Origin of the sequence: Peribacillus sp. NPDC006672, from assembly GCF_050274955.1 — a bacterium.
Classification (GTDB): domain Bacteria; phylum Bacillota; class Bacilli; order Bacillales; family DSM-1321; genus Peribacillus.
In genome coordinates, this window is the sequence record NZ_JBNNOR010000028.1 from 1 (window position 1) to 42,941 (window position 42,941).

Here is a 42,941-nt window from a genome sequence, read left to right on the forward strand (position 1 = left end):
AGTACCTTGCGCTTCCTTAGTGGTTGGTCGATGTGTACCCCCACAGTGGACTTTCACCACCTAGATAGTTGCCATGCCTGGCACACAAGAAAAAGAGCTGCCATAGCAACTCTCTCTTATTTAAGTAAAGCACCTGTTAATTAAAGAGATAAACAGCATTCAGATTTTTGTAGTGGAAGTTAAGATGAAAAAAAGTGTGCCCAGTATGACACCGTAATAACAATGATAGTAGAAATAACAAACACTTTTTTCTGAATTTGCTTCCTCTTCTTTACTTTGATTTATTTTCTCTCTATATTTCATTTGTATCTTTTTCTTTCGCTGTTCCCGCATAGATTGTTGCTTTCTTGACAATCCTTACAGATTAATCACCAAATTATGGTATTGTTATATTCAATTATACATATTTAGGAGGGATACGAATGATTTTTGAAATGACTACACAGGTTCGGGTTTCCAACATTAAAGAGGGGCAAAAGTGGTATGAAACTCTGCTTAATAAAAAGCCTGATTTTAGTCCACACGAGGGATTTGCAGAATGGGAACTCATTCCTGGTTGTTGGTTACAAGTCGCCGAAGGAACTCTTACCGAGGGTAACGGACCATTACGTTTAGGAGTTACTAACATTGAAGCTGAAAGAAATAGACTTGTAGAAGAGCTAAAGATTGATAGTTTTGAAATACACTCAAGACCAGAAGTTCCAGTGAAATGGGGAACTTTCACAGACCCTTGGGGAAATCGACTCGGATTTTTTGAATACTTGGATAAGAGTGAAGAGCAAGAACGTATTAAAACAATCCCTTGGAACAACAATAGAAGTTTAAAAATCACTTTTTAGAAAGGGAACTTCAAGCAATTTGAAGTTCCCTTATCTTATGTGACAAAAACAACAATCTTTATGAAAACAGCGTTTTATTTTTATCATCTAACTTCATATTAGTAAGTAGACTCCTTAAATATTGAACCAAAATGCTTGAAGAACCTTCTTCATTGATTTATCTTCTTTTTGTCTTTGCTTTTTACAATAATTTCATAGGATTCCTTACCTAATATTGTCTATATTTTCTTGGATTTCAGAAATTCAACAATCATTGATTCGATTTCAGTTCCAAGAGCTTGGGCTTTTGGATCAGAACTTAAGATAGAGGTACTTATTATAAAGCTCAATGGTTCACCTTTATAACCTACCCCTGTAACTTTAAACTCTTTTTTTGACATAAGCCCTTCAACAATCGTAGATGTAACCCGATGGGTTTTCTTATATTCACTGTTACGCTAGTTACATTAATTTTATAACCTGTATATTTATTTCCATATTTTTGATTTTTTTTATTTTCACATTGATGATATGATCCTTTGTATAATTTCTGAATTAATCTTTGGAACAAGGTATATGAATTCCTTATTTTCATCTACAATTAAATTTTGATTTTCACCTTTCTTTTTTCGGAAACAAGGTATAACTAAAACTGATGATAAAATCAATAACCAAGATCAATGTCCATAATCTTAAAGTATTAAACAATGCCTGAGTCTGAGAAGGATTATTAATCGAAAAGATCATCACTGCTAAAAGAGGTCCTCCTATTAACCAAGAAACAAAATGCCGGAACCACCCTAAGCGCTCCTGTCTAGCATGTTCCCTTCCGAATTTTTTCTTTTTTATTGGTTTTTCACCATTTGCATATTTATAAGCGAAATGCGTATCCGCCCATTTGATTATCTGATGCCCAAACCCTACACTAACCCCTATATAAATGGCAGAAAGTCCATGTACGTTGGTGGCAATAGCCCCATTTTTTAAATCTAAAACAGTAGCAATGAGTAAAATGAGATCGACGATTGGCGTACAAATAAGCAACAATGTACCAAGTTTCTTTTTCTTTAAAATATATCTAACTAATAATCCTGCTAAAACAAACACCCAAAATCCAATCTCACAGAAAATAATTAACCAACCAATCAATTCAACACCCCTTTATTTAATACTACTGTACTAGATATTCACTCATTATACTAAACTGCCTCTTTAGTTCCATAAGACTTATTCTAGAGGTGACATATACTGTGACAATAAAAAAGACGGTTTTACCGTCTAATAGATTGCACTAGTTTTCTTAGTAAAAACAAAACTAATATTCCGAAAGAGAAGATGGAATTAATCCTGGAATACCTAAATTATTCAACAAATTCACGCCGCCCAATTAATATATCATCAACTAAATATTAGGTGTTTTAGTAAAAATAGTCAATAGACGCAATTCGAATAAGCTACGCTTCTAGAACTATCTCGCCCCTTTAGTCCCAAAAGAAAATCGACAACATCCGTTAACAGAGCTTTAAATTACATAAAGATAGAGCAGTAATATTCCCGCTCTTTATCCTTCTAGTGTCTCTGCGCTCCCTACTAATTCGTTACACTGTTCTTTCGTTTGGATCCATCAGCACCCTTGTCACCTTGATGGCCTTGTGGACCCGGAATACCTTCTCCCCCCGCTTTTGCCGCAATTATGGATTATCCGATGTTACCCGTGCAATTTCTTCAAGTGCTTAAACGATTTTTCCATCTTTACCAGTACTATCAGAAACACCTGCTTGAATGACCCCTTTCATTAAATGAAGGGCTGTTTCAATTATAAAAAAGGAAGGTATATTTTTTCCGCTATTTTCAACAAGAGTTTGCAAATGGTATGGATAATCTCAAGACGCTTCATCTACTTATATTGATGAAGATAATTGCATCGAATATGAAAGTGAACAAGAACTATTAAATAAAATTGAAGATGGAGTAAAATGATTAGCATATGGATCAAAAAAACCACGATTTTTACAAAAACCGTGGTTTTTTCGATATTTAAATTTCCTTGCGTTTGCAATTATTTTTCTTTTTTATAAAAGCGTTCACCCGTATCAGGATTATAATACACCCTTGTTTTTTCTCCAGTCACAGGGTCTATATTTATTTCATCTGTCGATTGAAATCCATCAGGAACTTTTACACCGTGATTACGTTTAAACCGTTTATCATAGATAAAGTATCCAAGTAAAATGCATAAGATAACTATAACAATTTGTAATATATAGTACCCTATGATGAATTTCATTATATTGCCTCCACAATAACGGCAGTTCCATATGCAACAATTTCACTCATATTTTTACCGATTTCTCCAGAATCATATCTCATCATTACAATTGCGTTTGCTCCCATTTGATTGGCATTTTTAATCATACGGTCCATAGCTTCTTTTCTTGAATCTTCAAGCATAGCTGTATATTGCTTGATTTCTCCGCCTACTAAGGACTTTAACCCTGCCATGATATCGCCGCCGATCCCTCTGCTTCTTACAATTAGACCAAAGGCGGGTCCTTTTACTTCTACAATTTTGTAACCTTCAATTTTTTCGGTGGTAACTACCAACACATTAATCGCCTCCAGCTTATTTACTTTAGTATTTTAAAACTTCACTTGATATTTTAAACAGAATAAATCCATTCGGAAACATCTTTAATAACTTGCTTATCTATTCGTTGTGCTACCTTATACTCTTTTTTTGCTTTTAGTATTTCTCCATAAACAGAGGGCATAAACAAATGATTTAAGTTTGGATAAAGTTTAAATGTTACATTTCGTGTATCACCCAATAATTTTTTGTAACCATCAAAATCTTTTTCTACTGATACTTGGAAATCTTTATCTCCTTGCAAAATTAATACTGGTTTATCCAATTCTTCGAGATAATTGGTAGATGGATGTTCACCCATTTCTTTTAAGTAGTAAGCCCTAACATATTTCCCCAAAACTTTAGTTGATTTTGCTTCTTCGTCACTTAGATTATAGATGTTGTTGAATTTGGATGATAATGCTGCTATTTGTTTTTTAGCAATCATTTTCAAAAATATATTCAATGAATTTAAAACATCGTTATTTTGGTTCATTATAATTTCTTCTAATTTGCGTGGCGAACCAGCCATAATTATGATTCCCGCGAAGTTTCCACCTTCTGCATCAATTCTTGGAGCCAACATACCTCCCATACTATGGCCTATAATAAAAATTTTGTTTCCATCAATACGTGAATCCTTTCGTAATAAGTTAGCTGCTAGGATAGCATCTTCAATTGTTTCTTCTTTAACTGATAATCCAGTATCGTTTCTCATTTCTTTGCCGTATACGAATGTTCTCTTGTCATAACGTAGCACTGCAATTCCTCTTTCCGCCAAGGCTTCAGCTAGGTCTTTAAAAAGATAATTATTTCCGATTTTTTCATCCATATTACTTGGACCTGAGCCGTGAACCAAAACAACCGCAGGAAGCAACCCATTAGTTTCATCAGGAATGGTCAACATTCCATTAAGTGGGTACTTTGTTCCAACACCTATGACGATTTTTTCATCTGTCATTCTGTTACCTCCATCATATACTAAATAATAATAATAATTATTATTATTTTTGCTACATATAATCCCTTTATTTTAAGGTAAATAAAAATAAACCATTTTAAAAAAATGATTGATCAAAATGGTTATTTACTTGTTAATTCGTAAAGCAATTTTATTTTTGTTATGGATATTATTTCCCAACACCCATATTCCTCCAAGCGTTTTTTGCAGTCTTCAACAGTTTAGGGGAATGTTCAATCTGTTTTTTATTAAACTTCTTTGGTCGACCTTCTCTAAAATTATCACGTAGCTTTGCTATAGCCTTCCCTTCTTGGGTTCTTTCTACAATCATATCCCTTACAAACTCTGCAAATGCATTCATTATACTAAAAACTATTCTTCCCGTTGGTGTATCTTCAGAATATACCTTTACTTCTTTTTCAAAAAACTCCCTTACTTCTTGAAATGCATTCACACAACTAAAGTGTCACCCAATTTTAACATAGAGAACAATTTTTGAATTCAGGACGATTAGCTTTTGTTCCTGTAAATTTTTCTGAATATACTATTTCGCAACCTTCTTTATTTAAAGCATATAATTGAGATTCCAAATCTTGTTTTATGGTACTAACACTACCCAAAATCCGATATCCAAGGTAGGGTATTCCATTAAAAGGCCAGTTTGTGGAGTATTTTAACAGGATTATAAAAAAAAGGAATTTTGAAGTCTTTTGGTAAAAATTAAATATTAAATCGATAAAAGATGGAGGTTGTTGTGATGTTGAAACTGTTTCTATATAACTGGCAAGTTCGTGATGATTGGTTTACATTGTGCGAAGACATACCGGATGAAGAACTATTAAAGAAACGGGTCGGTGGGTTCGGCAGTATCCTACACACCCTATTTCACATTGTAGATGTGGAATATATGTGGATCTTAGGTTTGCGAGGTGAACCAGTACCTGAGGAGCCATTGTTAGAGGATTATGCTAGCTTACAAAAAGTGAAAAATCTTTCAGCTCAATACCATGAGAAAGTGAAGCCATTTGTGACATCTTGGACAAATGAAATGGAATCTCGGAAACTTTCAGAAACTGATTTCAATGAAGAACCGATTAGCTCTAGAGACGCACCAATCAGGCGCCGAGTCATTGAATGTACACACGGAGAGATCATACGTCATGTCATTGTCCACGAAATTCACCATATTGGCCAGTTATCTATATGGGCACGTGAAATAGGAAAGGAGCCTGTTTCCGCAAATCTGAGGGGAAGAGGGCTATTCGATAATTAGACTGCCTTTGCCAATTTCACACACGGGCGCGATTGTGGAACAACCCATCAATTTAAACGGCTTTATTGTAACATCTATGGAGTGTTATTCAGCAATTGCACCAAAATTAAATAACTTTCATTTTTACACGTCCACATTTTCGGACGGTGTAATGTGTATTTTCAGCCTCAAAAATAAACAACTTTATTATCATTACACACTTCTAATTGAAGATCCGATAGTAAATTTAGTGATTATAGCATAAAAGAGGGATTTCGAGACTTTCTCGACAGCCTTTCAGCGATTATCATGGTTTCATTGGTTGGTTGCTTGTTTGTTCTTTCATTACTCCCACCAATGCTTCTTTTCACTAATTCCAACGTCCCACAGCTTAGCGTTCCCAGAGACGATAATTGTAATTTCATTTATCATGTCAAAGGGCCTTAAAAGAGGTTCTACTCCAAAATAATGTTCTTCACTAATTTGAATTACCGGTTGTCCATCTGCCTTTATAACGACCTCCCCCTTGAATTCTTCATTGTCTGGAATACCAAAATTGGCATAGAAAATTACATCTTTTTTGTTTCCCAAGATATAGGTGTACTCTTTGCCTTTGTCACCTTCACTAGTATACACGTTCATTTTAGGCTCTATTTTCTTGCCCATATTGAAACTTGGAAGGTCCTCAGTCATAGGCATACTTCCTGTAATTTCTTTCATCTCATCCAGAGCTAGAATAGGACCTTCTCTTTTTTCTAAAGCAAAATTGATGGTTTCAGAGATCAACATTACTCCAATTAGAAGTACACAAATAGATAGAGCTGAAACAATGAGCTTTTTATAAGACATTTTTGAAGAAAATCCAACCCTATATGCGAAAAATCCTATCGTAGCTCCTAATGTATTGGAAATCACATCATCTACATCAAAACTACCCAGATAGGTTAAAGGCTGTATAGTTTCCAGAATGAGGATTGACAAGACAAACAAAGAGATGAATTTCCTAAAACTCACACGATACAACAGAGGAATAAGTATTCCAAAAGGGATAAACGCAGCAATATTTCCTAAATCGTATAACCATGAAAAAGCTAGTCTAGGGAATGAAAGTGGGACTAGTTCTGGAACAAACATAAATGTGTATCCATATTCACTATAATCTAATCTATTATCTAATCTATTAAAAGCAAAGAATAGAAAATATAAAATTAAAATTGTATAAAAAATAGTTCCTACTAAGATGAGTTTCCTTAATTTTATTTCCATAATGTCTCCTTTGATTAATCATATATTTATCCATTATTATTCTTTTACTAACAACGATGAACAAATCCTAAGTATTGACGGTTGTAAAGATAGTTAAGTTTCAAGGAAATCAATATTTTATATGAAGGTTTCGTGAAGTAGAGACTTTGTGTAGAAACGGATCAAAAGATTCGAATAAGCCTTATCTGATACGGATGTTCTTTTCTAATAGATTTAAGTTTCAATTCTATAAAAAAGTTTGATTATTTTCTGCCTTTAATCTTCCATAATCGGAATAACGCTATATTATTTTCATCATAAAAAGACTATTTAGACAAGGCGAAACAAAGCGGAAAAGCTTCGCAACTTTTTTATACACGTGCTATTTTATTTTAAACATCGCCTCTTTTTTACAAACATCGTGACTTTGTTTTAAATCTACAACTGACACAAACTGTGTGAAAGATTATAGGTTCTCTATAACGTAACAAATGAAGATTTTAATAAGACAATATGTAATACTGTTGATTTTCATTGTCCCTGTAACGCCTCCTAAGATACTGCCTTCTTCATCATTCAAGATAAAGCAAACATTCTTGACTGGATGTTTTGCAGCGACAGGGAAAGTAAATTTAGCTAATTTCCCGTATGTATTACCAATAACACCTGTCAAATGGTCACTAAATTTCGATTTAGTACTTAGGCTTTTCCAATCCTTCTTCATTTATAATCGCTTCTAACGAAAGCCCTCGGGGTATTGTAGGATCTACGTTTTCACTAAACGTTTCACCGCAATGTGTATTTGTGACAGTAAAATAGAAGCTGTAGTACTCGTAGTCATCCATTTGTATGCCATCCGTGCCTCCAATATTTATGCAAGTATCGTCAATCTTTTCTTTATGTCCTTCTGAATCAATATAAAAATATTGATTATTGATAATTCCTTCTCTCTCAGGAAGGGGGCTGAGTGTGTACCCTTTTTCATTAATTCGATAAACATCATAGTCTTCACTTTTTTCAGGACTTGGAGCATCCTTGACATTGTACACCACTCTAACTTCACCCTCATACCCTTTTGGAATGAGATAAGATTCATTTGTATGCTTTTCAAACAATGGACCCGAGACTAACATTGACCCAAATAAAGCTAAAGAGAATAAGATAACGGTAGATAGTGTATTAGTTACTATCATCTTTTTAGCTGGCTTTAGCCCCCTGTTATGTTTTCTCATTCTCTGCCATTCTTCTGAAAGGAAGAAGAGCAAAGAGCAGATAACTGCAAAGATTCCGAGTTCTCCTAAAAGTATGAAGGATAGAAATCCAAACACCGAATAGATCAACGAGGCGAAAATGAAACGATTCTTTCCGATCTTTTTTGTGGCAAAATCCGATAAAAACGAAACGGGTATCCCGTAAACAACATTTCCTATGAAAGCATATATCATTACGATTATAGAAAAGCTCGCCGAACCTGTTCGGAGTTCCAACAGGAGAAAGAACCCTCCAAGAATAATGCTGACAAGTAAGACAGATTTAAGCTTTGTACTGAACATATCATTCATTTTTATTCCCCTTTGTTTTTCATCACTACCATTCGTACACAAAGCCTTAATCAAAGCCCCTTTTAACAATTTATAACGGGATTAATTCATATTCCCATTTGTGAAAACACTCAGTTAGCATATAGTACCCTCTCTCCTCATTTCGGTTGATTGACCCACATTGTTCTCTACTTTCCATTACCGAAATGGGATTTTTCTGTGACTGTTTACAACGGGTCAATATAGGTATTACCTCTATCTATCATTTTTTAGCTTTCTCATCGTATTTAGATGTTAAGTCATAGATAATAACACCTCTAGGTTTATCACTTGGATCGGGCAAGGTACTTTCAACATTAACAGAAACCTCCACCTTACCTTCCTTTCCCTCATTAAACTCTTAGATAATTGTTCTAACTTTTTCTTTTGTGAATAGTTGCTTTCCGGTGGATCATTAGTGCATCCCATCAGAACCATAACGACGAAAACGATGAAGGATATTATTATACGCATCTAAAACATCCACTTTTTCTATACTTACTTTTCTACAGATGATAGTCGTTTTAGGCATTATCTTTATTAGTCATAAGAAAAAGAGCTGCCACAGCAACCCCTGATTTGATGCAAAGCACCCGTTAGCTTATTAATATATTTTTTTATTGCTTGTCATCAGGTTCTTCCGTATTACCCATTATTTTTTGATTCTTACTAATATGATTAGCTATATATAAAAGTAAACCAAAACCCCCGCCAACAAGTACCTTAAAACCTGAACCAACAGCTACCCACTCCAAGGCGTAAAAAACTATCACGCCGAGAAGAACATATGAAAAAGCTGAATCATCTTAATCAAATCCAACCTTATCCTCTATTTAACAATTCTATTTCAATTATCCAAATCATTATCAAGAAAAGACTTTTTATCTTCTCCCGCTCCATACTTCTTTTCAAGAACTTGACCAATTATTGAACTGTTAATACCTTTCCTTACTGCCGTTTCGATAACTAAATATAGAAAAAACAACCCCAAAATAGAATAAAAAATAAATATAATAGCCTCCACCAAACTCCCCCAAACAAGCAATCCATTATTTTCTTCATTTTACCATAAAATCCACGATTATTTGTTGAAGTAACTTGCCCGGTAGTTCATAAGAAACTCCACCCCCCCTTTATATAGCCAAACAATAAAAAAAAGAAGATCACATTCTGAATTGTGCCCCATTTTACGGACAGTATAAAAAAGTGCCTATGAGGCTAATAGGTGGTCCCGGTATTGTACCGGGGCCATTTTCTTTAGGTCTCCATTGATAACGACACTGATTTTATTCTTCAATAATTCGATCAACTTCTTCCTTAACATCCGTTAAATTAGTACATGTTTTATATTCTGCTAGATCTTTAAAGTGGCCAAATAACTTTCCATCGGCGCATTACCCCAACAGTTTCCCTTACGGGAAATGGATTGGGTTAGCCCAAGTTCTTTCACTTTGTTTTGAAATAGCGGATGGGTGTAATGGAATCCTTGGTCAGAATGCAGGATTGCACTCGGATGGAACTCGTGATTCACAGCCTGCCTTAGCCATCTTTCGATACGGATTGGCCCTTCTGATTTTTGCGAAGAGATGATATTTTGCCAACAACCGTCTGATTTTCTTATGATTCATGACGGCCGAATAATCATTTTCCATAACCATCTTGATCTGGAGGGCGCCTACTTTTTCCTTTTTACTGAGGAATATATTTTTAATTAATTCTATGTCCAAATCATCCTGTTCCTCAAGAAGCTGTCGAGAACCATTTTTGCACCTTGTTAATTAAGTCGTAACCATAAAATGCAACTACAAAACAGATAGCCCCGATAACGAACATCCGTTTTTTTACACCACTCAATGCTAATTCTATCACTTATTCTATAAAATCGTTCGTAAATGTATTTGCAAAACAAAGAACGTCCGTAAATGTTTTTAAACTTTTAGGGACGTTAAATAACATCATTTTCAAATAAAAATACCCCGTTCGTAAAAGTGTACTTTTACGAACAGATAAAATAACAATCTGCTTATTCCGCTAGGAATATATGCATTTTATTCTCTTTTATTTTATCTTTGCACCAGAACCATTCATAAGAAATCGTTAAGAACTTATTTTTATTGTAACCCCGTTATTTGCTCCCCTGCTTATTTAACTCCTACATTAATTAACTTTTCTTCTATAGTATTTTTTATTTTTTGTTCCCTTTTCATTTCATTGTAAAAGTAATAGCCCACATACATGAAGCAAATCATAGGTACTAGAAATGCATGTTGTATAGATCCTAACACATCAGATACTATACCTTGTACCGCGGGTACTACGGCACCTCCTACAATAGCCATAACCAAGATAGCACCAGCCATTTCGGTATATTTTTTTTCTTCTACTACTTCTAGTGTTTCTCCATAAATAGTTGCCCAACATGGACCAAAAATCATACTAACGGCTATAGTTGCATATACTGCCATCATATTCGATGCAACTACAATATAAGCAAGCAAACATGTACCAATAATAGAATATATAAATAATACTTTTTTTGGAGAAAAGCGCGTCATTAAAAAATTAGCAATAAGCTTCCCAATAAAAAAAGCAATAAAGCTATAAATCATAAAATTTGAAGCACTACGTTCATTAATATCATCGTTAAGAACTAGTGCTAGCCTAATAGTAAATGACCAAACTGAAACTTGCATTCCTACATATAAAAACTGAGCAATGATTCCCTTACGAAATCGTGCATTCCCCACTAAATATCTTAAAGTTTCCAGTATACCCGGAGTTGAAGCTTTATTTGATGACTGTGCATCTTTTTGAGCCTTACATGAAGGATATTTGGTTATAAGGAAAATAACTAGAACACCAATAAGTATAAAAATTATATATTTGTATGGTTGTAGAGTATGCTGCAACATCTCCAAACTAAAAGCATGCGCCTGTTCTGGACTCATTTTTGCAAGCTGTTTATCAAGGCTTTCTCCCTCTTGAAATATTAAATATTTACCTAATAAAATACCTACTACAGAACCTATTGGGGTAAATGTTTGGCTAATATTTAGACGAAGAGTAGCATATTCTCGAGGGCCCATCATCGAACTATATGTATTAGCTGATGTTTCAAGAAACCCCAATCCAATAGCGATTGCAAAGATTGCACATAAGAACATCATGTAAGTAGCCATATGAGAAGCTGGGAAAAATAAAGAGCAGCCAATAATATAAAATATTAATCCCGTTATAACAGCAATTTTATAACTAGTTTTTTTAATAACTAATGAAGCTGGAATAGCTATCAAAAAATATCCACCATAAAATGCACTTTGTACTAAAGCAGTGGCAAAGTCGCTTAGTGCAAACACGCTTTTAAACTGAGCAATTAAAATATCATTTAAACTAGCTGCTGCACCCCAGAGTGGAAAGAGTATAGATAATAGTATAAATTGGAAAATAGGAGTTTTCTTAAGATATCCATCAGGCATTTGAGTTAAATTTTTGTTTTTCATCTCAATACCCTCCTTATTATAAATTTATATTTTTTTTGTGAGATTCTTATATAGCCTGCCTTTTATAGATCTCTGTTGTTTAACTTCAAAATTAAAAAGGGTGATAATATAGTCAGAAAAATATATTCCTATTTATTCCAAATTATTTTCATATGATAGTTAATTATATTTTTTAGCTAAAATTGTCCACACTATTATTTAAACTTTTGAATATATTGAAAATTGTTATATGAATACTCTGTCAATTTTAAATTATGTCTTATCTTAATTAAGTAATCTTGCTGCTTTCTTATCTAAAATAACAGTCAAATTAGCATGTAATTGTAAGAGAGAAGATGGACAGTGAGTTGTGATATTTTCATTAAAAGTTTTTCTAACGGCATCTGCTTTCTCATCTCCACTAGCAATAAAGATAATGTGTTTTGCTCTTAAAATACTCCCAACTCCCATTGCTACTGCTTGTTTAGGCACTTCATTTATATTTAAAAAGAAACGAGAATTATCTTTTATGGTCTCGTCAGTTAAATTAGCAATATGGGTATTTGAATGTAAGAATTGATTTGGTTCATTAAAGCCAATATGTCCATTTCCACCAACGCCTAGTATTTGAACATCTATACCATTTACTTCAAGTATCTTTTTATCATATTCTTTTAAAACTTGCTTTTCATCTTTAAAAATGCCAGGTGGAATATGAACATTTTGCTTTTGAATATTCACCTTGGATAAAAAGTTATCCCACGTATAACGCGTATAACCTTGAGGATGTTTTGGTTCTAAACCGATATATTCATCCAAATTGAAGGTTGTTATTTTGCTGAAATCCAGGTTTTCGTTTTCATGCAATTTTATTAGTTCCTGATATGTTCCTAATGGTGTTCCACCAGTTGATAATCCTAAAACTAATGCTGGGTTTTCTTTAATAAATTTTGCTGTTTCTTGAGCAGCTAAATAACTCATTTCTTCATAATTTTCTGTAACAATCAATCGCATTGTAAAGACACTTCCTTTTTTAACTTACATTTTGTTTAAATTCGGCGTTTCTGCTGTACTGCTTGAAAGAGAACTGCGAATACAATGATAGCGCCTTTAATAACTTGCTGAGGGTATGCTGGAACGTTCATAAGATTCATAATGTTTCCAATCAGTCCCAGAATAAATACACCCATTAATGTATTTAATGCTGTTCCTCTTCCACCGTTTAATGCCGCACCGCCGATGACAACTGCTGCAATCGCATCAAGTTCCAGTCCAGCACCAACTAACGGAGAGCCGACACCCGTTCTAGCTGTCGTCAACACTCCACCTACGACAGCTAATGCACCTGAAATACTATATACAGTGAACTTATAATAGTGTGTTTTAACACCAGATAAAACAACTGCAGATTCATTGCTGCCTATAGCTTTTAAAAGACGTCCATAGACCGTTCTCCTTAAAATGAATACCGTAATAAAAAAGAATACGAACATGACAATTACCGGTGACGGAATACCAAGAAAATAGCTTCTATCAAACATTGTTACTGCTAGATTATCAATCATAATAGGCGAGCCTTTTGAAACTATAAAGGCAAGTCCGCTAGCGACAGTCATCATAGCAAGAGTTGCTACAAAGGAAGCCATATTTCTATACGCAACCAGATAACCGGAAATACTACCAAGTACTATTCCGATTGCTAATGTAAGAAGTAAAGCAACAGGCAGGGAATAACTTTGTAGAAAGAAAGCCATTAATACACTTCCTAGCGCTAAAAATGAACCGACCGACAAATCAATTCCACCTGTCATAATAACAAGAAGCATCCCCATACTAATGATCCCTATTGCTGCTGATTGGCGAAGCAAGTTTAGGATGTTTTTATCTGTGAAAAAAACATCAGAGAGAGAACTTGCCATGATGATTAATAATCCGAAGATAATAATCGTATTATATTTTAAGAAAAAGTTAAAAAGATTACCGGGCAATACGAGCTGCCTTCCCTGGGTTGTAATTACCTGCTTTTTTCCTTGTGATGAATGTAAATCTTTCATTTTAGCTACCTCCTACAGCAAGACTCATAATTTTTGCTTCAGTAATCGATTCCTCTTTAGTGAGTGAACCTTTTATTCTGCCGTCATCCATTACATAAATCCTGTCACATAAACCAATAACCTCAAGGAGTTCTGAAGAAATGACGATGATACCAAGGCCTTTTTCTGCGAGTTCATTAATTAATTGGTATATTTCCACCTTGGCTCCCACATCTACCCCCCGCGTTGGTTCATCTAAAATAAGAACTTTAGTGTTGGTATGATACCACTTCGCCAATACTACTTTTTGTTGGTTTCCACCACTCAAGTTTTCTACAGGTGTTTCACAACTATTAGTTTTAATCCGAAGCTTCTGTATTAAATCATTGGCCATCTCTTTTTCTTTCTTACTTTGAATGACGTTGATAAATTTCGTAATAGACTTTATTTGAGTCATCGTTATGTTCTTTCGAATCGACATAGGCAGGACCAGTCCATCCTCTTTGCGACTTTCTGGTACAAGGCCAATTCCTTTTGCCACCGCGTCAGAAGGCGATTTAGTTTGAATCGATTTACCGTCTAAAATAAATTCACCTGATTCGAGTTTATCAACGCCGAACAAGGCTCTAGCAATTTCTGTCCTGCCGCTTCCCACTAAACCAGCAAGACCAACTACTTCTCCAGCATGCACCGTCAAAGACACATTTTTGAGTTTTTCCTTCGTAGATAAATTGACAATCTTTAACATTTCTTTTCCAATTTGAGCATTTCTTTCCGGAAATAAGGCTTCTAGGTTTCTACCAATCATCATGCTGATCAACTGGTCTTTTGATACCTCTTTAGGTAAAACGCTACCTGTTACCCCTCCATCCTTTAACACTGTAATAGCATCTGCGATCTCAAAAATTTCTTCTAAACGATGGGAAATATATATAATACTTACTCCTTGGGATTTTAAGGTTTTCAAAATATCAAATAGTTTTTCTACATCTTGCGGAGCCAATACCGCTGTTGGCTCATCTAATATAAGAACCTTTACGTTCTGTGACAATGCTTTACAAATTTCAACTACCTGTTGATGTGCTACACTTAAGTAACCGGTAATCGTTTTCGGGTTCACCTGAAACCCAATACTTTTAATCAATTCAAATGCTTTACTATTCATGTCGTTCCACTGAACGATCCCATTTTTATTTTGAAAACTTCCAAGAAATATATTTTCAGCTACAGTTAAGTCCGGTGCTAGTGCAAGTTCCTGATAGATGATACCAATACCGAGCTCTTTTGCAATATTAGGATTTTTTATATCTACTAAGTTTCCATCAATCTTAATTTCTCCATCATCTTTCTTATAAATCCCTGATAAAACTTTCATTAACGTTGATTTCCCTGCCCCGTTTTCTCCTAAAAAGGCGTGGATCTCCCCTGGTTTTACTTTTAATGATACGTTTTTAAGCACATTCACTTTTCCGAATGACTTTTTGATGTTATTCATTTCAATTCGATATGTTTGATCCATATAACATCTCTCCTGTCACATTTACGGGTGCAGCTAACTGAATAGATTTATTGACAGCTGCAGCAATTTTCACTGCTTCCAGTCCATCTCTGACTCCTACAAGTGGAGTTTGTCCACTAAAGATGCAGTCGATAAAGTGCTGCCCCTCTTTTATATAAGCTTCAGCAAACCGATCAGTAAATGAAGGTGCTGTAGGTAGTGAAATTTTGTGTTCACTTGTGCCAGTGACTACATCAATATAATTCATTTGACCAATTGAAATAACTCCTTCATCACCTATTATTTCTGTTCTTGCGTCATATCCGTACTTAATATTTAATAGTCCTTCAACAGTACCAAGAGCACCTCTAGAGAATTTTAATGTAAGAGCGATCGTATCATTCATCATTGTCCCGCCACAAATGTCCTTTTCTTTTATAGAAGAAAGAACAGCTGCTTGACCAAAAACGCTTTCCACCTCATCATCCAAAAGCCATCTAATAGAATCATAGTCATGTGAACAAAGCTCAAAAGAAATATCACCTGACTTCTCAGGGAAACAGCCCCAACCTGGAACAGGAGGTAATCCCGGATCCCTGCTTGTTGATCGAATAAAGACAGGGGTTCCAATTGCTCCTTCAGAAATTTTTTGTTTTGCGGTTTCATAACCTTTATCAAAACGTCTCATATAACCGACCTGAAATACTTTTTTAGTTTCCTTTGCTTTCTGATACATTTCATTCGCATCTTCAATATTTAAGCAAAGTGGCTTTTCACAAAAAACATGCTTTCCTGCTTCCAGTGCCTGCAATACAAATGTCTTATGTGTCTGAACGGGTGTAGTAATAACAACGGCATCAATAGATTCATCAAGAAGTAGAACTGAAACATCGGAATACACCTCAGCTTCCACTTCTGTTGCATGCTTTTGTGCCAATGCTTTCTCTTGGTCACATACTGCTTTTACATTTGCGCCATAGACAAAATATTCAAAATTTTTCGTGTGTAATTGTCCCATCCGCCCCGCGCCAATGATTGCAATATTTATCTTTTTCATTGTTTGCCTCCTGTTATGTGAGAATAGCCATGCTAGCTAGTAGCAGGCTACTCATTAATTTTTTATCAAAATTCTGAGTCTGGATTATAATATTTATCAACGTTTTCTTTTGTAATAGCTACCGCTGGTGTATAGGTAGTTTTCGGATAAGACTTTCCTTCTTCGAGAATAGCAAGGGAGGCTTCAATACCCGTTCGCACAATTAAAGCAGGATCATTTAAACCGGTTACTGCATACTCACCATTTTTAATAAGTTCCAATGCTTCTTTTTGTCCATCAGCTGCAGCTGCTATCATTATTTGATCTTCTTTACCAGCTTGAGCAATTGCTGTTTTTGCACCAAGTGCCATACTATCATTTTCAGTAATCAATAAATTTATATCTGGATGGGCTACTAGGGTATCTTCCATTGCTTTCTGTCCACCTTCTTGAGCCCAATTGCCCCATCCCTGTGCCACAAATTCTAAATTAGTAGTCCCGTTATTTCTAAGCTGGGCTTCAATCAAACCTTGAATGACACCCTGGCGTCTTTCTAGACCCGCAGGATTTCCTTTTTCTCCACTAAGAATAGCTGCCTTCACTTCTTTTTTACCAAACTGGGAAGCAACCCATTCACCAACCAATTTTCCATTTTCAGTATTGTTTGATTGAACGGTAGTCACGTAATCAGCTTTTGAAGAAATAGTACTATCTACAATTACAACAGGAACCCCAGCTTGAGTTGCTGATTTGGTCGCTGGTACTAAACCTTCTGGATCTGCTGGATCGAGTAATAGTAAATCAATACCCTGTGTGAGCATGTCATTCACATCACTAATCTGTTTCGTCATATCACCTTGTGCGTCAGCTGTAATGATCTGAAATCCTCCTTTTTTTGCTACATTTTCAGCCTCTTTTACCATCGCTACAAAATAAGGTGCATTTTGATTTTTAATTGAAAATCCAATTTTAATTTCGCTTCTTTCCTTGTCGATAGGCTTTACAGCTTGACCACTATTGCTTTCTGATGAATCTGTGCTAGCTGGCTGATCATATGAACAAGCCGCAGTAAATACAACTATTAGTAATACCAAGAATAATAACTTGAATTTCCTAAAAACATTTATCACTCTATTTCCCCCTCTTACCATTTTTGTGTAATTCTAATTTCTATCAAACTCTTAGCAAGACTTTGAATGTAGTATCTTTATATTGTTCAATAAATTCGAAAGCACTTTGAATATCTTTCAAATCAAATGTTTTGGTCAGCAAATCTTTTAGATTCACTTTCCCTTCTGCAACTAAATTCTTTGCTTTATCAAAATCTTTTTTCGTGTACATTAAATCACCTAAAAGCTCCAACTCCCTATCCTGAATTAAATTAACAGGAAGCATTACATCTTCATTAACAACCCCTACAATTACAACACGACTTCCCTTTCGGGCAATTTCAATCGATTGGAGAATGGTTGATGGATGGCCAACACATTCAAAAATAGTATCTATTCCATTTTTCGAAATCCTATTGATTGAAGTTAATATATCTTCTTTGCTTGAGTTAATTACATTTTTAATCCCTAGATCAATAGCTTTTGAGAGTCTTTCTTCTGAAATATCAACTATTGTAACGATAGCACCCCTTACTTCTGCAGCTTGTGCAAGAAGAAGACCAATTACACCGCTTCCAATTACTAAAACATGATCTCCTCTATTCACCTTTCCAATCTCAACAGCATGAATACCCACTGCCAAAGGTTCAAGCATTGCAGCATCTTCGAAAGACATGAAGTCATCTAAAGGCACAACTTTTTGCCATGGGACTGAAATAAATTCTTTAAATGCTCCATCAGTTTGACATCCTAATACAATTAAATGGTCACATATGTTATAACGACCAATCTGGCAGTTATAACATTTTCCACATACTAACGATGGCTCTACTGTCGCTTTTTGATCTATTGAAAACATCTCTTGAGGTACTTCTTGTCCTATTTCAACAATCACTCCTGAAAATTCATGTCCAGGTACAATAGGTGTTGAAATAAAAGGGTGCTTTCCATGAAAAGAATGAATATCTGTTCCACAAATCCCTGCATTTTTTACACGGATCAGTACTTCATTAGCCCTTACCTGAGGTTTTGCTACTTCTTCTAATTCAAAACGTCCACTCTGAACCAATTTTACTTGGATCAATAATTTCTCCCCCTCTTATAACAGCGCTTTCATTTAAATACAAAGTAAGTCAAAAATGACTTACTTTTCTGCAGCTTTTTGTTTATTAAACTCACTTGATATCCGTTCAATTTCTGTAAACTGTTCACTATTCAACTGAATATGGAATACCTCTGATATAACTTGCGTCCAGCCATGGATGAAATATATCCAACCATCTTCAACATGGAAAGATTTTTCATCTTTTTGAGACAGTGCTTGATGCATAAATAATAAATCCCCTCGATAGTTCAGCTCCCATACAAGGCTATTTTCAGGAAATATAGCGTCATTACTTAGAGGAGAACCTGGTCTATCTTTACCTAATCCAGTTGCGTTAATAATGAAAGAATAAGGCTTCAATTTAGAAATTATATTGTCATTTTTAGTAAGATCATCTGCTTTAATGAATTCAATATTGACATCATTTGATACTTGAGAAATAACATCTCTCATAGAATCTAATCTTGATTGGGTTCGGTTTGAAACATAAATTTTAGAAGGACGATTGTTGCCATTTATAGCTTCAATTAAATTAGAGGTAATCGCAATCGCACTTCCTCCCGCCCCCATAACAAATACTTCACCATTATGGTTTTTCCAAAAATCTTTTGGAATAAAATTTTGCATAGCTAATCCACTAGAGATATGATCCTTTGCATGACCAATTAACTTCCCATCTTTTTTTGAAATACTAGACAACTCTCCGAAAAGTTGTGCATAAGGATCTAGTTCATCAAAAATATCGTTTGCTGCATTATATAAATCAATTTTGTGTGTCGTAACAAGAGCACCAAGTGATAAAGGATCATTTTTGATGAATGTAACGACTTTACGATATTTTTCTGGTTCAGCGTGAATTTCAATATCAATACCTTTAATATCAGCATCCAAACCCAAATACTTTGCCCATAGTGGAAATAACTTCATAATAGAAGACTGTGCTGTTGTAACACCAATAAAATAAAAAGTTGGTTTCGTTGCTTTTTCTAAATTCAAGATAATATCCTCCTCTGATTGGTTTTATATAATTATTGAGGTTATTAGCTCCCTTAATTTAAAATATATTTTTCTAGAAATCTAAATTTTAAATAACAAACCTCTTTTTTGTCTAATGAGTTAACTCTTCCACTTAGGGTTATCAACAATTTCGACTTTTCCATCTTTTTCAATAATTAATTTTCTATACCCTTTTGTTTCAATCGTTCCATAATCATGACCTGCATCTGCTCTAAATACAAAGAAAGTAACTAGTGGTTCATCTCCTACATTAACACTTCTATGAGCATATCTACCTGGTACATATACAACTTTACCTGGAGTTAGTTCCTCAGCAGCCCAATCTCCTTCCGGATTTTCCATCAGCATATACCCTTTTCCACTTAAGCAATAATATACTTCAGCAGTATCTAAGATTGTGTGGAAGTGTCCTTTTGTCATGAAATATTCGTTTCCAACTTTTCCTGGATAAACGATACTTGTGCCAAATAATAGGTTACTATCTTTTTCAGGCAAGCTTAATTCATAAAACTCATAAGCAAGAATATCTTCTTTAATCATTTCTTTTAATGCTTCGTTATCAGCAAACATTCCATTCATATTGGAAAGATATCTTTTGGTTGTGATTTTTTCATCAGTCATACCATTTTTTAAGTCAAAATACATTGTAAAAGGGGTTACAGCGAAATCTTTAATCATCATAAACACTCCTTATTTTTTATTAAACTGTTTATTGTTGTTTCATGAAGGTGAAAGTCAAAGACAGATTTCTCTACTTGGTTTTTATACTTAAAGCTTTCAAGGGATTATGTTGTGTAATGGTATTAATGACATCTTCCTTAATTCCATTTGCTTTCAATTGTGGTATAAACGTTTGAGTTAAATAATCTATTCCAATCGTGCCACCATATGTTCCAAGGCGGGCTCTGGTAGTATCAAGACTTAACAAGAGTGAACCTTGGAAACCACTTTCTAGCATGTGTTGAATTAATTTCAATTCCTTTTTATCATCGTGATATTTAAACCGGCCAATCGTATCATACTCAAGATAAACACCAGACGAGGCAACTTCTTCATGCATTTTATAGTCATGATGAGTTCGGTCTAGATGACATAGAATAATTTTTTCTGGATTCACCTTTCGATTCGTTAGAAAATGAATGATTTCAAAAGGATCTGATCCTACTTCAACATGAACCATAATCGAAACATTCGTTTTCAGTGAAGCTTCTGCAGCTGACTCGAACTTTGTACGATAATAGGGAGTCAGTCCATCTTTATCAACAGCTGTTTTAATTAAACCTGCTTTTGCATCAATTGATTGACTGGGTTTTTCTGTCCTATTACCAAGGTACATTCCTTTTTGTATTTCTGAAATAAAAACGTCAACTAAAAATTCAGCAGTGCTATTATGAATCCAATGATCTGGCCAATAAAAAATAGATTTATGAAATCCAGTAGATGCAACAAGGTGGATGCCCGTTTCTTGTGAGACCTTTACCAGCTCATTTGCCATACGTCCTGCGCCAATTGGTTGTGCATCTACAAGAGCAGAGCCAGTTGCCAGTTTTTTTAATTCATTAATTGTTAAAGATATATCATCAATACATAAATCAGCATTCAGTTGTGCAGCATATCCGCTTTCTAACATGACGTGCTCATGAGGTTGAAAATATGATATTTCATCAGGATTTACTGAACCTAGAACAGTTTGAATATAAGCCGATTCTTTAAGTGTCACTGAACCACACCACTCATTGGCATCTTAGTCTGCTGAACTTTTTTTACAAGCATTGATGCGTAATCACTTATTTTATTTGGGTCCAGATTAGAACCGCCTGCTTTTGTTAAATTAGATCCAACTCCGACTGCGACAGCTCCTGCTTTAATCCACTCTTCAATATTTGACTCATTTACACCGCCAGTAGGCATAATATTCACTTGAGGAAGCGGTCCTTTAACATTTTTGATATGATTAGGTCCTGCTAAATCTGCAGGAAATAGCTTTAAAATTTCACATCCCGCTCTTAATGCATTTACCATTTCTGTTATTGTAAAGGCTCCTGGCATAACAAGGGTTTGATATTGATGACTCACATTGATAATATCTAAGTCAAAATGAGGAGTAACAATAAAGTCTGCCCCTGCTTGTATTGCGTTGACTGTTGAATTGACATCAAGTACTGTGCCCATTCCTATATAAACAGACTGTGATTCAAATTCACTTTTCAGTTCACACAGTACGTCAAACGCATTTGGTACTGTCATGGTTAATTCAATCGTTTTTATACCTCCTTTAATAGCAGCTCTTGCTGTAGTCATAACTTCTATTTCATTCCCTCTGAGGACAGCTACGACACCGCTTTCATATATGGCATTAATTACTTCATATTTGTGTAACACTTTTATTTCCTCCCTCAGTCTTTTTAACTTGTTGTTCAAAAAATTCAAGTATGTTTCCAGTTGATTGTAATGTCATTCGTTCTATGGCTTCTTCACTCGCTGCTGCATTGTGCGGTGTTAAAACAGCATTATCCAACTCAAGTAACGGGGAGGATGTCGGTGGTTCTACGCTAAATACATCTATCCCAGCTCCTCTAATAATCCCTTCTTGCAATACTCGGAATAGGTCTTGTTCGTTAACAATTCCACCTCTCGCTGTGTTGATAAGAATTGCTTCTTTCTTCATTTTTTTCATAGTTTCATAATTTAACAAATTAGTAGTTTCCGGTAACAGTGGCATATGAATTGATAAAAAATCACAGTTCTTTAGGACTGTTTCTAAGTCCGCATACGTAATGCCATATTCTGTAGCAGTCTTTTCATCTTGAAAAACATCATAAACTATGACGTCCATTTGAAATCCTTTTGCCCGACGGGCAACAGCTTTTCCAATTGCACCAAACCCTAAAACACCTAGTGTTTTACCGTAAAGTTCAATCCCTACCGTTTTTGTCCATTGTCCTTCTTTTAATTTCTGTGCAGATGAAGAAATCTTTCTAGCAGTTGATAGCATTAAACCGAAAGCATAGTCTGCAACCGTCTCATTATTTACTGCAGGTGTATTCGTCACATAGATACCTTTTTTTTCTGCATATTCTTTTGGAATATTATCAATTCCCGTACCATACTTAGCGATAATTTTAAGGTGTTTCGCGTTATCTAGAATCGTTTCGTTCAAATTATCTGTTCCTATAAGTAACGCGTCCACATCTTTGATAAGCTCTATAAATTTGGACTCAGGAAGTGGCCCCGCTTCTCTGATCACTTTAAACCCTGCTTTTTCCCACATTTGATTAATATCTTTGTTAAACATTCCATACGATCGAGGAGTTATTAACACTTTCGGCATTCTTCTCTCTCCTTTACTAGTATTTCTTCTGCTAAATGAATGATCTCTGTTAAACTATTAATATGATAGTCTGCATTTAGAAGCTCTTTTTCCGAACCAAATCCATACAGGCATCCTACAGTTGTTAAATTGTTTTGCTTTCCAGCTTCAATATCTGAATAACGGTCTCCCACCATGACGGTTTTATCCAGATTATTTTCTTGTAACAACAATTTCACGAGATCTACTTTATTAGCTGTTTTATGCAGACCAGCACAATATAAATTAGTAAAAAGATGTGTAAAATGGTGAGTCTCTGCGGCAATTGGAACATATTTTGCTCCGCCATTCGATGCCACGTACAGTTCATAGCCATTTTCTTTGAGCTTTTGCAATGTTTCGATAACACCTGAATAAAGAGTGGTAGTTCGTTCAAAAAACTCATCTTCCACTTCTTCTAAAATCCGCATTGTTAACTGGATTTGATCCTCACTAGCTTCAGGAAGCAAGTAGGTAAATAAATCCTCTGTTGTCATACCAATAACATGATTAATTTGATCTTCAGTCCATTCAATATCCCCTACAACTATTTGCTCTTTCAATCGTCTTAAGACTTCTGGATATGTTTGTTGAGCAAGCGACTTGCTATCGAGCAGTGTGCCATCCATGTCAAAAATAAATGCTCGTTTCATTTATTTCCCCACTTCGTATACGATGTATTTTTAATATAAATACGAGATCTTTTCCCTTACTAACAATTTAATTTCTGATATAAATGCCTTTTATTAGTGGTTTAGTTAAAATTTTTTAATCTCTCGTACACAGGTATTAATTGGCTATATGTTTCATTAAACAAAGGAAAAAACTCCCGATATTTATTTTGGACGTCAGGTTGTGGATGATGAATATTGACTCTTTTCACCCATCGTTTTGCTTCTTGGAAATCTTTAATTAGGCCACTTCCCACAGCGCCTGCCATAGCAGCTCCCATTGATGTTGCTTCATCTAAATAAGATGGTACATATACATCAAGGCCATAAATATCAGCTAGAATTTGCCGCCACAAAGCACTCTTAGCTCCTCCACCTAGAACCCACATATAGTTGATCGGAGCACCCTCTTTTTGAAATGTATCCAACACAATTTTCAAGTTGTAAGCAACACCTTCCATGACCGAACGTGCCATGTCTCCACGTGTATGCGTAATAGACAAACCTACAAAAGCACCACGTGCATCAGGATTCCACCTTGGCGAGCGTTCACCCATTAAGTAAGGTAAGTAAACCAACCCTCTTGAGGTAGGAGGAGACTTTTCAGCTTCTAGATTCATTAATTCATACATAGATATATCTTGTTTAGAATCCTGGTAAAGAAGCTCTGTCACCCATTGCATAGAACCACCACCACATTGCATTGTACCGTTTGGTGAATACTTATTGGCATCTAGGTGAACCCATGTATAGGTTTTCATTTCAGGGTCGAAAATGGGTTTGTTTGATGCAGTTGCTACCCATGAAGATGAACCAATATAATTGAATGCTTCTCCCTCATCCATTACTCCTACCCCAGCAGCGGCGCAAACTCCATCTCCACCTCCGATAACCACGGGTGTACCTTGAAGTAAGCCAGTTTCTTTGGCAGCCCAGTCTGTCACACCACCTATTACATCCGTAGAAGCATATAATTCTGGAAAAATGTCTTTTTCAATTCCCCATGCTTTTAAAATATCGTCAGACCATACCTTGTTTACAAGATCAAAACAGTTTGTGCCACATGCATCCGAATAGTCTGTCGCAAATGTTCCAGTTAGTTTGTATACAAGGTAATCCTTTGCTTGTAAAATTTTATAAGCTCTTTTGAACACATCTGGTTGATGTTCCTTTACCCATTTGATTTTTGCCCCAGAATATGATGAACTGATGCGATGCCCTGTGATCTGATAGACTGTCTCCATACCCATTTCTTCTTCTAAACGCTTAGCTTGGTCAGAAGCTCGCATATCTGCCCAGATAATTGCATTCCCTAATGAATCTCCTTGGCGGTCTACTAACAAACACCCGAGCATTTGACCACTGAAGCTCACAGCTGCAATTTGTTCACGTGTTACACTCGTCATCTCTAATAAAGTTTTTGTTGTATCGCAGACTGCTTGCCACCAATCTAATGGATTTTGTTCAACCCACCCAGCTTGTGGATAAAAAGTTTGATATTTATAAAGTGTGCTACTTATTAGCTCTCCATCAGATGAATATAGAGTTGCCTTATTTCCAGTAGTACCAATATCATGAGCAATAATATAATGTTTTCCCATACAATTATCCTCCCCTCAAATCTAAAAAGCACCAATTCATAATCACATAATGATGTAATTACCAGTTCACTTATAAATTGAACAAGTTAAAAAACTTGCTCAATTTATTGCTTTCTTTCATATTTTACTTCAACAGTAAATTTACTCAAATCCCCTCTGTAACGCGCTATCGAATACTCGAAGGCCTGAGAATCAATTTGAAAAGCGGTAGTTTTAGTCATTTGAACAGCCGCCATAGGAGAAACTTTTAAAATTTTCGCATCTTCTTCAGCAACATTAATAGCTTCCATAACACGTTTTGCATAGCTTATATTATAGCCATACTTTGATTCAAGCGTTCTATACAAAGAATTCCTTTCTAAGTCCTCCTCGAGTAAGCCTGGTGCCATAGCTGCTGGAATATATGTTGTAACCAGAACATAAGGATCTTTTTCGATATACCTTAAGCGATCTATTCGATAGAAAGATTTGTGGGTTTCACCAAATATTTCTTGAAGAGTAGAGTTTATTTCTATAATTTGCTTATTTAAAAGTTCAGTTTCGAATGATAAGCCTTTCTTTTCCATTTCATCTCCAAAACTGCTTAAACTTTTTAAGAACATTTGATCAATTTTCTGATGGGCTACAAATGTACCCCTACCATGTTCTCTTCTTAACAGACCCTCTGCTACCAATTCGTTTAAGGCTTGGCGGACAGGCGTTCTGCTTATTCCATACATATCAATTAATTCTCTTTCTGAAGGAATAGGATCATCTGATTTGTATATTCCTTTTTCAATTTTCTCTTTTAACACTTCTTTTAACTGAAAATATAAGGGCAAAGGATTGCTCTTCTCAACTACTATCTTTCTTACGTTTTCCACCACGGTGCACCTCTTCTAGAATTTATTTTTCCACTTTATTTATTTTAAGATAAAATAAGCAAAGTGGAAAAATAAATTTCGTGATAGACCATTTTTGATAATGATGTAATTACCAGTTCGATTAATACTAATAAACCATATAATAATAACAGTGTCAATTCATTTTTTATATTTGTCTAAACATTATGAACCATACTTATAGGTCTCTTCTCTTAACTTGTTTGAGCATTAACATTTTTATACCATTTAAGTTTAAAAGTATGAGTTCCAACAGCCCAATCATTCCCAAAGTATAATGTTCCATTCATTGCTTTGGCACTAATATAGCTCTTTTTTTAGCACTTTGTGAATTTGTTTTGATTAAAGATCCATCACCATTATAGGTTTTAGCTCGTGCGTAAATATAATCCTCTATCATGTCAGAGGATGATTAAGCTACTGCATAGGTTCCACCTCCAAAAGGTGAATATGTATCTATCCTTAATGTGAAGTCATAAGCTTTGCAGCATTAGCGCTGGAAGAACCTGTACCATCTGTTTGTTGGATAGATAGTATTGCATCTGAATCTAACAACACTTCAGTTTCCGCTGCACTTGCACCCGTAGTAGAACATAAAATTGATAAACCTAAAATTGTAATCATTAATGATCTTTTCAACTTCAATACCCGGTGCATCTTCTATTTATTCGTATACATAAAAATTCACCATAGAGGGATTCTATAAAAAAGTAGAGTATTACTCCGAGGTAAATATGAAAACAAAAAAACAGAACTTTTCAATACTAATATGGAAAATGGCAATAGGTTCAACCCTGTCTTGGGAATTATCAAAACTATTGGGTTCCAATCATCCTTACCTAGCTCCACTCACGGTCATCCTATGCCTTCAATCCACAATCGACAAAACGGTCCAACGATCCATACAACGTGTAATTGGAACCATGATTGGTATTTCCGTTATTGTGCTCATTGCAAGACATATGAGTATAAGTGGATGGAGTTTAGGACTATTAATCCTTTTAGGATGTTTTATCACACAGTGGTTAAAATTTGACAAAGCAGTAATTTATCAAGTCGCACTCACGATATTATTTGTCTTTGTACTTGAACACCAAACGAAACATTATGCTATAGATAGAATGACAGATACTCTGGTAGGTGTAGTTGTTGCGGTTTTAATCCAGTTAATTTGGTTCCGTCTAATTTTCAAGAAGCGACAAGGCGGGTAGATAAGATTTATTCAAGTGGCGTTCCTTTTTATTGGTCATATATCAACCCGCTTTTTCTCTTTGGTAATGCACTCAAGGTCATACAATGAGTTCTCAGAGTTGCTTTCCATGAAACGTTTTGAAATATCCCATTTTCAACAGTTCATTTTTATAAAAATCCTTTTCAAGTTCGATTCTTTGACGTAAGACCATATTTTTAATCCTTTTTAGTAAAATTAATATCTAAGACAAAATGACACCCACACGTACATTTGACTTTACTAATTATTTAGGCGTAAGTGTTTCCCTGAATACACTGTACAGGATGGACAGAAAGCTAGTGCTAAATTCAGTCTTTAAGAAAGATCCTGATTGGACAGCTGCAATTGTCGCAAATCAATGGATCCGGCAGATTCAATATGAATTTGCTTTTAGTAAGAATTTCGGAGAGATAAAATGGTTTATAACGATGAGATTGATATTACACATTTAGTAAAGCAGGTTCATCTTAAATTTCAAAAAGAAGCCCTTAAAAGGAGACGAGCTTCTTTAAAACTCAATACTTAACGTTTTTAGGTGGGAGTAGTTCAAAGATCTTCTGAAATTCGCAAAAAACTTTTAACCCGTCCAACATAAGGTTCTTTATCATAGGAATAATATAACTGACTTGATAATTTAATAGGATCACCAAAGAAAAACCGTTCATATAGCGTTTCTCGAGTTCCAAATGAGCTCATTGTTAAATCCCAAGCTAAACGGAAAAGTTTAATTCTATCCTCTGCATTACTTGATTTTGCTTGCAAATATTGTTTTAAATCTTTCCCTATACTTGATTGGAATGTATTTTCTGTTGGAATCGTAATCAATCCACTTGCTCCTAGCAATTGAATGATTTCTGTAAATCTTGGATAAACCCGAGGAAATAAATTGCTGGCGATTTGCAACGTAATTTGATTAGGTCGCATAAATCCCCATTCATCCATTTCAGATTCATTCTCTGATTTGTTAAGCAAGGCTTTCATTGTCTCTAATGCTATGATAATTTCTGACACTTTTTCCTGCACATGTTGATAATCCCCGATATTAATCGTATCGATTATAGATTGGACTATACCCAAAACAAATTCAGCTTTAACAATTTGTCTAGAAACAACTTGATGCAACGTAAAAGCCAAAAATGAACTAGCAACCATGAATTTATTCACTATTTCTGTATTATCATAGAAAAACACACGATCCCAAGGAACCAATACATTGTCAAAAACAACAATAGAATCCATTTCCTCAAATCGTGAACTTAGTGGAAAGTTGAATATCGAATCCCCTCCAACAAAAGAATCTCTACAAATAAATCTTAAACCTTTACTATTACTCGGTATCGAAAACGCAACTGCTCTGTCTTTATCCTGAATTCCTCCTGCCGGAAATACTAATATCTCATCCGTTACTCCACCTTGTGTAGCCAGTAATCGAGCACCCTTAACAACAACACCAGCATCGTTTCTCTCTATCACTCTTGCCGCAATTGGTTCATCTCCAGCCTCAAAATAAAACTGAGCTCGATTTACTTGTGGGTCAATAAATGTATGAGTCAAGGATATATCATTTTCACGTGCATATTCATAGAATGCGATTACATTCTCGGGAAAACAATTTACTTTTCCTTTTAATAAATTTGCGGACGAAGCAAACGCCATTAACACTGTATTCATATAATCTGGACTTCTTCCCATTAATCCGTTGTTCATTTTAGCCCAATGTTGAATCATTTCTTTTCGTTTAAAAAGATCATCTCTTGTTTTTGGCTGTAAAAAAGAAAGACCTACCTTAGATCCTGAAGATGGAGATGGATAGGTTAGCTTATCTTGTAATGATTTGTCATGTTGTGAGTCATATAAAGCTGCTTGACTGTTCATTACTCCTTTGAATGCAGGATGTTCAGAAATTTTCCCAATTATAGGACCTCCATCTATCCATACATTAGTCTTTAACTGATCTATTCGATCGATGTATTCTTTTCCAGTTACAACCGGCATATGACACCTCCTGAATTCAAACCAATTTTATTACTTATAGGTTTATGTATGCAGCTGCAAAAGAATGTATGTATGGAGTAAATAGTGGCTGAGTAAAAAGGGACACTTCGGATAAAAGAATTATAGCCCTACTTGTTATTCTTTGACAGTGGAGGGTGAAGGATATATAGCCTCTAATGCAATCTTTGTTGTTTTTTAATACAAGCTTAAAAAACACGCCCTATAATTGAAAATGAACATTTTATAAATTGCTGTATTTAGAGAGGATGGTAATTATGTATATAAGCTATAAGAATTATCAAGACGGAACCGATAATTTGGTTATGGTAGAAAGCCATGGAGTAATTACTAAAAGCATAAAAGGTAAAGAAACAGCAATAAAAACTCACAAGAGAAAATTAACACGATTGAGGTCTAAACATAAGTGAATAATACTATGAAAGTAACTTTAATTTAGAAATCTGGTTAAATAAATCCAAGATCCTAACTATTCGACTTTTTATGAACTCACCTTCTTAACCAAAATAAAAACACCGCGGGAAACGGTGTTTAACTAGGATCGTTCTCATCAAAAGACAAAGTGGTTACTTCCGTGTAATCGCCTTTGTCAATCTCTTCTTTAGTAGCATCTCTTTTTAATTCATCTTCTGTATTAATTCCTTCTGCAATTGTAGGTTCAACAGATAAGCGATTTTCTTTTTTCATTAGCACACTCCTTTCAAAGTTATAGTGCCCAAGCGTTATTCATTCGATTCTCCATCACCTTCTTTCTCCAAAATAAAAAGCACCCAATGAATGAGTGCTTAATAGTTACCTTTTATGCCCTGTATTTCTAATGCATGCATCATATCTACTTCATAATCCTATCTTACCTCTTCATGTGCCGCATTTATGGAATATCCGATGATAGGAGGCTCATCAGCTCCAATAGCAACGATTTTTCCATCCTTATCGGTCCCAACAGAAACACCTCAAAATGGGGAAAGAGCAAAAGCTCTTCCCCATTTTGTCAACAGCTCCATAAGGGGCACTTTTCTAAGTGTGTCCGATATCCGGGGGATAGTTCAATATTTGTGGTCTTCCATAGATCATTGGAACTAAAGCACTCGTTAGTTCTATTGATTCAAAATGTAATTTAGTTAAGGTTAAATAAAAAAAATGGTTACAAAGAGCACTAATACTGTCCATATAAATGATAATTCAACCTTTTTCGCATTTGAAATTGTATTCTTTTTTATTTTATTTATTAAAGTTAAAACTAAAATATTTATTAAAAATAGAAAATAATAAATGGTTATGAATAAGATCCACCTACTACTTTGAATTACTTCACTGAGGGGACTTATAAAAAATGCACTAATAAATACAACTATTGATATAACCAATAGGAAAGATACTATTATGTGCATTTTTTCCCAAATAGGTTGCAATAAAAATGTATTACTTTTCTTAGATTGAAAAAACATAAATAAGCTAAATAAACCAATAACAGAAATAATAAATAATAGTGTCATTAACATCTGTACTGTATTTACAGTTGATGGAATTGACGTTGCCATATCTTTCTTAAAATAATCGGTTATAAATGCGAGAATTCCTAAAAGGATTACTATAATCCCTTGGAGAAACGTCCACCGTGAAAACATCAATACATACACACCCTCTCTCTATATTCTACGGAAGAAAGCCCCAATAGTTTCATAATATTTCCTTCTATAACTCCCTTTTAGTTCATTCAGAAATTCAACAACACCTTTAACAGAGCTTCAAAAAAAAATAGCCCCTACTCAATACGTGTAAGGGCTATTGTGACCGAATTAATAATGGTCTTTTGATTCTTTTTTTGAACTAACGCACCTGTTGCATAAGACATTAACTTATATCTTCTCCTGATTAAATTTTTTTCAACTTAATCTCTTAAGACTTTGAATGCTTCTCGAACTTTTCGAGCAAATTCCAGTGGTGGTTCGATTGATTCAAAATGCATATACATGGCTCTAGGATTTTCAAACAACCAGTGATTATGAACTGCTGTTACAATAATATCCCTTTTTCTTAGTTCTGTTAACAATGGATTTACCTCGTCTTGGAGTAGTACTGTTTCACCTAGATTCAGTCCATTTCCTTTACTATCTAAATTCTCAAAGCTGAAAAATTGAGGGTTTACTAACGGTGAATTAGTTCTCCTTCCAAGTATTTTAAAGGGGATGTCTCTAAATCTTTGAACCAGACATACTCCATTCATTAAACTTGCATCACCGTCAAGAATCCTTGCAAATTCACTACATAACTCCCTTTTCGAGCCCCTATCCATAATATTCCTCTCCTTATAATAAAACCATTTGTTTTTTAGAACATGGTTTTATTGTATGCGGGTAAATTTATTTAAGATTGGGCAAATTTAAACCCCAAATCTTGGCGCTGAAGGAACTCGTGGTGATAATCAAATTGGGGTTAGTTAAAGGCTGCTCAGTTGCACCTTGATGATACCCATGGCACAGGGTGGCACGCTATAAAATCAATTCAAACAACATCAGATGTCATGCTCACGTGTCAAAGAAACTCGAAGAAAAAAGTGTTGATGGATATTCTAACTACATGGATTATGCTCAATTGAATATGAAATGTGGTCAAAATGAAGCAGCCAGCCAGTTCCCTTACTAGAAGTTCTTAAACGTCATAGCTGCAAGCAAATTGGTGTGAGCTACATGTGTAAAAATACAATTGCTATAAAGCTAGAACTTTCTTATATAACAGTCCAACGTCCAATGAAAAAACTTTAAGACCTCGGCATGATCCGTCAGATACCGGAAGAGAAAAAAGGATATTATGCAAACAGCTAACGCCATTATTATTCAACCTGTGAAAGATGAAATGTCTGGCATGAACTCTGTGAAAGAGCCCAAGAAGTGAACGGCCATTAAAACAACTACTTCTTTCTTAAAACAAAATATTAAAAACAATAAACGTAAAGCCGCGTCTCAATTCTCTCATGTGGATAATTCTCTAGAAAACTCTATCAAACAGGTAAATTTTATAGCCCTTTGGGTACCAGATGTATTTAGTAACCTTGTAAGTTCATTCTACGAAAAAGCTGAAACTATACAGGAATTTTGGAAGGTTATTAAACAGTGTAATAAGAGAGGTAATTATTCTACTAACAAAAGAGCGTTCACAAGTAAACAGGAAATAGAAATTGACACCCAAGCGTTCAAGGAATTTGTTATGAAGGTTAAAAGTGGAGTTAAGATGCATAACGGCCAGTTTGCTTATTTTAACGGGATTGTGAACAAATTAATGACAACGCTTTATTTTGAGGAGGATTTTATTGCTGAATAATCATTTACAATACTTATACAAAAAATCTAGTAGTATAGGTTCTTCAGTTAAATATTGTAAATTTAAGAGTCCTCCCAAGGGTTTGAGCTCATTGTTTCAGAAGGAATTTCATTGGGCCCTCCCTAAGCCAATGATATACATGGTAAAGTAAATTATTTGTAAATAATATTTTTTTAGGGAAAAATCTTAATGTAATTTTTGAGTTTGATAATTTTAGTGATATATTGGTAAAAAAAGGAGGGTTTTCAGTGCGGTTTAAGCGTGTTTTTAAATTTGTTTTTATTTCTCTATATTTTTATTGTTTACTAGCTGCATGTTCAGGTCTATCGGATTATGAAGTTGAGTTACCAGGAAATTTTTCTATAGTTAGCACATCACAGCATCAAGTTACTATTTCCCCGAAAATTGGTGAAGGTTCCTGGGACAGTGCTGTTGTACCAGCAAAAGTCGTAGAAGTCGGATGGGATAAAAATTTCATTTTAGCTAAGCAAGTTGATTTAGTGGATGACCCCGAAAATCCTAATAATTATGAGATTCCAGATAAGGATACCTCCCATTATTGGATAATAGACATTGGAACCGGAGTGATAACTGGTCCATTAGATGAACAAAATTTTGCTGATAAAAAATCCGAGTTGAGTATATCAAAAGATATTAAGTTGAAAAATGTAGACGATATTCGCTGAACAAACAATTGTATTAATGCTATCAACTAATATATGTTGTTATATCATATTTGTATAAGTGGATATAAATGAGGCTGTCCCCAAAGGTGTACTTAAGCCGCGATTGAATAAATAGTGAAAGACAGAAACGTTATGAGTGCATTTCGTTATAGTATTTCCTATTCTCCATAAAAAGCCTAATCTCTCAATTTATCGTAGAGGAATTAGGCTTTTTTTCACTACTCCATTAAAGTTTATATTTTCAATCATTCACTTTGAACTACATAGATATAGTTTTTGTTGCAACTGTTTGTTGAAATGCCTGATCATGCTCAACAATAACCATTGTGGGATTGAATTGTTGAATAAGCTCTTCAATCTGCATACGCGAATAAATATCAATAAAGTTTAATGGTTCATCCCATATATATAAATGAGCTTTTTCACATAAACTTTTAGCGATTAGCAGCTTTTTCTTTTGTCCACCAGAATAATGAGATATATCTTTCTCAAATTGAATTCGGTCAAAATCCATCTTACGTAGGATAGATTTAAATAACGTCTCATCAATCTCATGCTCTTCAATAAAGTCTGATAACGATCCTTTCAAATGAGAAGTATCTTGTTGGACATAGGAAATGATGAGCCCTGAACCTAAATTAACTGAGCCTGTATGCTGTATCGGATGTCCTAGAATTAGTTTTAGGATACTACTTTTCCCACTTCCATTCTTTCCATCAAGTACAATTCGGTCACCTTGTTCAACTATAAAGCAAATTGGCTCATTCACTATTTGGTCATCATACTTAACAGACACATCAGCCAAAACAACCAATTCATTTGACTGGAATTTCAATTGTTCTAATTTTAACGAATCAGTTTTCTCTACATTTTTTAGTAATTTTGACTTTTCTTCAATAGCTTTTTGTTTCCTTGATTCAAGGTTCTTCGATCTCTTCATCATCTTGGCCGCTTTATGCCCTACAAAACCTTTGTCCAACTTGGAACCAGAATTCCTTGTCCCGTTTTTAGTGGCTTCCACTTGATGAGACCAACCTGCTGAACGCTTTGAAGACTGTTTTAATCTCCCTATGTCTTTTTGTAGACGCTCATTTGTAGCTTCTTCGTGTTCCTGCTGTCTATCAAAATTTAACTTCCAAGAAGAATAGTTACCACTTTGAACTTCAATGTTTGCTCTATTTATAGATAAGATATGGTCAACGCATCCGTCTAAAAAGATTCTGTCATGTGAAATTAAAATAAATCCTTTTTTCTTCCTTAGATAATCAGAGACCATCTTTCGTGCATCAGTATCCAGATGATTTGTTGGCTCATCAATTAATAGAAATTGACCCTCATTCAAAAACATTGCAGCAAGCAACACCTTTGTTTGTTCTCCATTTGATAATGTTTTAAATGGTCGGTACATGACCTCGGCATCAACATTTAAATAGGATATTTCACGAAGAAATTCCCAATCTTCTGCTTGGGGACAAATTTCTTCAAGGATTTCATGAGTAAACTTGTTCTTATCCGAAACTGGGTAAGGGAAATAATTAAATGCTACCGAAGAAGTGATTTTCCCACTATACTCATAATTCCCTAATAATAAATTAAAGAAAGTCGTTTTACCTCGTCCGTTTCTACCGATAAATCCTAGTTTCCAATCCGTATCCATTTGAAAGTTTACACCTTCAAAAATATTATCAAAGCTACCTGGATATGAAAAAGTTAAGTCTTGAACTTTTACCATTGACATAATAATTCCTCCTTTATAAATTGACACTTTTCATATAAAGTCGGAATATCCATCAATTTTTTAATTCCTCCATATAAGTTTGATGGATACTAACGACTTATATAGAGGATTACATGTGTAACAATAGTGTCTGAATTACTCATTTTTCTCTCTCCTTTATTTGTTGGGTTAAAGTTACGGATTAATAAATATCGACTTATCTATAAGAGAATAAAAAAACCTCCCAATTTATAATTGGAAGGATTAGTCTTTCACTTAAATAAGTCCTTATTAATCATTGGAATCATGATAAATAAAGTATGAACTGATTTATAAAAATGGATAGACCAACCCTATTTTTTTAGTTTGAATTTATTAATTTCAAATTAAAATATAGATTAGTTAATCATTATTCACCCATCAGTCCTCTCATAATTCTATTTTTAAAATAACATTCTTTTTTACGGAATGCAATATCTGAATCATCTTCACCTAATCCTATATCCAAACTATTTAAAATTCTTCAATCAAAGAGATAAAGCATCGCATCATTTTTATTAACATCGTGACTTTTTTTCAAATTCATACTAGTTACTTTATATGCACTTTTCATCACCACTTTTACAAGCTTCTGAATTTAATATATTACAACCCCTTGTTGAACTAAACTCCTCAAAAAAAGCTACCTTAACGACAGCTCCGATCTTAAGCTAACACACCCGGTAAGAACATGCGATAACTTACTTGGTTACATTATTCAATTCCTCTAACCATTTAAGAAGCCATTCCTGAGGCAAGGAAACTTGAGATAAGTCCAATATTCGCAATTCTTTATCTGAATAAGTGTGGATTAAATATAAATCCCATTGACATTCAAAATCTCGTGCAACACTGAATGCAAATTCATCCCTCACATCATCATCGAAAGCCATTGTCAGGTTATCACACCACTTTGCAAACTCGTATTGTGAAAAATGGTTTTCCTTTTTGGAGATATGCAAACATACCCAAGAAGAACTTGGATGCAATGTCCAAGTTCTTCACTGTATTGAAGGAGACTATCACCAATTTCCAAACATTGTTGTACACTTACTTACCTATGAAGTAAAGTTGCTTAAGGAACACCAGTCGCAAAAGAACACGCAAAACTAAAATGGTTGAATGGCACCCACTCAGCTCTTTAGACTCCCTCAATTGGGCTCCTACCGACGGTCAAAAAGCTGCTTCAACAATAAAGATAAATTACTTACTAGCTTTTAAAAGAAACTGATCGATACGCTCTTTTTGCCGTAAGTGGTGCTGGAAATGCATTTCGATTAGCTGAAAATATTCCTCTGCATTTAAATATCCCATTGCCCGGTGCTGAACTTTCTGGCTGGCAGGAATGTCAGAGAGATTTCTTTCTATCTCCCGCATTTTCTCAATGATTTGAAGCAGTCCTTCCTTTACTTCTTCTTTTCCTGTAGGATTTGGCGGTGTGAAATCCGGTGTATCCGGACCTTTTACTCTGATTGGAGGAAACGTTCCTTCTTTGAATATCGATTCGCCTATTTCTGTTTTTTTACCTTCATCGGAAGCAGTGCCATAAGCACATTGCTCAATGGCTTTCAAATGGAGATTAAAAGTGCATTTTATTAAATGATTGTACATTTGTCCTAATGACCATTCATCCTCAGAAGGCTTCCTCGTAAACCCATCTAGCGAATATTTACTTAACTCTTCAATATAGTATGCAGCCACCTGTTCGAATCGCTTCAATATCTCTTTTGTATCCAATAGATCTCCTACTTTCTTTATAATTTTCTTCTTCCTTAATTTTGAGTAGTACGTCCCAATGTTAAACTAAATAACATCTTCTGAATTTACTTCGACTTACTTACGAATAATCCCTTCTCTTTTATTCAAGAAAATGGCCCTAAACATTAAGAAAGAGCGCAATTCTTGATGCAGAATTGCGCCCTTTTCTTGCATTATAAATAAAAGCTTCCTAAATGGAACACCTACTCTTCAATATCACTAATCCGGTAAAATAGATCATAGTCGGGTTCTATCTCGGTGTCGCTAAAAAAGCCTCGTCGATTTGCAGGGACGATTTCATTGATGATCGCCAAGATATCTATGGAACTAACTTTTGATAAAACCTTTTTTAAATAAATCATACCATTCTTTTAGTTCTTTACCTTCCAAAACATCCAATTTACTTAAAATATCTCTCGAAAATTCTAGTGCTCCACTTCCATTAGCTGTGATTAGACAGCCATCACTAACAGATTGTTCGTCTATATATTTTTCATCACCTCGATAATTAGGTGCCCCTTCTTTTAAATAAGACAATGAATTACCAGTATGTTTATGATGATCAAGAAATCCGCAATCCCCTAAAAAGGTAGTTGCATCACAAATTGCTGCAACCGGGATGTCATTTCCAAAACAAAAGTCCACAAGCTTCTTTGCCTGATGATTTTTTTCTTCTCTCCATTCAGTTCCGCCAGGAATAATCAACATCGCAAGTTCCAATTTAAAGGAAAAGCCTTGTAAGCTATAATCCGGAAGAACAGTCAAGCCACCCATTGAAATTTTAGGGTCCTTGTCAATCGCAATTGTCTGAACTTGAAATCCCGTTCCTGGTTTATTTAACTCTGCGGTCACATAACTTGCTTCCCAATCAGCAAAACCATCTGTAATAAAAACCAACACTTTTTTCATTTGTATGTCCTCCCTATTGCATAATGAAAAAGCCACCTAAAGACAGCTCTGATCTTCAGCTAACGCACCAGTTAATTCAATAAGAAACTTTTGATTGATACAAATAAAATAAATATAAATACAACTATACTTAGCCAGCCGTAACCTTTTTGTCCCTTTTGAAATTCTCTTAATCCCATTACCAACATCGTTAAACCTAAAAACAACATTATATATGGTTGAAACTTAAAATCCTCAGTGATCAATCCATACCCTGCAAGTGAAATAACTGTTATTGATAAAATAATTTGCAAAAACTTTAACAATTAACCCCCCCTTTTAACCAAGTTACCACATATTCCTAATTGATTGTTAAACTAACTTGCCAGAGCATTAATTATCGGCTTTGAAAAAAACAGAGCCCCTCAGTATGAACTGCACTCCAATTGTTAGTCACAATTAACAATTGGAGGTGCCGTTTTTTTATGACAAAATATTCGTTAGAAACTAAGCTAGCTGCCGTTCATTATTATATTGAGGGTCATGAATCTTTTAAAAATGTAGCTCAGAAGTATGAAGTAAGCAAAACTAAAAGGATTGGATCCTGTACAATACAGGATCCAATCCTTAGTAGCTGCTTAAAATACTTTGTCTAACTTTTTGGGTTCACTTCACAATACAGGGATCATCTGTTCAATGCTTTCTAGCTTTTTTTAAAATGTGCTACAAGGGATACACTTTAAATAAGAGAACCACCTTATTATTTATAAAGTAAAATTTTACCTACAGTACCGTCAGCACTTTGGCCAACTACGCGAACCTTTAGTCCGAATTTTGGAATATTACGGCCAACGTCAGGAGCTTGGGTATTGCTGTAATTCTGATTATCATCAAACATGGCATTGCTTTGAGTAAAGTTATCTTTCAGGTAGAAAGATGAATCACCAATGGTCACTTTACTGCCTTTGTTTAAGCTAAATGCTGCATCATGCATTTGATAGCTGTTTGAGCCAAGGACTTTATTAACATCATATACACCGTTGGGATCCTTCCAGTCCTTATAATGCCAGATATTATTGTGCTGATCGGCGTCGACAACACCTAAGAAACCGTCACCAGGGTGGTTGTCTGGACCTGTCCAGTTGTTATCGTAGGAGTTATCAACATACCAAACTACTAAACCTTGATCATAAGATAACATGGTTCCTTTACGGTTCACATTGGCTAAACCTGAATCAGAACCGTTATGGGATCTCCATTCAAGAAGGTAATACTGACTTGCATATTTTTTGCCATCAGATTTGGAGAAACCTACAAAAGTAAATGGTGAAGTTCCTTCCGCATCATCGGACAGAATTGTGCTGCCACCCGCACTTACCTTGATATCATCAACATAGAAACCAGCCATTGCCAATCCGCCATCAGTGACATAATTGAAGCTTAATTGGACTTTTTGGCCAGCAAATTGAGATAAATCAAATGTTGCATCTACCCATTTGTTTCCGGAATCTCCTGTAATTCCATTGCCTGGATTTGACCCTTGAGGATCATCATTCGTCGTGATGTTACCATGAACCGTTTGACCATTGACACGAACAGTAGCATAATCATAATCTTGTTCGATAGAGTACCAGGTTTTAAATGTAAGTTGAGCAAAAGTAGCATTGGATAAGTCAATAGTCGTATTCATTTTGTTACTTAGATTATTTCCACTCCCACTGAAGTACTCTGACTTCCCACTTGCAGGCTTATTAACTAATATCTCCTTTTCAGGAAGATTTACTTTAACAACATCATCATTTGTGCCTTTTGTACTTGCTTCATCAAGCAAGTACTCTGTTCCTTAAGAAGTAATATCATTTACGTTTATTTGACTTCCTGACTGCCAGTTTGGCATAAAGTCATTTGTTGTCATCGTTTGCTGTAAAAACTCTTTATCATATGGACTGAAGCCAGATGGTTCCGTTCCTGGAATTTTCCCTGTCCAGCTTCCACTTGACATGAGGGACCAGTAGCTGACTGGTTCACCTAAACCGCTGTAAAGAGTGTCATACTCATCCGGCAAGCCTAAATCGTGGCCGAATTCATGAGCAAATACGCCCGCAGCTCCATCTTCTGGTTCAATGGTATAGGCTAGTCCTAACAAATTATCGACACCAAAATAGTTTACATCCGCTTTTGTTTCGGGAATTGGGTAGGGACCGCCTAGATCCCAGCTGTGAGACCAAATTGCCTCTTCACCAATTTTACCGCCGCCTGCTTCTTCCCCGACACCAGAGTGAATGACCATGACATGGTCAATGATTCCATCTGGTTCGCGCATATTGCCGTCACCGTCCAAATCAAACTGATCTTCTTTGTCATATTGATTCAAATCAATTGAAGGATCTTTAGCCGCATCAGCAAGGGCTTCCCGAATAAGTGCTCTTGGATTTTTATCATTACCGGCATTTTCATCATGAGCGCCGTAATAAGCAGCTGGATGTTTGGCTGTATACCAGCCGGCAACCTTACCATCAACCGTATAACTGCCGCCGGACTGTTGCTCGTAATACTGTTTCATGGAGATTTTCTTTTTACCATCCGGACCGACATAGCCATTTTCACCGAAAATCATATCCTGATAATGTTGGTTGGAGTATGCATCAGGTCCGCTATAATACATGTCTGTTTCATCGGAAGTTAATTGTCCGTGTGGAAGATTAGGAAAATCAATTAATAGAACAAGGACCTCGTCTTTCCTTTCCGTACCAACCCAATCTTCTTTTTTGACAGAGGAAACCGTATTTTGCTTCGCTTGCCCTGACTTGTTTCCTTTTCCCTCATTTAGACCGTTACTATCCATTTTTGCTTTAACTTGTTCTTTTAGTGCGGCCTGCTTCTTTTCAAAAGAATTTTCTTTTTTATTAGTTTCCGAGGCCGTCGCTAGCTTATGTAAATACTTTTGTAATGTCTTATCTGCTTCTGTGGCCGTCGCATCTTTTGGAATCGTTCCATTTTTCTTTAACATCTCAATTAGCCGGTCATCATTTGCAATCCCTAAATCAATTGGTGCTCCCTCTTTTCCAGAAGCCTTTACTTCTGAAGATAAATTCACATGACTTATAACTCCGGGTGTAAACGTACTAAATGCAAGTCCAGCAGATAATAATGGCAGGCTAATTTTCTTTATCCAATTCAAAGTCCATCCCCCTTAAAAAAAGTCTATGAAACTAATTGCGAAAAGAAAGAGTTTTATACTAAATGTTACAAAATGGTAATGGTTAATATACTGATTAATCAGATAATTAAGAATATAATTGGAAACAAGTCTTATGCTTAGAAGTACATTTCGACAAAAGGAGAATTTCCCCTGCTTATATGTTCACTCTAAACTAGCCACAAGCCTTTTACAGGGACGTTACTTGTTAGCTAACATATAGGAACCAAACTCAAATAATCGCAAAATGGATGTTTACTTAAGTTTATTCTTCATCAAATAGATCCCCTTCCATGCGATTTATAACAATGAGCAAACTTTCATTTGCTCTCTTAACTACCTCTGCAGGTATAACTATATTTTTGAGACCTTTCAAGCAAGGTATGCAACGAGTTTAGAAATCTTCTTTCACCATTTTCTGATATCATAAAATCCCCCCATTAATCAAATAATTCGACAAAAGGGGATAATTTCCTTCTTTAAGCTTTACTCATAAAAAAACTATCTCAGAGTTTTTTCTTTATATATTTTCTCTAGAGTACTGCAATCCGAGTACAGAACATTGCAGCTCATAGAAAAAAGCACCCTGATCAAATGCTTTTCGTTTATTTTTTCATATGTTAAATGTATCTAATTCCTATAGCAATAAAAGCTATTAAGCTAAACGCTGGTTGCTTACTACATTCCATCTATGCTTATTAATCAGCTTTGTGTGTTCAGAAAACCATTCAAAGCGATTTTCAAACTTTCTAATGATGATTGATAAGCTAATTTTGTCTAAGGCTTACTCTAACTCATCATCTATCTATTTAAAGAATTCCATAATTGTGTAAACCTCGTAAACCTTTTAACCTATAAACGTTGATATAGTAGGTTTTTTATAGGTTTACTCATTGGTTTACCTTTAAGTTATTAGAAGTAAATTCAGCGCATTGGGATTCCCTAACTTTCTTTGAGTGTGGGGTGTTGAGAAAGTATCTTGCGGAAAAGATCGAGACTTATCTTTTTATTCAGCTACCTAAGCCAAGTGAGTATCCAAATGTTTTAAAAATTTCTGCTGGAGATTACTGGTGTATCCAAAATAACAGCGGTCTATTGATTCTGCTACTGAAATTTTTAGTGAGGAATGGATATCTGATGACGAGTTTTTTGTCACCGAATCTGAAATTTATGGGAATAATAAACTCTATCATCAATTGAAAAAAGAACTTCAAATAAGAAAAACATAGGGAGATTTTAGTCTTCCTATGTTTTCATTCATATTATTTATCTGTTTGTTTTTGCTTCTTTTTCAAATACTCCTCACGTATTTTTTCAAGTTGCTGCTTTTTATCAAATTTGGCAGGCTTCTGTTTTTCATGAAACTTTGTCACAGCTACCTGACCTTTGTAATCCAATTGATATTTTCCCACTTTGTTCACCTACTTTTCTTGTCTTTAAAGAGAATCTATTCAACAAATATAATATACCTTATTTTACTGAAGTGTATCCAATTTCAGATAACGAATTTTCTAACTCTTTACTGTCATTACTTGCGTAAGTTGCTCCAGTAAATGTGAAGTAAAAAGGAATACATAGGACAAATAGTCTTAATAACAATCACGCCCTTTCTTATTTTAAATAAGATGCCCTTAAGCATGTAAGATATCAGTTATTAAGTATTGTTATATCTTTATACCGCACAGTACAAGTACACCTTGCTTCATGAACTAACCTGCCCCGATAGTTGCATAATCGAGTAGGGGGAAAATAAGTTTATTTTCGCCCCTCTCACAACACCGTACGTACGGTTCGCGTATACGGCGTTTCAATTTATATCACAGTGTGT

Annotated in this window: 38 protein-coding genes and 3 pseudogenes; 4 read left to right on the forward strand and 37 right to left on the reverse strand. The window is 35.0% G+C overall.

Features of this window, described 5'->3' with window-relative positions; all coding sequences use genetic code 11:
* Window positions 1–422: 422 nt before the first annotated feature.
* Window positions 423–839: a VOC family protein gene (locus ACQKKK_RS24910; protein WP_427619810.1), complete on the forward strand. Its 417-nt coding sequence runs from the start codon at window positions 423–425 to the stop codon at window positions 837–839.
* A 218-nt stretch (window positions 840–1,057) separates the two neighbouring features.
* Here ACQKKK_RS24910 and ACQKKK_RS24915 read toward each other — a convergent pair.
* The 6 genes and pseudogenes from ACQKKK_RS24915 to ACQKKK_RS24940 all read right to left on the reverse strand — a co-directional run.
* Window positions 1,058–1,246 (reverse strand): annotated as a pseudogene (locus ACQKKK_RS24915) (hypothetical protein); the annotation flags it as partial.
* Between the two features lie 187 nt (window positions 1,247–1,433).
* Window positions 1,434–1,967: a hypothetical protein gene (locus ACQKKK_RS24920; RefSeq protein WP_427619811.1), complete on the reverse strand. Its 534-nt coding sequence runs from the start codon at window positions 1,965–1,967 to the stop codon at window positions 1,434–1,436.
* Between the two features lie 910 nt (window positions 1,968–2,877).
* The gene (locus ACQKKK_RS24925) at window positions 2,878–3,105 is read right to left on the reverse strand and encodes a hypothetical protein (protein ID WP_214786810.1); all 228 of its coding nucleotides are present in this window, start codon (window positions 3,103–3,105) and stop codon (window positions 2,878–2,880) included.
* A complete protein-coding gene (locus ACQKKK_RS24930) occupies window positions 3,105–3,425 on the reverse strand; it encodes a YbjQ family protein (protein ID WP_098373447.1) in 321 nt (106 codons plus the stop codon). The genes ACQKKK_RS24925 and ACQKKK_RS24930 overlap by 1 nt, the downstream gene beginning before the upstream one ends.
* Window positions 3,426–3,478: 53 nt before the next feature.
* The gene (locus ACQKKK_RS24935) at window positions 3,479–4,405 is read right to left on the reverse strand and encodes an alpha/beta hydrolase family protein (RefSeq protein ID WP_427619812.1); all 927 of its coding nucleotides are present in this window, start codon (window positions 4,403–4,405) and stop codon (window positions 3,479–3,481) included.
* Window positions 4,406–4,574: 169 nt separating this feature from the next.
* Window positions 4,575–5,028, reverse strand: a pseudogene (locus ACQKKK_RS24940) (recombinase family protein).
* Window positions 5,029–5,162: 134 nt separating this feature from the next.
* Between ACQKKK_RS24940 and ACQKKK_RS24945 the strand changes: the two are divergent.
* Window positions 5,163–5,678 carry a DinB family protein gene (locus ACQKKK_RS24945; RefSeq protein WP_427619813.1) on the forward strand — a complete coding sequence of 172 codons (516 nt, stop codon included), beginning with the start codon at window positions 5,163–5,165 and terminating at the stop codon, window positions 5,676–5,678.
* A gap of 324 nt (window positions 5,679–6,002) precedes the next feature.
* On the opposite strand, the gene ACQKKK_RS24950 is transcribed toward ACQKKK_RS24945, so the two are convergent.
* From ACQKKK_RS24950 to ACQKKK_RS25050, 21 genes are all read right to left on the reverse strand, one after another.
* Window positions 6,003–6,923 (reverse strand): VanZ family protein, encoded by a 921-nt coding sequence (locus ACQKKK_RS24950; RefSeq protein WP_427619814.1) that lies wholly within the window; start codon window positions 6,921–6,923, stop codon window positions 6,003–6,005.
* Between the two features lie 445 nt (window positions 6,924–7,368).
* On the reverse strand, window positions 7,369–7,626 hold the full coding sequence (locus tag ACQKKK_RS24955; RefSeq protein WP_427619815.1) for a hypothetical protein: 258 nt from the start codon (window positions 7,624–7,626) through the stop codon (window positions 7,369–7,371).
* Window positions 7,595–8,464 (reverse strand): DUF6843 domain-containing protein, encoded by an 870-nt coding sequence (locus ACQKKK_RS24960; RefSeq protein ID WP_427619816.1) that lies wholly within the window; start codon window positions 8,462–8,464, stop codon window positions 7,595–7,597. Before ACQKKK_RS24960 ends, ACQKKK_RS24955 begins: the two co-directional genes overlap by 32 nt.
* An 865-nt stretch (window positions 8,465–9,329) precedes the next feature.
* Window positions 9,330–9,506: a hypothetical protein gene (locus ACQKKK_RS24965; RefSeq protein ID WP_427619817.1), complete on the reverse strand. Its 177-nt coding sequence runs from the start codon at window positions 9,504–9,506 to the stop codon at window positions 9,330–9,332.
* 466 nt (window positions 9,507–9,972) lie between these two features.
* Window positions 9,973–10,209, reverse strand: a complete 237-nt coding sequence (locus ACQKKK_RS24970) for a transposase (protein ID WP_427619818.1) — start codon at window positions 10,207–10,209, stop codon at window positions 9,973–9,975.
* A gap of 414 nt (window positions 10,210–10,623) precedes the next feature.
* The gene (fucP, locus tag ACQKKK_RS24975) at window positions 10,624–11,982 is read right to left on the reverse strand and encodes an L-fucose:H+ symporter permease (RefSeq protein WP_427619819.1); all 1,359 of its coding nucleotides are present in this window, start codon (window positions 11,980–11,982) and stop codon (window positions 10,624–10,626) included.
* A gap of 264 nt (window positions 11,983–12,246) precedes the next feature.
* On the reverse strand, window positions 12,247–12,975 hold the full coding sequence (gene nagB, locus ACQKKK_RS24980) for a glucosamine-6-phosphate deaminase (protein WP_427619820.1): 729 nt from the start codon (window positions 12,973–12,975) through the stop codon (window positions 12,247–12,249).
* Between the two features lie 35 nt (window positions 12,976–13,010).
* Entirely contained in the window at window positions 13,011–14,015 is a 1,005-nt protein-coding gene (locus tag ACQKKK_RS24985) for an ABC transporter permease (protein ID WP_427619821.1), read from the reverse strand.
* A 1-nt stretch (window position 14,016) separates the two neighbouring features.
* Window positions 14,017–15,513 carry a sugar ABC transporter ATP-binding protein gene (locus ACQKKK_RS24990; RefSeq protein WP_427619822.1) on the reverse strand — a complete coding sequence of 499 codons (1,497 nt, stop codon included), beginning with the start codon at window positions 15,511–15,513 and terminating at the stop codon, window positions 14,017–14,019.
* Entirely contained in the window at window positions 15,491–16,549 is a 1,059-nt protein-coding gene (locus ACQKKK_RS24995) for a Gfo/Idh/MocA family oxidoreductase (RefSeq protein ID WP_427619823.1), read from the reverse strand. Before ACQKKK_RS24995 ends, ACQKKK_RS24990 begins: the two co-directional genes overlap by 23 nt.
* A 65-nt stretch (window positions 16,550–16,614) precedes the next feature.
* Window positions 16,615–17,658, reverse strand: a complete 1,044-nt coding sequence (locus tag ACQKKK_RS25000) for a substrate-binding domain-containing protein (protein ID WP_427619824.1) — start codon at window positions 17,656–17,658, stop codon at window positions 16,615–16,617.
* A 43-nt stretch (window positions 17,659–17,701) separates the two neighbouring features.
* A complete protein-coding gene (locus tag ACQKKK_RS25005; RefSeq protein WP_427619825.1) occupies window positions 17,702–18,721 on the reverse strand; it encodes a zinc-dependent alcohol dehydrogenase in 1,020 nt (339 codons plus the stop codon).
* Window positions 18,722–18,781: 60 nt separating this feature from the next.
* Complete coding sequence (locus ACQKKK_RS25010; RefSeq protein WP_427619826.1) at window positions 18,782–19,738, reverse strand: shikimate dehydrogenase family protein; 957 nt, start codon at window positions 19,736–19,738, stop codon at window positions 18,782–18,784.
* Window positions 19,739–19,858: 120 nt separating this feature from the next.
* Entirely contained in the window at window positions 19,859–20,440 is a 582-nt protein-coding gene (locus tag ACQKKK_RS25015; RefSeq protein ID WP_427619827.1) for a glucose-6-phosphate isomerase, read from the reverse strand.
* Between the two features lie 70 nt (window positions 20,441–20,510).
* Window positions 20,511–21,479 carry a phosphotriesterase family protein gene (locus ACQKKK_RS25020; RefSeq protein WP_427619828.1) on the reverse strand — a complete coding sequence of 323 codons (969 nt, stop codon included), beginning with the start codon at window positions 21,477–21,479 and terminating at the stop codon, window positions 20,511–20,513.
* Window positions 21,476–22,141, reverse strand: coding sequence for a bifunctional 4-hydroxy-2-oxoglutarate aldolase/2-dehydro-3-deoxy-phosphogluconate aldolase (locus ACQKKK_RS25025; RefSeq protein WP_427619829.1), 666 nt, complete (start codon window positions 22,139–22,141; stop codon window positions 21,476–21,478). Before ACQKKK_RS25025 ends, ACQKKK_RS25020 begins: the two co-directional genes overlap by 4 nt.
* The gene (locus tag ACQKKK_RS25030) at window positions 22,125–23,090 is read right to left on the reverse strand and encodes a phosphoglycerate dehydrogenase (RefSeq protein ID WP_427619830.1); all 966 of its coding nucleotides are present in this window, start codon (window positions 23,088–23,090) and stop codon (window positions 22,125–22,127) included. The genes ACQKKK_RS25025 and ACQKKK_RS25030 overlap by 17 nt, the downstream gene beginning before the upstream one ends.
* A complete protein-coding gene (locus ACQKKK_RS25035) occupies window positions 23,075–23,761 on the reverse strand; it encodes an HAD family hydrolase (protein WP_427619831.1) in 687 nt (228 codons plus the stop codon). The genes ACQKKK_RS25030 and ACQKKK_RS25035 overlap by 16 nt, the downstream gene beginning before the upstream one ends.
* A gap of 101 nt (window positions 23,762–23,862) precedes the next feature.
* Window positions 23,863–25,380 (reverse strand): xylulokinase, encoded by a 1,518-nt coding sequence (gene xylB / locus ACQKKK_RS25040; protein WP_427619832.1) that lies wholly within the window; start codon window positions 25,378–25,380, stop codon window positions 23,863–23,865.
* Between the two features lie 104 nt (window positions 25,381–25,484).
* Window positions 25,485–26,243: a GntR family transcriptional regulator gene (locus tag ACQKKK_RS25045; RefSeq protein WP_427619833.1), complete on the reverse strand. Its 759-nt coding sequence runs from the start codon at window positions 26,241–26,243 to the stop codon at window positions 25,485–25,487.
* Window positions 26,244–26,723: 480 nt separating this feature from the next.
* Window positions 26,724–26,906 carry a hypothetical protein gene (locus ACQKKK_RS25050; RefSeq protein ID WP_427619834.1) on the reverse strand — a complete coding sequence of 61 codons (183 nt, stop codon included), beginning with the start codon at window positions 26,904–26,906 and terminating at the stop codon, window positions 26,724–26,726.
* An 89-nt stretch (window positions 26,907–26,995) separates the two neighbouring features.
* On the opposite strand from ACQKKK_RS25050, the gene ACQKKK_RS25055 reads away from it, so the two are divergent.
* Window positions 26,996–27,472: an FUSC family protein gene (locus tag ACQKKK_RS25055; protein ID WP_427619835.1), complete on the forward strand. Its 477-nt coding sequence runs from the start codon at window positions 26,996–26,998 to the stop codon at window positions 27,470–27,472.
* Between the two features lie 566 nt (window positions 27,473–28,038).
* On the opposite strand, the gene hpaB is transcribed toward ACQKKK_RS25055, so the two are convergent.
* The 3 genes from hpaB to ACQKKK_RS25070 all read right to left on the reverse strand — a co-directional run bounded on the left by hpaB (window position 28,039) and on the right by ACQKKK_RS25070 (window position 31,801).
* Window positions 28,039–29,487 carry a 4-hydroxyphenylacetate 3-monooxygenase, oxygenase component gene (gene hpaB / locus ACQKKK_RS25060; RefSeq protein WP_427619836.1) on the reverse strand — a complete coding sequence of 483 codons (1,449 nt, stop codon included), beginning with the start codon at window positions 29,485–29,487 and terminating at the stop codon, window positions 28,039–28,041.
* 549 nt (window positions 29,488–30,036) lie between these two features.
* On the reverse strand, window positions 30,037–30,192 hold the full coding sequence (locus ACQKKK_RS25065; RefSeq protein WP_427619837.1) for a hypothetical protein: 156 nt from the start codon (window positions 30,190–30,192) through the stop codon (window positions 30,037–30,039).
* A gap of 1,204 nt (window positions 30,193–31,396) precedes the next feature.
* Complete coding sequence (locus ACQKKK_RS25070; RefSeq protein ID WP_427619838.1) at window positions 31,397–31,801, reverse strand: DUF1259 domain-containing protein; 405 nt, start codon at window positions 31,799–31,801, stop codon at window positions 31,397–31,399.
* Window positions 31,802–33,074: 1,273 nt separating this feature from the next.
* Between ACQKKK_RS25070 and ACQKKK_RS25075 the strand changes: the two genes are divergently transcribed.
* Window positions 33,075–33,512, forward strand: a complete 438-nt coding sequence (locus tag ACQKKK_RS25075) for a DUF3997 domain-containing protein (RefSeq protein WP_427619839.1) — start codon at window positions 33,075–33,077, stop codon at window positions 33,510–33,512.
* 259 nt (window positions 33,513–33,771) lie between these two features.
* Here ACQKKK_RS25075 and ACQKKK_RS25080 read toward each other — a convergent pair whose 3' ends face one another.
* The 7 genes and pseudogenes from ACQKKK_RS25080 to ACQKKK_RS25110 form a co-directional block, all read right to left on the reverse strand.
* On the reverse strand, window positions 33,772–35,250 hold the full coding sequence (locus ACQKKK_RS25080) for an Lsa family ABC-F type ribosomal protection protein (RefSeq protein WP_427619840.1): 1,479 nt from the start codon (window positions 35,248–35,250) through the stop codon (window positions 33,772–33,774).
* A 719-nt stretch (window positions 35,251–35,969) separates the two neighbouring features.
* A complete protein-coding gene (locus tag ACQKKK_RS25085; RefSeq protein ID WP_427619841.1) occupies window positions 35,970–36,161 on the reverse strand; it encodes a hypothetical protein in 192 nt (63 codons plus the stop codon).
* A gap of 310 nt (window positions 36,162–36,471) precedes the next feature.
* Window positions 36,472–37,005: a DinB family protein gene (locus ACQKKK_RS25090; protein ID WP_427619842.1), complete on the reverse strand. Its 534-nt coding sequence runs from the start codon at window positions 37,003–37,005 to the stop codon at window positions 36,472–36,474.
* 348 nt (window positions 37,006–37,353) lie between these two features.
* On the reverse strand, window positions 37,354–37,935 hold the full coding sequence (locus ACQKKK_RS25095; RefSeq protein WP_427619843.1) for a type 1 glutamine amidotransferase family protein: 582 nt from the start codon (window positions 37,933–37,935) through the stop codon (window positions 37,354–37,356).
* A 71-nt stretch (window positions 37,936–38,006) separates the two neighbouring features.
* Window positions 38,007–38,240, reverse strand: coding sequence for a YczI family protein (locus ACQKKK_RS25100; RefSeq protein ID WP_427619844.1), 234 nt, complete (start codon window positions 38,238–38,240; stop codon window positions 38,007–38,009).
* A gap of 434 nt (window positions 38,241–38,674) precedes the next feature.
* Window positions 38,675–41,086 (reverse strand): annotated as a pseudogene (locus tag ACQKKK_RS25105) (immune inhibitor A domain-containing protein).
* A 1,289-nt stretch (window positions 41,087–42,375) separates the two neighbouring features.
* Window positions 42,376–42,525, reverse strand: a complete 150-nt coding sequence (locus ACQKKK_RS25110) for a hypothetical protein (protein WP_427619845.1) — start codon at window positions 42,523–42,525, stop codon at window positions 42,376–42,378.
* Window positions 42,526–42,941: the final 416 nt, after the last annotated feature.

Coding starts and splice junctions, on each gene's coding strand:
- ACQKKK_RS25095 (WP_427619843.1), bottom strand. CDS start 37,935: ATGAAAAAAGTGTTGGTTTTTATTACAGATGGTTTTGCTGATTGGGAA.
- ACQKKK_RS25070 (WP_427619838.1), bottom strand. CDS start 31,801: ATGGATAGGGGCTCGAAAAGGGAGTTATGTAGTGAATTTGCAAGGATT.
- ACQKKK_RS24925 (WP_214786810.1), bottom strand. CDS start 3,105: ATGAAATTCATCATAGGGTACTATATATTACAAATTGTTATAGTTATC.
- ACQKKK_RS24945 (WP_427619813.1), top strand. CDS start 5,163: ATGTTGAAACTGTTTCTATATAACTGGCAAGTTCGTGATGATTGGTTT.
- nagB (WP_427619820.1), bottom strand. CDS start 12,975: ATGCGATTGATTGTTACAGAAAATTATGAAGAAATGAGTTATTTAGCT.
- ACQKKK_RS24985 (WP_427619821.1), bottom strand. CDS start 14,015: ATGAAAGATTTACATTCATCACAAGGAAAAAAGCAGGTAATTACAACC.
- ACQKKK_RS24910 (WP_427619810.1), top strand. CDS start 423: ATGATTTTTGAAATGACTACACAGGTTCGGGTTTCCAACATTAAAGAG.
- hpaB (WP_427619836.1), bottom strand. CDS start 29,487: ATGCCGGTTGTAACTGGAAAAGAATACATCGATCGAATAGATCAGTTA.
- ACQKKK_RS25080 (WP_427619840.1), bottom strand. CDS start 35,250: ATGTCAATGGTAAAAGTTCAAGACTTAACTTTTTCATATCCAGGTAGC.
- ACQKKK_RS25015 (WP_427619827.1), bottom strand. CDS start 20,440: ATGATGATTAAAGATTTCGCTGTAACCCCTTTTACAATGTATTTTGAC.
- ACQKKK_RS24990 (WP_427619822.1), bottom strand. CDS start 15,513: ATGGATCAAACATATCGAATTGAAATGAATAACATCAAAAAGTCATTC.
- fucP (WP_427619819.1), bottom strand. CDS start 11,982: ATGAAAAACAAAAATTTAACTCAAATGCCTGATGGATATCTTAAGAAA.
- ACQKKK_RS25035 (WP_427619831.1), bottom strand. CDS start 23,761: ATGAAACGAGCATTTATTTTTGACATGGATGGCACACTGCTCGATAGC.
- ACQKKK_RS24995 (WP_427619823.1), bottom strand. CDS start 16,549: ATGAAAAAGATAAATATTGCAATCATTGGCGCGGGGCGGATGGGACAA.
- ACQKKK_RS25030 (WP_427619830.1), bottom strand. CDS start 23,090: ATGCCGAAAGTGTTAATAACTCCTCGATCGTATGGAATGTTTAACAAA.
- xylB (WP_427619832.1), bottom strand. CDS start 25,380: ATGGGAAAACATTATATTATTGCTCATGATATTGGTACTACTGGAAAT.
- ACQKKK_RS24955 (WP_427619815.1), bottom strand. CDS start 7,626: ATGAAGAAGGATTGGAAAAGCCTAAGTACTAAATCGAAATTTAGTGAC.
- ACQKKK_RS25065 (WP_427619837.1), bottom strand. CDS start 30,192: ATGAAAAAAGAAAATCGCTTATCTGTTGAACCTACAATTGCAGAAGGA.
- ACQKKK_RS24950 (WP_427619814.1), bottom strand. CDS start 6,923: ATGGAAATAAAATTAAGGAAACTCATCTTAGTAGGAACTATTTTTTAT.
- ACQKKK_RS25055 (WP_427619835.1), top strand. CDS start 26,996: ATGAAAACAAAAAAACAGAACTTTTCAATACTAATATGGAAAATGGCA.
- ACQKKK_RS24935 (WP_427619812.1), bottom strand. CDS start 4,405: ATGACAGATGAAAAAATCGTCATAGGTGTTGGAACAAAGTACCCACTT.
- ACQKKK_RS24960 (WP_427619816.1), bottom strand. CDS start 8,464: ATGAATGATATGTTCAGTACAAAGCTTAAATCTGTCTTACTTGTCAGC.
- ACQKKK_RS25085 (WP_427619841.1), bottom strand. CDS start 36,161: ATGGCTTTCGATGATGATGTGAGGGATGAATTTGCATTCAGTGTTGCA.